Source organism: Micromonospora sp. NPDC049044, assembly GCF_040649215.1.
Classification (GTDB): Bacteria; Actinomycetota; Actinomycetes; order Mycobacteriales; family Micromonosporaceae; genus Micromonospora.
Window position 1 is genome coordinate 57,672 of sequence record NZ_JBEZFA010000017.1, and the last position, 55,506, is coordinate 113,177.

The window sequence follows — 55,506 nt, forward strand, 5'->3', positions numbered from 1 at the left end:
TAGAACGACGCCGCGTCGGTGATGCACTCGCTGTAGGACTTCCGGACCGTGTCGGCGAAGGTGTAGAGCTGCTTCGCGTGGCTGAGCAGCTTGTCCGCGTAGGTCGCGTCGGTGGGCCGGAACACCATCGAGGAGGCGGCCATCGCCGCCGCCGTCTCGCCGGCGAGGTCCGCGCCGCCACAGCTCGCATCGATCTTGTACGCGGGCCGCGCCATCGGCAGCACCTCGGCCGGACCCCACCACTTGTGGTCGTCGTCGCCCTTGCCGACCTGCCCGTAGAGGACGTTGGCCGACGGGTGCGCCTTGATGAAGTAGTCGTTGACGAAGCGCAGGTTGTTGAGCAGGTGCGGCAGCTGCCCGGAGGCCGTGTAGCCGCTGCGGTACTCGACAGCCCCCCAGGCGAGCATTGTGGCGCTGAACGCCATCGGGAAGCCGAACTTCACGTGGTCACCGGCGTCGTACCAGCCGCCGGTGAGGTCGAGCCCGGCGCTGGCACCGTCGGTGAGCGCGCTGTCCCCGCGCCAGGAGACCCGGTTCCAGTCGGGCAGCTCGCCGGACTGCTGCGCCTCATAGAAGAGCAGTGACTTCTGCAACGCCTCGGCGTAGTTGAAGGTCGCCGGGGCCGCGGACGCGGGTGCCGAAGCCGGCCCGGCGGCCACCATGGACAGGCCGGTGAGCACTGCGATGCCGGCGCTCAGCAGCCGGCGGGGCCAGGGTTGGTCGACGACCGGTGAGCGGCCGGGAACCGACCGGGTGGCATGGCGCATGGCGGGCTCCTGTCGGAGGCGCCGCCGATGGTCGCACCGACGCGGGACGGCGTTCGGGCGGCACGGCCACCGGCGACATCGGGGGTGGCGGTATGACCATGGCAGCTGGTGGAAGCGCTCCCATGGATAAGCGACAATGTAATGTGGTCGCCGCCGATTGGGAAGCCCGTGTCCCGCCGCCAGCGCCACCGCACCCGTGCGCGTTACGGCGACACGCGTACGCCAGCGCGAGAAGCCGGTCCGGCAGTCACTCCAACCGAGACGTTGCCCCAGCTCAGCCCGGTTGACCGATGCCGTCGGGGCGTCCCGTCAGTGGATCATGGGCGGCCCCTCGACCCAATCCCCGGAGGAACCCTCATGCCACTGCGTCGGCGCCTGATGCACTCGGCCGTCTGCACGGCCGCCGCCACGGCCGTTTTCGCCATCGCCGCACCGGCCTGGGCATCGAGCATCGTCCCCCTCAACCGCGCCCATGTCGGCGCGACGGCGGGAGCGTTCCAGCAGGAGTGCCAGGACCCGAAGTTCGGTGCCCGACCCACCGACCAGGACGGCTGGCACTTCGTGCTGCCCACCAAGCAGGCCGGCGACTTCCAGAGCCTGTCGCTGACCTTCAAGGACACCGCGGGCGTCTCCGTGACGGTGACCGTGCCGAACCCCGCCGACCCCTACACCGACTTCCTGTCCGCCAACGGCGGAGGCGACAAGCAGGTGAAGCACGCCTATCTCCTCACCCCGGCCGGATGGACGTTGACCGGCGGCAGCGCCCTGGTCAGCGGCGTGGGCGAGCGGTTCAACCTCAGCCACACGTGCGCTGGCACCGCGGCCACCGAGTCGCCGACCCCGACCACACCGACCACGCAGTCGCCGACGCCGACGCCGACCACACCGGCCACCACCACGCCGACGGCGACGCCGACGGGCTCGGCCGCGCCGTCGGAGTCGGCGACCCCCGGCGACTCAGCCTCGGCGTCGGCGTCAGCGTCAGCGTCGGCGTCGGCCTCCGCAGGCGCGGGCGGCGGTGGTGACAACGGCGGCGATCTCCCGCTCACCGGCGTGGCAGTCACCACCTACGCACTCGGCGGTGTCGCCCTCATCGGCGGCGGCGCCCTGCTGATGATGCGTCGCCGTCGCGACCGGATCACCTTCACCAGCTGACCGACGACGCCGACGACCGGCCCCGGACACCGCTCCGAGGGCCGGTCGTCGGCTTTTCCGACCCGCCTACTCATCCGCTCGATCCGGTCAGACCACCGCACGGACGAACGAGCGGTCGGTGGGGCGCGGTGCCACCGCGCCGGGCAAACTGACCGGGTCGTGACGTACCGTCGAGCGATGGCGATGATCGCGCAGCTCTCGCTGGGAGTGTCCGAGCCGGAACGGGCCGCGGCGTTCTGGGCCGGTGCCCTCGGCTACCGCCGCCGCCCGCCCCGGCATCCCGGCGACGAATGGATCGTGCTGGAACCGCCGCCCGGGGCGCCGGGCGCGCCCATCGCGATGGACCTCAGCGCGAGCCCGGTCGAGGAGTTCCCCCGGGTCCACCTCGACCTGGACGCCGGCGAGCGCACCCTCGACGAGGAGGTCGACCGGCTGCTCGCACTCGGTGCCCAACCGGTGGACTGGGCGCACTACCCCACCGACCCGCTGCCCACCGAACCGCCGTACGTGGTGCTCGCCGACCCGGAGGGCAACCGGTTCTGCGTCTCGGGCCGCCGCGAACCGCCTTCGCGCTGACGCCGGTGGCCGAGCGGGACCGTGACGGTGCACCGCCCGCCGTCGCGCTCCACCGAACTGGGCCGGTCCAGCCGCCGCAGCGTCCGCAACATCGGGTCGTTGTCGGCTTGGACGTGCAGCACCAGCGCCGCGTACCCGGCGCGGTCGGCATGCTGGGCCAACCGGCGCAGCAGCGATGAGCCGAGCCCCCGCCGCTGCCAGTCGTCGCGCACCAGCAGCGCCACCTCGGCCTCGTCGCCCTCGCCGAGCAGGTTCGCCAGGGCGACCACCGACTCCGCCTCACCGTCGGCGCCCGTGGCCGTGGCCACCAGGGTCAGCCCTCGACTCGGCTCCAGCAGCCGACGCAGCCGGTCCGGCTGCGGCAACGCCGCCCCGCCCAGGTAACGCCGGTGCCGGCTGCGCGGCGAGCACGCCTCGTGCAGCTCCACGACGCCGGACAGATCGTCCGCGCAGGCGGGCCGCACGGCAACCTCGGCACCGTCGGACAACACCAGGGTGATCTGCTCAGCGGCCCGACGGACCACTGTGGCGGCCAGCTCGACCAGGGCCTGCGCCCGGGCGTACTCCGCAGGGGTGAACGCGGGCGCGGCCCGGCGCAGCGCGAACGAGCCGCCCGCCGGGTCCGCCAGCGACATGCTCGTGCCGATGATCCCCCGGTCGACGCCGACCGACGCCGGCCGCCAGCTGACGTCGTCGGCGGCCAACAGGGTCCGCAGCGCCTCACCCGTCGCGTCCGGGTCCCGCACCAGCCGGTTGGCCAGTCCGAGCACCCGGGTGGGCTGGTCGGCCAGGCCGCGCGCCTCGCTGCGCGCCACCCAGCAGTCCCGGCCCCGCCCTCGCTCGACGGCGGCGATCAGGCCCGCCTCGTCGAGCGCGTCCGGCGCGTCGACCAGGAAGTCGTCCACCGCACCCTGCTCGGTGGGCTGCACCTGCACGGTGAGGATGTTGACCCCACGCAGGGCGAGGCTGGCCGTGAGCACCGACAGGTAACCCGGCCGGTCGTCCACCGTCGCTCGGATCCGCCACAACGTCATGGTTGGCTCCTTCCCCGCGTACCACAGTCGTCCCCCGCTGTTGCCGCCCGATTGCCCGGCGGTGACGGGTTGCGCTCAGGAGGCCGACCCCGCGCGGCGGGTCACCGGTTCCGCCGCTACGCGAAACGGCCGCGGTAGCCGATGGGGCCCTCCCCGACCCGCTGGTAGGTGCCCAGGAACCCGCCGCCGCCGAAGGCGACAGTGCCGTTGTTGCCGCGCAGGTCCCGCCAGGCCAACCGGGTGATCGGGCAGCCGCGCACCTCCACCGCGATGAGCAGGTCACCCGAGCGGTGCCAGCCACCGGCCCAGCCCTCCTCGGTCTCGAAGTGCCACGTCTCCTCGGCGACGGTGCCGCGCCCGGTCAGCCGGCCGCGGAACTCCATCGGCTCTCCACCCGGCTGCCGCCGCCAGCCGTAGAAGGCCCGCTGTTGCTTCTCGAACGTGATCGCGTACTCGGCGCCGGACGTGTCGGCCCACGCCACCTGGTCGAGGACGGACTGCTCGCCCCGACCGACGAAGATGACGATCTCGCCGGCGTCGCTCGCGTACCGCAGCACCGGCTCGGCGACCGCCTGCCGGACGAGGGCCAGGCCCGCCTGGTCGTGCGCGTACATCGGGTCGACAGTGACCCGGTAGAGCCACAGCATGCTGCGGGCGTCGACACCGCTCGCGATCCGCATCGTGTTCCAGCCGGGCACCAACTCCTCGGCCGGGACCGCGAAGACCAGCCGTTGCGGAAGCCCACCGCCGTTCGGGACGCGGAGCTCGTCGGCCAGCGGCCGGCCGTTGAGGGTGACGGTGAGCGGGGCGTACCCGGGGCCTCCGGCCAGCATCGACACGAGCGCCACAAGGGTGACGCAGGCCTCCCGGACCACTGCCGGGTCGGGCACGTCGAACTCGAACTCGACAGACCCGCCGGCGTTGATCGCCAGATGGTCGTCCGCCGCCGAGGACCGGTGCACGCCGGTGATCTCGACGTTGCCGAGGCGGGGCGGCTCGGTGCCGAAGTCCGCGTAGGTGGGTGCCATCTGGTTCCCCGGCCGCCGCCGGGGCACCGGCTTCGGCAGCTTGGCGTCCGCCTGGTCGCCCCACGACGCACCGGACGGGACGCGGCCGCCGCTGCCGGCGGTCTCCGCGCGATATCCACCAGTGGAGATGTCCATCCGAGGAGACTAGATCAACAAGTCCGGCCCCCGCGGCCCGCCGGTCGCCGGGTGGCGCCTCAGGGATTGGCGCTGACCGGCGGCGCGCCCACCAGGTCCAGCCGATCGCCGAGGATCACCGCACTGGCCCGCACCAGCTGGGTGAGCCGGTCGACCTCGGTGCTGTGGAAGTTGGCGGCGCAGAGGGTGTCGCTGTACTCCCGGGCCACCACCAGCACCAGGCCGGCCCGGCCGAACGGCGCTATCGCGTGGTGGGTGCCGTCGGGCGTGGTCATCGACCGGCCGCGCAACGGGGTCACCTCCGGCAACCGCAGGGGCGCAGGGGTACGCCAGCTCGCGTGCCCCACCGTCGCCCCGCCGCCTCCGGTCCGCGAGGCCCAGTCGACAGGCACCACGGCGGCGACGGCCCAGTCGGCCGCCAGCAGCCCGGGCACGGCGTCGACAAGGGTGGCCAGCCCGTCGGCGGGGTTGGCCGCGACCTGGGCCAGCAGCTCCGCGTCCTGGCCGGTGGTGGTGGGCGCGCCGATCGCCCGCCACACGCCGTCCACCCGCACGCCCGGAATCGCCGCGAGGCCAGCCAGCAGCCGTTCCACCCGGGCCGCGCCCGGCCAGACCACTGTGAAGTCGTCCACCGCGCGCCCGCCGAGTCGTTCGAGGACCACCACCTGGACGATGTCCGCGCCGGAGACGCCCAGGGTGCGGGCGACCTGGCCGAGCGTGCCCGGACGATCCGGCAGGGTGACCCGAACTCGCAGCAACATGTCTGTCCCTCCGCTCGGCGGGCCGGCCGAAGGACGGCCGGCAGGCTGGACCCAGCCTGGTCGTTGACCATTTCGTCCCTGTTGCAGGGCCATGTCCCGAGCGGAAAATCTGACCTTGACAACATGAACGGGCTGCCATCAACTAGTCGGATGAGCGATCCGGCCGTCGATGCGTCCCGGCCGGAGGCCGATCCCACCTCCCCCGCCGGGTTGGCCCTGGACCGACTCCACGACCATCTGGCGGAGCACCGCCCCGAGCTGGCCGCCGGACCGCTGCGGGCCCACCTGATCGCGGGCGGCAAGTCCAACCTCACCTACCTGCTGCACCTCGGCGACCGCGAGGTCGTACTGCGCCGTCCCCCGCTCGGACACGTGCTGGCGACCGCGCACGACATGGCCCGCGAGTTCCGGGTCATCTCGGCGCTCGCGCCGACCGCGGTGCCGGTCCCGGGCGCGCTGCTGCTCTGCACCGACCCGGACGTGATCGGCGCACCGTTCTACCTGATGGAGCGGATGCCCGGCGAGGTGTTCCGCACCCGCGCGCAGACCGACCCGCTGGGCGACGAGAGCCGCAGGGCCCTCGCCCTGGCGATGATGGACACCCTCGCCGCGCTGCACACCGTCGAGCCCGCCGCCGTCGGGCTGAGCGACTTCGGCCGCCCGGAGGGCTACCTGGCCCGGCAGGTCCGCCGCTGGGCCGGGCAGCTCGACCGCTCGCGCAGCCGGGAGCTGCCCGGCATCGACGAGCTGCGGGACCTGCTCGCGGCGACCGCCCCGGAGGGCGCGAACACCGGCCGGATCGTGCACGGCGACTACCGACTGGACAATCTCCTCGCCTCGGCCGACCCGGCGACAGTGCACGCGGTGCTCGACTGGGAGATGGCGACCCTCGGCGACCCCCTCGCCGACCTGGGGCTGCTGCTGACGTACTGGGACGTGCTGGGCGGCAACGAGACCGCCGAGGGCAACCCGGTCGCCGACGGGCTCGGGCCGCGCGCCGGCTTCCCCACCGGCGCCGAGCTGATCGAGCGGTACGCCGGGCGCAGCGACGTGGACGTCGGGCCGCTGCACTGGCACGTGGCGCTGGGCTGTTTCAAGCTGGCTGTCATCTGCGAGGGCATCCACTACCGGCACACGCTCGGGCAGACGCTCGGCGAGGGCTTCGACCGGATCGGCGAGATGGTGGCACCGCTGGTCGCGCACGGGCTGACCGCCGCCAGGGAGCGGTGATGGACTTTTCATACGACGCCCGGACCGAGGAGCTGCGCGACGAGCTGACCCGGTTCCTGACCGAGCACGTCTACCCGGCCGAGGCGGTGCACGCCGAGCAGGTGGCCGCCGGTGACCCGTGGTCGCGTACCCCGGTGCTGGCCGAGCTGAAGGCGGAGGCCCGCAAGCGCGGCCTGTGGAACCTGTTCCTCCCCGACCCGCGCTACGGTGCCGGCCTGACCAACCTGCAGTACGCCCCGCTGGCCGAGCTGACCGGACGCAGCCCGCACCTGGCCCCGGAGGCGGTCAACTGCGCGGCACCGGACACCGGCAACATGGAGCTGCTTGCCGAGTTCGGCTCGGAAGCGCAGCAGCAACGCTGGCTGATGCCCCTGCTGGAGGGTGAGATCCGCTCCGCGTTCTGCATGACCGAGCCGGACGTCGCCTCCTCCGACGCCACGAACATCGCCACCCGGATCACCCGTGACGGCGACGAGTACGTGATCAACGGCCGCAAGTGGTGGTCGTCGGGTGCGATGGACCCGCGCTGCGAGATCTTCATCGTGATGGGCAAGACCGACCCGTCGGCCGACCGGCACCGCCAGCAGAGCATGGTGTTGGTCCCCCGGGACACCCCCGGGGTGCACGTCCGCCGTGGCATGACCGTCTTCGGCTACACCGACGGCTCGCACGGCGGGCACGCCGAGATCGACTTCACCGACGTCCGGGTGCCCGCGGAGAACCTGATCGGGGCCGAGGGCACCGGCTTCGCCATCGCCCAGGCCCGGCTCGGTCCCGGCCGGATCCACCACTGCATGCGGTTGATCGGGATGGCCGAGCGGGCATTGGAACTGCTCTGCAAGCGGGCGCTCGACCGGATCGCGTTCGGTAGGCCCCTCGCCGAGCAGGGCGTGGTCCGGGAGTGGATCGCCGAGTCGCGGGTGCGTATCGAGCAGGCCCGACTGCTGGTGCTCAAGACGGCCTGGCTGATGGACACCGTCGGCAACAAGGGCGCCCACACCGAGATCCAGGCCATCAAGATCGGCACCCCGGCGATGGCGGAGTGGGTGATCGACAAGGCCATCCAGGGGTACGGCGGCGCCGGCGTCAGCCAGGACACCCCACTTGCCGCCCTCTGGGCGCAGACCCGCACCCTACGGCTGGCCGACGGCCCCGACGAGGTCCACCGCAACTCCCTGGCCAAACGCGAACTCCGCCGCTGGGCTCCGCCCCCCGCCTGACCACCCCCACCCCGCGCTGCGCACGCCCAACCACCCCGCCCCGCCCCGCGCTGTGCGTCGTAGGCCGCGCACTGCCCCCGCGGGCTCCGTCGTGCGACTCCGCAGCCGGCGCCGTGCGCCGCGGACCACGCAAGATCGCGCAACTTCCTGAATGTAGTGGCCTCCTTCCGCACGGATGACCACTTCATCCAGGATCGAGCGCGATCATGAACGCTGCGGGAGAGGCACGGCGCGTGCCCAGGCACGGCGTGCTTGAGGCGGGTGGGGTGCCAGGCGCTTGAGGCAGCCGGGGTGGGGAGTGGGTCAGGCGGAGGCGCGGTGGACCAGTTGGGTGTCCAGGAGGATGTGGGTGGCCGGGAGGTCCTCGCCGCGGATCCGGGCGACAAGCAGGCGGGCCATTTGTCGGCCCATCTCCTCCACCGGTTGGAAGACGGTGGTCAGCGGCGGGTCCGCCCGCAGGGCGATCGTCGCGTCGTCGAAGCCGATCACCGCGACGTCCTGCGGCACCCGCCGGCCGGCCTCCCGCAGCGTCCGCAGCGCACCGAACGCCATCAGGTCGGACGCGACGAAGACCGCGTCCAGGTCCGGGCAGACGTCCAACAGTCGCCGCATGGCGCTCGCACCGCTGCCCTCGCTGAAATCCCCGTACGCGATCAGGTCGGGGTTGACGCCGGCCCCGGTGGCCTTCACCGCCTCGGTGTAGCCGGCCAGGCGGGCCAGGCCCACGCCCATGTCCTGGGTGCCGGCGATGGTGGCGATGCGCCGACGTCCCAGCCCGGCCAGGTACTCGACCGCCTGCCGGGCCCCGCCAACGTTGTCCACGTCGACGAACCAGGCTGGCTGGGCGCCCGGTTGCAGCATCCGGGCGGGCCGACCACCGAGCACCGCGGGCAGGCCGCGCTCTTCCAGCAGCGTCGGCAGCGGGTCGGAGTCGTGCAGCGACAGCAGCAGCACGCCGTCGACGTGTTGGTTGGTCAGGTGGTGCTCGACCCGTTCCCGCTCCACCGGCGACTGCGCCATGGCCAGCCAGAGCTGCATCGGCGTCTCCAGCAGACCGGAGCTGATCCCCCGGACGATCGCGGCGAAGAACGGCTCGGTGAAGACCCGCTCACCGGACTCGGACACCACGAGCGCGACGGAGTCGGTCCGCTGGGTGACGAGTGCCCGGGCCGCCCGGTTCGGCACGTACCCCAGCTCGGCGATGGCCTGTTGGACCGCGGCCCGGGCCTCCGGGCTGACCTGCGGCGAGCCGTTGACCACCCGGGAGACCGTGCCCCGACCGACGCCGGCGCGCGCCGCGACCGCATCGAGGGTCGGGCGCCCGAGCGATCGGGTGCGCTGCGTTGTCATCGTCTGCTCCTCCGACGGCGGGCGGACCCGGCGCCACCTGCGAGAGGTGGACGCCGGGACCGTCCTGGTGGCTGGCCCGAGCCTATTGTGCGGCCAGACCGTTGCGCCGGATCACCGAGGCGTACCACTTGGCGCTGGACTTGGGGATGCGGATCTGGCTGTCGTAGTCGACGTGGATCATGCCGAACCGCTTGGTGTAACCCCAGGCCCATTCGAAATTATCCATCAACGACCAGGCAAAGTATCCCCGTAGGGGCACTCCGGCGTTGATCGCGTCGTGCGCGGCGCGCAGGTGGGCGTCGAAGAAGGCCAGCCGGTCGACGTCGTCGACCTGCCCGTCGACCACCGAGTCGACGAACGCGGACCCGTTCTCGGTGACGTACAACGGCAGGTCGGTGTACTCGTGCACCCGACGCAGCGTCTCGGTCAGGCCCGGGGCGTCGATCTCCCAGCCCATGTCGGTCACCGGGACGCCACGGGTGACGAACCGGACGTCCTCGCTGCCCGGCCAGCACGAGGGAGCCGGGTCGGCCGGCGCGTCCTCGGTCGCCGCGGCGACCACGTGCCGGCTGTAGTAGTTGACCCCGACCAGGTCCAGCGGCGTGGCGATGGTAGCCAGGTCGCCGTCCTGCACGTGGCTGAAATCGGTCACCGTAGCGAGGTCGGCCACCAGATCCTCCGGGTACGACCCGCGCAGCAGCGGGTCGAGGAAGAACCGGTTGGCCAACCCGTCGATCCGCCGGGCGGCGTCCACGTCAGCCGGGGCGTCGCTGGCCGGGTCGACCGGGTAGAGGTTGACCGTCACGCCCACCTCGGCGGTCGGCCGGGAGGCCCGCAACGCCTGCACGGCCAGGCCGTGACCGAGCATCAGGTGGTGCCCGGCACGAACCGCGTCCGCACCGTCGGTGCGGCCGGGGGCGTGCACACCGGCGCCGTAGCCGAGGAACGCCGAGCACCACGGCTCGTTCAGCGTGGTCCAGTAGCGCACCCGGTCACCGAGCGCGTCGGCCACCAGGGTGGTGTAGTCGGCGAAGCGGGCAGCGGTGTCCCGGGCCGGCCAACCGCCGGCGTCCTCGAGCGGCTGCGGCAGGTCCCAGTGGTAGAGGGTCAGCCACGGCTCGATGCCGTTGGCCAGCAGCTCGTCGACCAGGCGCCGGTAGAAGTCCAACCCCTGCGGGTTGGCCGCGCCGGTGCCGCCGGGCTGCACCCGGGACCAGGAGACCGAGAAACGGTACGACTTCAGGCCCAGCTCGGCCATCAGCGCGACGTCGCCACCGAGCCGGTGGTAGTGGTCGCAGGCGACGTCGCCGGTGTGCCCGGCGACGACCCGACCGTCGGTGTGGCTGAAGGTGTCCCAGATCGACGGGGTCCGGCCGTCTTCGGCCGCTGCCCCCTCGATCTGGTACGCCGCGGTCGCGGCCCCCCACAGGAATCCGGGTGGGAAGGTCAGCCCGGGGCGCTCGTCGAGGACGTCGACGGCGGGTGGGCTGGCGGGGTTGCTCACGACTTGACGGCACCTTCCATGATCCCGCCGATGATCTGGCGGCCGAACACGAGGAAAACGATCACCAGGGGGATGGTCCCGATCGCCGTGGCGGCGAACACCTGGGAATAGTCGGTGTAGTAGGCGTACGAGAGGAAGGAGAGCGAGACCTGCAGGGTCGGGTTCTCCGGGGTGAGGATGGCGTACGGCCAGAGGAACGAGTTCCAGGTCTCCATGAAGGTCAGCAGACCGAGAACGCCGGCGGCGGGGCGCAGCGCGGGCAGCACGATGTTCCAGTAGATCCGGAACGTGCTGGCCCCGTCGACCCGACCGGCCTCGATCAGCTCGTCGGAGATCGCCTGGCTGGCGTACTGCCGCATCATGAACACGCCGAAGGCGGTGACCAGGAACGGCACGGTGACCGCGTAGAGGGTGTCGTACCACCCCAGATTCTGCATCATGCCCCAGAGCGGGATGAGCCCCAGCTGGGTCGGGATCATCATGGTGACGATGATCGCCAGCAGCAGGACGTTGCTGCCCCGGAACCGCAGTTTGGCGAAGGCGAACCCGGCCAGCGAGCCGGTGAGCACCACCGACAGGGTGACCACCGAGGAGACGATGATCGAGTTCAGCATGCCGGTGAGGAAGTTCGCGGCGTCGTTGTCGAGCACCCGCCCGAAGTTGTCACCGAACGCCCCGCCGGGCGTCAGCGGCGGCGGCACGTCGTTGATGTTGTCCAGGCTGCGGGTGCCGATCACGATCATGTAATAGAACGGGTAGATCGAGAGCAGTGCCGCGAGGACGAGCGCCACGTAGGTCAGCGGGCTGGTGCGCCACAGGCGCTGGGAAGCCGAGATCATCGATCTCTCCTCACTTCGCCGAGCGGCGGACGAGTAGGAAGTTGAACAGCGACACCACGATGATGATCATGAAGATCGCCCAGGCGACCGCGGCTCCGTAGCCAGCGGTGCTGAGGTTCGAGATGCCCATCTCGTACATGTACATGGCAAGCGTCTGGAACTCCCGCTGGTTGCCGCCGATGATGCTGCCGTTGCCGAAGAGCAGGGGCTCGGTGAAGAGCTGCATCCCGCCGATCGTGGACAGGATGACCACGAAGACGAAGGTGGGCTTGAGCATCGGCAGGGTGATCTGCCAGAACTGCCGCCACTGGCTGGCGCCGTCGATCGCCGCGGCCTCGTAGAGGTCCTTCGGAATGGCCTGCATGCCGGCGAGCAGGATCAGGGTGTTGTACCCGGTCCACCGCCAGTTGACCATCGTGGAGATGGCGAACCAGGAACTCCACCGCTGCCCGTCCCAGTCGACCGGGTCGACACCGACCAGGCTGAGCAGCCAGTTGAACAGACCGAACTCCCGCTGGAACAGCATTCCGAAGACGATCGCGACCGCGGCCACCGACACCACGTTCGGCATGAAGATGGCCATCCGGAAGAAGGTCTTACCGCGCAGGAGGGTCCGGTTGAGCAGGTTCGCCAGGAACAGGGCGAGCAGCAACTGCGGGATGGTCGACAGGGCGAAGATGCCGAACGTGTTGACCAGCGCGTTCCAGAAGTACTCGTCGGAGAACAGCCGGGTGTAGTTGTCGAAGCCGATGAACGAGTGGTCGCCGATCATGTCCCAGTCGTGCAGCGACATCCAGGCGGTACGCGCCATCGGGTACAGCCCGAACACGCCGAAGATCACGAAGAACGGGGCGATGTAGAGGTACGGCGAGTACTTGACATCGAGGCGGTTGAATAGCCTTGCCCGGCTACGTCGGGAAGAGACGTCGGGAGAAGGCGGTGCTGCTGGCGACGGCGGTGCCGTCGTGGCCGACAGGCTCATGCGAATTTCCTTTTCCGGCGAGGCCCGGGGGCCCTCGCGCAGGGCGCTACGCGGAGGGGACCGGCCGGTGGCGTCCGGGAACCCCCGAACGCCACCGGCAGGGAATCACTCAGAAGGCACCCTGAGTCTTTGCGTCCTTCGTGAACTGCTCCCAGGCCTTCGCCTTGTCGGCCCGCCCGTTCTCGAACGCCCGCAGGGCCGGCTCGAGCGCGTTCTCCTTGATCGCCTGGTGCTTCGGGCCCAGGTGGGTCGGCTGGATCTTGGCAACGCTCTCACCGAAGATCTTGCCGGTCGGCGCACCGCTGAAGTACTCGTTGGTGTAGCCGGTGAACGCCTCGTTCTTCAGCGCCTCCAGGTTGGTGGGCAGCGGGCCCTTGGCCTTGAAGGCCTCCACCTGGCTCTTGGCGTTGGTCAGGTACTCGGCGAGCTTCGCCGCCTCCTTCGGGTACTTGCTCTGCTCCGGAACCGCGAGCCACGAGCCGCCCCAGTTACCGCCGCCACCCGGCACGGCCGCGACATCCCACTTGCCCTTGTTGGCCGGGCCAGAGTTCTCCGAGACGATGCCGAGCATCCAGGACGGGCAGAAGGTCGCCGCGAAGGTGCCCTGCTTGAAGCCGCCCGACCACTCCGGCGACCAGGTCTGCGCCTTGGCGGAGATGTCCGCCATCGAGGTGGCGGTCTCCCAGGCGTTCTTCACCGCGGGGCTGGTGTCCGCGATGATGTTGTTCTCCTTGTCGTAGAACAGATCACCGCTGCCCTGGAACATGACGCCGTTGGAGACGGCGGTGATCGAGTCGACGAACGCCTTGCCGGTGGCCTGCTTGTACTTCAGACCGGCGTCGTGGAAGCCCTTCCAGTCCGGCCAGAGCGCCGACACCTGGTCGCGCTCGGTGGGCAGGCCGGCGGCCTGGAACAGGTCCTTGCGGTAGCAGACGGCGAGGCTGCCGACGTCGGTCGGCAGGCCGACCAGCCGGCCGTCCTGCGACTTGCCCAACTCCCACTTCCAGGGCAGGTACTCCTTGGAGTGGTCCGCGATCAGCGGGTTGAGGTCGGTCCAGTTGCGCGGGTTGGTCTTGAACTCGTTGAGGATGCCCTCTTCCAGGGCGGTAACGTCCGCCGCACCCTTGCCGGTGGCCAGGTAGCGGACCAGCTTCGGCCGGTACTCGGCGAGCTGCGCGGTCTTGCGCAGCTCGACCTTGATGCCGGTGTCCTTCTCGTACTGCTTGACGAGCTCTTCGTAACCGAACTCGCCGAACGTGTCGACGACCAGCTTGGCCGGCTTCTCGCCGGCCGCCGGCTTGTCGTCGTCGTTGCCACAGGCTGCGAGACCGCTGACCGCGGTGATCGCGGCCAGGGCAGCGACCGCCAGGCGGGTACGCCGCGTGGTGACACTCATTCGCTGACCCCTCTTTTCGGTGGTGAGGCTGATGTGTGTGGTGGGGGGTGTGCTCATCGCGCCACGCCAGGGTGAGTGAGTGACCGATGCCACCTCCGGGAGCGCTCCCATGAGATTGCCGACAGGTAACGGGGGTGTCAATAGGACGTTGGGAGCGTTCCCAGATCGTTACCGCCCAGCTAGCCCGGATTCTCTACCACAAATGGCCACCCCGCCGCCCCCCGCCGCACACCATCGGTGATCAACAGATTCCGGTCCGGAATCGCGCTGCCGCCGCGATTCTGGGAGACAACCCCGAATGGTGGGCTAGGAAAAGCGGCGCAGCAGGGTGGTGGCGCGGTCGGGGTCGAAGCGGGACGGGTCGAAGGTGTCGCCCACCCAGTCGCGCAGCGCCGCCTGCCGGGGATCTACCGGGCCGGCCGGGTCGCCCTCGTCCGCCAACGCGACAAGGAGTGCCTGGTAGCCCGACGGCCCGCCGACACCCTCCGGTGGGCAGGCCCGTTCGCCGTCCAGGCAGACCGGATACCGCTCGTCGGGATCCGCTGTCACCGCGTCCTCCACGACCAGGTCGTGCTCCCACCAGTCGCCGAAGTCGTAGGTGTAGGAGAACCGGCTGCCCTTGCCGAGGACCGCGTCCAGCCGAACGTCCAGCTCGTCGTGCACCGCCAACTCGCCGTCCGGGTCGGGCTCGCCGTACTGCACGGCGTCGATCTCGAACGAGTGCAGGCGACAGTCCCGCCAACCCATGGCGTGCTGCACCACCCGGTGCAGCCGGTCGAGCGTGTAGCCGGCCGGCACGAGCACCTGCCGCCACACCGCCGGACGGACGCCGGCGAGGGACATCTTCAGCTGGAAGATCTGACGCGGCATGCTGTCCTGTCCTCCCGCGGCTTAGGCTGCGAGCATGATCTGCCGAGCGTGCCGGGCCCGGCGACACGACGACTGCCCGGGCCGGAACTGGTGCGACTGCCAGCACCGTACCGCCGAACCGACCCCGCCCGTCACCGGTCCGGCCGGCGAATGACCGTCGGAATTCCGATCCGGCGGCTCTGGCCCGAGCCGTCGACCCAGCCGCTCGACGACACCGCGCTCACCGCCCTCTACGGCCGCGCGGACGAACCCCGACTGCGTGTCAACTTCGTCAGCAGCCTGGACGGCGCGGTCACCGTGGACGGCTACTCGGCCGGGCTCTCCGGCGAGCCGGACAAGCGGGTGTTCGGCGTACTCCGGATGGTCTGTGACGCGCTTGTGGTGGCCGCCGGCACACTTCGCCACGAGGACTACCGGGCGGTCCGCCTGAACGAACGCCGCCGCGCCTGGCGTCGCGACTGCGGCCTGGTCGAATACCCCACGCTCGTGGTCGTCTCCGGCTCGCTCGACCTGGATCCGGCGCAGGCCGCCTTCGCCGACGCACCGACCCGGCCGATCGTGCTCACCCACGCCGACGCCGAGCCACCACCCGGCCTGACCGACGTGGCCGACCTGCTGCGCTGCGGCACCGACCGGGTCGACCTGGCCGCCGGCCTCGCCGAACTGCACCGACGCGGGCTCACCCAACTGCTCTGCGAGGGCGGCCCGCACCTGTTCGGCGCGCTCACCGCCGCCGACCTGGTCGACGAGCTGTGCCTGACCATCGCGCCACTGCTCGCCGGCCCCGGCCCCGGCCGGATCACCGCCGGCGACGCCGCCCCGCCCCGCCAGTTGCCGCTGCGGCACGTGCTGGCCGCCGAGGACGGTGTCCTCCTGCTCCGCCACGCCCGCCGCTGAGAGCTATCCGCCGAGCGTCCGGCTGTGGCGCGCGGGTCGGGGCTCAGTCGCTGAGCACCGCGCCGGGTGCCCACGGTATCCGGTAGCGCCCGCCGTCCGCGGTGCCCACCCACACCTGCACCCCGTCGTACGGATCGGCGGCGACCACCTCCACCACCGCGCCGCGCGGGGCCGGGCCGAGCGGGTGCGGCACGCCGTCGGCCACGACCTCGACGGTACGCCCCGGCGGCGCCTGGACCAGCACGTAGAGCCGGCCGCCGGAGCGCCGGGCCACTGCCACGCCCAGCCCGCTGCCGGTGGCTCGGACGGCAGCGCAGACCGCGTCGCCGTCGATGCACGCCAGGTCGTACGAGAGGTAGTCGGCCGCCCGGCGTGGACGGCCCTCGTCCGGGGCGATCCACACCTCGACCGCCTGTCCCCCGATCGCCCGCTCCTCGGCGCGCGGATCTCGTTCGACAAGGACGAGCGTCTCCGTCCCGGCCCGGCCGACGGCGACCACCTGCGCCGGTGTCACCGCTCGACCGTCGGGTCCGGTGATCCCGGCCGGGACGTCGGCAGCCGCGCTGGGCTCGTTGCCCCCGACGGCGCTGCCGCCATCGCGACCGAGCGGGTCCAGTTGCGGGAGCAGCAGTGCCCCGGCAGCGAGCACCGTGGCCGCGGCAGCACCGGACAACAGCAGGTGCCGGCGTCGACGCGCCCGGCTGCCGGCGACGACACGGCGGGCGAGACCCGAGGGCAGTTCGACGGACGCGACAGCCCGGTCGAGCAGCTGAGCCAGGTCGTGATCACGCATGGTTGTGCTCCGGGAGGTCGAGGTCGAGTGGGGTGACACCGGCAGCTTCCAGTCGGACCCGCAGGCGGTGCAGACCACGGGAGGCCTGGCTCTTCACCGAGCCCGCGGAGCAGTCCAACTCGGCGGCCGCCTCCGCCTCGGACAGGCCGAGCCAGTACCGCAACACCACCACCGCCCGCATCCGTGGCGGAAGCTCCCGCAACGCCGCCAGGAGCACCTCCCGGTCGTCGACCCGGGCCATCTCGTCCCGCCGGGCCGCCGCGTCCGGCAGGTGCGCGACCCGGCGTCGGCTCCACGGTGAACGCCACCGGCTGACCAGCCGGTTGGTCATGGCCCGGCGCAGATAGGCTTCCGGCTGCCGTTGTCGGACCGCGTGCCAGCGGGGGTACGCCTGCTCCAACACCTCCTGCAACAGATCCTCGGCATCGGCCCGCTGACCGGTGATCAGCACAGCGAAGCGGAGCAGGCGAGGGCCGCTCGTCGCGACGAAGGTGCCGAAGTCGTCATTCATTGGTGCTCCATACCTGAATAACGCGCCCGCCGACCGGGAGGTTGAGTCCCGGCGGGCGGCGGATCCCCGCAACCCGACCGGCTACCGCGTGCGCTCGGTCGCACACCGAGCGTCCCGAGTGCGCCGACGCAGGGTGTCGTCCGCCGCGTCGCGTGGCGACCTGTCGTACTCCTCGGGCAGGATGCACGTCATGCTTCCCGACCACGCTGCCCGAGCGACCCGAGTCGCCCGATGACCGACGCCGACCTCGACAGCCCTGGCGAGGCGGTCGGGCGGGTGCTGGGCACCGCCGACGCCACACCGTTGCAGTTCTGGACGGCAGTGGCGCCCGGCAGTTATCTCCAGCTCGACGACGTGGTGGTCACCCGGCGCGAGCTGCCCGACCGGGAGCCGGTGACGATCGCCGGCGTGGTCACCCAGGTCCGCGCCCGGCACGAGGGCGCCCAGTTCGACTCCGACGTGTTCGCCATCGCCGACGGCACACTGCCCGCGATGGTGCAGGAGGCGGCCGAGGTCACCACCACCCGGGTCGATCCGGAGTTGTACGTGCCGCCGACCCCGGGCGCGGTGGTGCACCGGGCCGAGGGCGACGCCCGGGCGCGGGCGCTGCACTTCGACCGGATGGAGCGGCGCATCCCGATGGGGATGGGTCGCGACGGCGTCCCGGTCTATCTCAACGCCGACTTCCTCGACGGCAGCCGGGGCGCGCACGTCTCCATCTCCGGCATCTCGGGGGTGGCCACCAAGACCAGCTTCGCGACGTTCCTGCTCTACTCGGTCTTCCGCTCCGGAGTGCTCGGCGGCGACGCGGTGAACGCCAAGGCGCTGATCTTCAACGTCAAGGGCGAGGACCTGCTCTTCCTCGACCACCCGAACACCCGCCTGGACGAGCCCACCCGCGCGGCGTACGCGAAGCTCGGGTTGAGTGCCGGCGCGTTCCCCGACGTGCGGGTGTACGCCCCGCCCCGGGTCGGTGACGCGGCCGGCACGCCGGACGTGAGCAGCCGGCTCACCGGGGTGGACTCGTTCTACTGGACGCTCGACGAGTTCTGCGCCGACCGTCTGCTGCCGTACGTCTTCGCCGACGCCGACGACGAGCGTCAGCAGTACACGATGGTGGTCCACTCGGTGGCCGCGCACCTGGCCCGCTACGCCCAGCCGGCCGACGGTGGGGTGAGCATCGACGGCGTGCGGCTCGGCTCCTACGGCGACCTGGTCGACCACATCGTCGACCAGCTCAACGACGACGAGACCCGCTCCGACTGGGCGGGCAGCGCGGTGGGTCTGGGCACCGTCAACGCGTTCGCCCGACGGTTGATCGGCAGCAAGAAGGACCTGGCCCGGCTGATCCGTGGCGACCTGGCCACCCGCCGCCCACACTCGATCAACACCAGCGAGTCGGCGCAGGTGACGGTGGTCGACCTGCACAACCTTCCCGATCGCGCGCAGCGGTTCGTGGTCGGTGTGACGCTGAAGAGCGAGTTCGAGCGCAAGGAGAAGTCCGGCACCGCCAAGCCGCTGCTCTTCGTCGTCCTCGACGAGCTCAACAAGTACGCCCCCCGGGAGGGCTCCTCGCCGATCAAGGAGGTGCTGCTCGACATCGCCGAGCGGGGCCGCTCGCTCGGGGTGATCCTGATCGGCGCGCAGCAGACGGCGAGCGAGGTGGAGCGGCGGATCGTCACCAACTCGGCGATCCGGGTGGTGGGCCGGCTCGACCCGGCCGAGGCGTCCCGCCCGGAGTACGGCTTCCTCCCACCCGCCCAGCGGCAGCGGGCGCTGCTCGCCAAACCGGGCACGATGTTCGTCAACCAGCCGGACATTCCGGTGCCGCTGTGCCTGGAGTTCCCGTTCCCGGCCTGGGCCACCCGGGTCTCCGAGGCGGGCCGGGCACCATCGGAGACGCTGCGTTCGATCACCCAGTCCGCCGATCCGTTCGCCGTGGTGGGCTCCGGCGGCGGCAGCACCGACGACGACATCCCGTTCTAGGTAGGGGCCGGCACAGCCATGAAGATTCTGCACACCTCCGACTGGCATGTGGGAAAGGTGCTCAAGGGGCAGTCGCGGGCCGACGAGCACAAGGCCGTGCTGGCCGGGGTGATCGACATCGCCCGTGCCGAGCAGCCGGATCTGGTGATCGTCGCCGGTGACCTCTACGACACCGCCGCGCCCAGCTCGGAGGCGACCCGCCTGGTCACCCGGGCGTTGACCGCGCTGCGCCGCATCGGCGCGGACGTGGTGGCCATCGGCGGCAACCACGACAACGGCCCCGCGCTTGACGCGCTGCGTCCGTGGGCCGATGCCGCCGGCATCACGCTGCGCGGTGGGGTGCGGGACGATCCGGACGAACACGTGATCGACGGCACCACCGCCGGCGGTGAGCGGTGGCAGCTGGCCGCGTTGCCGTTCCTGTCCCAGCGGTACGCGGTGCGCGCCGTGGAGATGTACGACCTGACCGCCGCGGAGACCAACCAGACGTACGCCGACCACCTGGGCCGGGTGCTGGGGCGACTCACCGAGGGTTTCACCGAGCCGGACCGGGTGCACCTGGTCACCGCGCACCTGACGGTGACCGGCGCGACCACCGGTGGCGGTGAGCGGGACGCGCACACCGTCTTGGGCTACGCGGTTCCGGCCACCGTCTTCCCGGCCACCGCGCACTACGTGGCGCTGGGTCACCTGCACCGGGCGCAGCGGGTCATCGGTCCCTGCCCGGTGCGCTACAGCGGCAGTCCGCTCGCTGTCGACTTCGGTGAGCAGGAGAACGTCCCCTCGGTGACGATCGTCGAGGTGACGGCGAGCACCGCCGCGCGGGTGCGGGAGGTGCCGGTGACGGCGGCGAGCGCGTTGCGCACGGTGCGGGGCACCCTGGCCCAGCTCGCCGAGATCGAGGCACCGGACGCGTGGCTGCGGGTGTACGTGCGGGAGCAACCCCGCGCCGGTCTGCGCGAGGAGGTCCAGGAGCTGCTGCCCCGGGCCCTGGAGATCCGGATCGACCCGGAGCTGTTGGCGGCACCGGGCAGCGGTGCCCGCATCGCGCAGCGCTCGGGGCGTTCGCCCCGGGAGTTGTTCGCCGACTACCTGGACAGCCGGGGGCACGCCGACGAGGGCGTCCGGGAGCTCTTCGACGAGCTCTTCGAGGAGGTCGAGCACTGATGCGTCCGATGCGGTTGGACATGGCCGGGTTCACTGTCTTCCGGGACGACACCACTGTCGACTTCACCGACGCCGACTTCTTCGCCCTGATCGGCCCGACCGGCTCGGGCAAGTCCACTGTGCTCGACGCCATCTGCTTCGCCCTCTACGGCATGGTGCCCCGCTGGGGTGGCCCGCGAGGGTTGGCGAACGCGCTCGCGCCGTCGGCGACCGAGGCCCGGGTGCGGTTGGTCTTCGAGTCCGGTGGGGCCCGCTATGTCGCCACCCGGGTGGTCCGCCGGGACGGCCGGGGCAACGTCAAGACCGCCAACGCCGGGTTGCAGCTGATGCCGGCCGGCTTCGACGTGACCAAGCTGGACACCGGGTTGAGCCCGGACGACCTCGGCGAGGTGGTCGCCGGCACCCCCGCCGAGATGGAGCAGGCGGTGCTGGAGGCGGTGGGCCTGCCGTACGAGCAGTTCACCAGCTGCGTGGTGCTGCCGCAGGGGCAGTTCGCCGATTTCCTGCACGCCAAGCCGGCGACCCGGCAGCAGATCCTGGTCAACCTGCTCGGCCTCGGGGTCTACGAGGATGTGCAGAAGAAGGCGACGGCGCGCGCCGCGCAGGCGGAGGCCCGGTTGGAGGCGGTCGACCAGGTGCTCGCCGGGCTGACCGGGGTGGACGACGAGGCGTTGGCCGAGGCCGACGCGCGGGTCGACCGGATGGCCGAGCTGGCCGGCACTGTGGCCGTCGCGGTGCCGGAGCTGGCGGCGGCCCGCGCCGCGGCCCGGGAGGCGGCGGCGGCGCTCACCGCGCTCGACGACGAGTTGGCGGTCCTGGCCGGGGTGCGCGCTCCCGCCGGGGTGGCCGAGGTGGCCCGCGCGGTCACCGCGGCACGGGCCGACGCCGAGGCGGCGGCGGCCGCTGTGTCGTTGGCCGAGGAGCGGGAGGAGAAGCTTCGCGGCGAGCTGGCCGGTGCTGGCGACGAGAGCGCGGTGCGGCTGCTGTTGCGGGCGTACGACGATCGGGATCGGTTGTCCGGCGAGGCCGAGACGGTCCGCGCCGCGGTGCGCGCGGCGGACGACGAGCACGCCACGGCGGTGGCCGCGCTGGTCACGGCCCGCGCGGCGGCCGAGCGGGCCGAGGCCGAGCTGGAGGCGGCCTTCCGGGCGCACGAGGAGGCGAAGGCCACCGACCTGGCGGTCGGTCTGCGGGTGCACCTGCACGCCGGCGCGGCCTGCCCGGTGTGTGAGCAGCCGGTGCAGCGGGTCCCGGCGGTGCCTGCCGATTCGGCGGTGGCAGCGGCGACGGCGGCGGGTAAGGCGGCGCGGGCCGCGACAAAGGCCGCGCAGGCGACGGTGCAGCAGCGGGACACGGCGGCGCGTGAGCTGGAACGGCTGCTGGTGCAGGCGCGGGCCCGCCAGGAGCAGGTGGAGGCCCGACTGGCCGAGTTGGACGGCCAGCTCGCCGGCGCGGCGGAGCCGGCCGTGTTGCGTCGGGAGTTGGCCGAGCACGCCCGGTTGCGGCGGGCTCTGGAGGAGGCGGCGACCGCGGTGCGGGCCGGCCGGGAGGCCGCGCGCCAGGCCCGCTCCGGGGTGGATGCCGCCGAGGAGCGGCTGCGGGCGGCGTGGCGGGCCTTCGACACGGCCCGGGACGGGTTGGCCCGGTTCGGCCCACCGGGCACAGACCGGGACGACGTGGCCGCCGCGTGGGCGGCGTTGACCGGTTGGGTGACCACCGAGGCGGATCGTCGCCGCGCCGATCGGGCGAGCCGGGCGGTCGCTGTCGCCGAGGCCGAGTCGGTGGCCGACGCGGTGCAGCGGCGCATCGCCGGCATCTTCGCCGACGCCGACGTACCGGTCGGCGACGATCCGGTGCACGCGGCGACGGTGGCGGTGGAGCGGGCCGACGCCGAGCGCCGCCGGCTGCGGGAGCGCCGGGAGCAGGCCGGCACGTTGCGCGAGCAGCGGGCCGGGCACGAGCGGGAGGCGCAGGTGGCCCGCGCGCTCGCCGGGCACCTGCGGGCCAACAACTTCGAACGGTGGTTGCTGGCCGAGGCGTTGGACCTGCTCGTCGACGGCGCGTCGGGGATCCTGCGGGAGCTCTCCTCCGGCCAGTACGAGCTGGTACACGACAAGGGCGAGTTCGCCGTTGTCGACCACCACGACGCGGGTCTGCGCCGGGGCGTGCGCACCCTCTCCGGTGGTGAGACGTTCCAGGCGTCGCTGGCGTTGGCGCTGGCGCTCTCCGAGCAGTTGGCCGGGATGTCGACAACGGCGGCGAGCCTGGAGTCGATCGTCCTGGACGAGGGGTTCGGCACGCTGGACGCGGCGACCCTGGACACGGTCGCCGCGACCTTGGAAAACCTGGCCGCCCGGGGCGACCGGATGGTCGGTGTGGTCACCCACGTGCCGGCGCTCGCCGAACGGATCCCGGTCCGCTTCGAGGTGCGCAAGGACGCCCGCTCGGCGCGGGTGGAGCGGACGGGCCGGTGAGCGACGCGGCGTTCTTCGTCGACTCGTGGGATCCCGCGTACGGGGCGTCGTTCGAGGCGTCGGCGGCCGGGCCGGCCGCACCGAGTAGCGCGCAGGTCGACGCGGATGTGGAGTTGCCCGCGGTGGACTGGCGGGCGATCGGGGTACGCCCCCAGGTGCGGGCGCCCGACGTGGTGCTGCTCGTGGACGGGGTTCGCCGGATCGACGCGAGCATCTGGACTGCGGAGACCGACGGTCTGTCGTTTCCCGGGCTGGCCGCCTCGTACGCGGCCGGTGTGGTCCGGTGCGACCTGGGTCGGGGTGCCGCGCAGTTGGCCGGCACCCGGGTCGGTCGGGGTCTGTTCACGGCGAGCCCGTCGGCGCAGGACGTGGTGGCCGGCGCGATCCGTTACCCGGTGCACCGGGTGGGTGGCACCGGTGAGCTGGCGAAGCTGCCGGCCGCCGTGCAGGGCCCGCTGACCGCGCTCGAGGTGGCGGTGTCCGACGCCGCCCGGGTCGACGGCGACCTGCTTGTGGTGGACGGCCCGTTGCGCAGTCGCCGGCAGTTGCCGCGCACCCTCGGCTACATCAAGACCCAGCACAGCCAATATCTGGATGCCCGGCTTACCGCTGTGGTGACCGGTATGAAGTCGGGTGAGCGGTCGCCGGTGTTCCGGCTGGGCACCGCCTGGGGTGGTTGGTCGTGGTATTTGCGGTTGCCGGTGGCGGTCGGCGCCCCGTGGGCGGGCATCGTCCGGGTGGAGTGTTCGGCCGATCTGCCCGTCGAGGCGGCGATCGAGCTGGCCGACCTGTCGCTTGTCACCCTGCCCCGCTTCGCGTCCACCCCGTACAAGGACCCGCGGGCGCCGCAGAATCTGATCCCGATCGCCGGCCTGGAGCGTCGGCTGCGGGCCCTGCTCGGCGATTCCCGGCTGCTGCACCGCGCGTTGACCGCCGCGGCCCGTGCGGCCCGGTAGAACGGGCGCTGGTCGCGATGGGACGCAAACGGGCGGCTGACCGGGTGGTCGAGCAGGTCGACACCGGGCGGGCCGAGCTGGTGCCGGACCCGGACCGGGCCGGCTCGTGGACGCTACTGCTGGACGGCGCGCCGCAGTCGCACGTCGACCTGACCGACCCGACCCACCTGGAATTCGAGTACGTGCGGCGGCTGGCCGCCGCTGTGGATCTGATCGCACCGGCCGGTGCGCCGTTGCGGGTGCTGCATCTGGGCGGCGGGGCCCTGACCCTGCCCCGCTACGTGTCGAGCACCCGGCCCGGTTCCACCCAGCGGGTGGCCGAGGTGGACGGTGCGCTTGTGGAGCTGGTCCGGCGGGCGCTTCCGTGGCCGTCCGACGCCCGGCTGCGGGTCCGCGTGGAGGATGCGCGGGCCGTGTTGTCCGCCAGCCGGGACGCGAGTTACGACGTGGTGGTCGCCGACGTGTTCGCCGGTGCCCGTACCCCGGCTCATCTGACCTCGGTGGAGTACGCGGCGGAGGTGGCCCGGGTGCTCCGCCCCGCGGGCTGGTATCTGGCCAACCTGGCCGACGGGCCGCCGCTGCGGCACGCGCGGGGGCAGGTCGCCACGGTCCGCTCGGTGCTGCCGCAGGCCTGTCTGGTCGGCGACGCCGCGGTGTTGCGGGGCCGCCGGTACGGAAACCTGGTGCTGGTGGCCGGGCGGTCCACCCCGCCGGTGCCGGAGCTGACCCGACGGGCTGCCGGCGACTGGTTCCCCGGGCGGGTGGTGGCCGGCGACGAGTTGGACCGCTTCGCCGGCGGCGCGCAGGTGGTCCGCGACGCCGACGCCACCGGCTCCGATCCGCCCCCGCCGGGCCTGTTCTCCGTCCGCCGCTGACCGTTCACCTGGCAGCTTCGGAGAACTTTTTCGCCGTCTGTTGATCCGCTTGGGGCGCTGCTGCGTACCACCGGGCGGCCCGCTTCGTGGGTCGGCGATGGTTACGGAAACCCGGAGGTCTGCATGCATGCGGTGGCGGCCGGTTGGCATGGCGACGTGGTCGGCGCGGACTGGATGTCGGCGCGCTCCTCGTCTCGGCCGACGTCGTCTGCCCGGGGGGTCGACGCGCACGCGACGTCTCGCCAGAATGGTCCGGTGACGCCGCGACCGGCGCCCGGACGCCATCAGGCGACGACAACCGAGGCCAGCCACTCCGACCAGTTGATCCGTCAGCTCTACGCCGAGCACGCAGGCCCGTTGCTGATGTTCGTCATGCGCCTCACCGGGGGGGACCGGCAGCGCGCGGAGGACATCGTCCAGGAGACGCTGCTGCGGGCCTGGCGTAACGCGCACCGCCTGGGCACGCAGGGGCAGGGGTCGCTGCGGCCGTGGCTGGTGACGGTGGCCCGGCGGATCGCCATCGACGAGCACCGCAGCCAGGAGGCCCGGCCGCCGGAGACGTACGACCGGGATCTCACCGCGTTCGCCGAGGCGGACAGCACCGACCGGGTGCTGCGGACGATGACGGTGGCGGACGCCCTGCGTACGCTCAGTCAGTCGCACCGGGAGATCCTGATCTCGACGTACTTCCGGGGGCGGACGGTGCCGGAGGCCGCCGAGGAGTTGGGGCTGCCACTGGGCACTGCCAAGTCGAGGGTCTACTACGCGTTGCGCGCGTTGCGCACGGCTCTGCAGGAGCGGGGGGTGACAGAATGAGCCGGCCGGACCACATGGACGTCGCGGCGTACGCGCTCGGTGTGCTCGACGAGCAGGACACTGAGCGGTTCGAGGAGCATCTCGCCACCTGCTGGGCGTGCGCGGCCGAGTTGGAGACGATGGTGCCGGTTGTCGGGCTGCTGTCCGACATCGACGGCGAGACGATGATGGCGCTCGAGCAGACGGCGACCGACCCGGGGTTGCTGAACCGGACGCTTGGCGCGGTTCGGGCCGACCGGCGGCGTACCCGGTTTCGTCAGCTGCTCGCGACGGCCGCCGCGGTGGTGGTCTTCGGCGGGCTGAGCGGGTACGGCTTCGTCAGCGTGACCGACAGCGACCCGGCACCGCCGATCGCCGGTCCGACGCAGAACGCACCTGTCGACCCGCCGACGAGCGGGCCGACGGCTCCGCCGAGCGGCCCGGGTGTCGGCGGCACCGAGGAGGAGGGCGACCAGGTCGAGGCCACCGACCCGACGACCGGCGTGCAGACCACCATGTTCCTGGTGAAGCGGGAGTACGGGACGCGGATCAATTTCAGCCTGCGGAAGCTGCCCGGTCCGCGCGTCTGTCGGCTGGTGGTGGTGCGGAAGAACGCCAGCACCGAGGTCATTTCCAGCTGGTCGGTTCCGGATGGCGGTTACGGCACCAACACCCGCCCGCAGGGTCTGGAGCTGAGTGCGTCGACGTCGGCCCCGGTGGAGGACATCAAGCAGCTTCAGGTGCAGTCGGTGGACGCCAATGGTGTGGCGAGTCCTCTGGTCACCCTACCTTTGTAAGCGCGCGTACCGATCGGCGCCGGCCCTTGTGACAATGGCCCGCGCCGATCTGTCGTTGCCGGAGAAGTCTCGCATCGAGGGCGTACGCATTCCGACGGGAATCGGTTCAACCAATTCCAGTGAAATTGACCACTGTTGTTACTTCAACCTTGACAGCCCGCGTTCCGTACCTATGGGTGAACTGCCAAGAATGAGGAGGGCACGTGGCACAGATGAAGCGGACCGTCATCGTCGCGAGCGCGATGGTCGCACTAACGGCCTGCGCTCCCGCAGGTTACGACGGGGCGAACTCGAGCGCGGCCGAGCCGGTCGCCGTCGCCGCGGCCGAGCCCAGCGCGTCGGTTGAAGCCGAGGCGTCGGCGTCCGCGGAGGCACCCCCTGCCGACGCGCCGCCCGCCAACGTCGACCTGACCGAGAAGCTTGTCGGCAAGAGCGTCGCCCGGATGGGCAAGGTGGTCACCGACCAGGACGGCTGGATCCTGTACCGCTTCGACAAGGACACCGCCGACCCGCCGTCGTCGAACTGTGTCGACAAGTGCGCCGAGGTGTGGCCCCCGGCGCTCACCGACGGCAACCCGCAGCTCAGCGGCATCTCCGACGACAAGGTCAGCAGCGTGACCCGGCAGGACGGCACCCGTCAGCTCACCGTCGGCGGCTGGCCGGTCTACCGCTACATCGGTGACAAGAAGCCCGGCCAGTGGAAGGGCCAGGCTGTTGGTGGCACCTGGTTCGTGGTCCAGCCGGACGGCAAGAAGAACCTCAGCTGCCTGCCCACCTCCACGCCGAAGGCGGTCGCCCCGCCGGCGGACAGCGGCGCCAACGACGCCGGCGGCGCGGGCTACTCCTACTGAGTTCCACCACGAGGTCACGGTGGTCGGTCGTCGCCGGGGAGGGCGCGACCGACCACCGCCGTACCCGGGACGTCGGCATACCGGTGGTGCCGGCGTCCCGCCCGGCGCGTGGCAGAGTGGGTGGGTGACCGCCACCAGACCCGCAGCGACCAGGGTGTTTCGCCCCCCGGTCGGCTACCGGCTGGCGGCCTCGGTGCGTGCGCTCACGTTCAGTCCGTACGACCCGTGCGCCCGCGTCGCCGCCGGCACCTTCTGGTGGGCCACCCGCACCCCGGACGGCCCGGCCACCCTCGCCCTGCGACAGGTCGGCGGCGAGTTGCTCGCGGAGGGCTACGGGCCGGGTGCCGAGCACGTAGTGGACCGCGCCGACGCGATCGCCGGGCTTCGCGACGATCTGACCGGTTTCACCGAGCTGGCCGCGGCACATCCACTTGTCGCCCGCCTGGCCCGGGAGCACAGTGGGCTGCGGATGCCGACGACCGGACAGGTCTTCCCCCGGCTGCTGCGCGCGATCTTCGAGCAGAAGGTCACCGGCAAGGAGGCGTACCGGGCGTACTCGGCGACAGTGCGGCACTTCCGGGAGCCGGCGCCCGGCCCGTTGCCGTCGCTGCTGCTGTCGCCCGAGGCCGCCGCGGTGGCCGCCACCCCGTACTGGGTGTTCCACCCGTTCGGCGTGGAACAGCGTCGGGCCGACACCCTGCGTCGGGCCGCCGCGCTCGCCGACCGGTTGGAGCGCAGCGCCGACGCCGCCGACGCCACCCGGCGACTGACCACGATTCCCGGCATCGGTCCGTGGACGGCAGCCGAGGTGGTCCGGATCGCCTACGGGGACCCGGACGCGGTGAGCGTCGGCGACTTCCACATCCCGAACACTGTCGCCTGGGCGCTCGCCGGCGAACCGAGGGGCGACGACGCCCGGATGGTGGCCCTGCTGGAGCCGTTCCGAGGTCACCGGGGCCGGGTGTGTCTGCTGCTGGAGGCAGCCGGCATCCGGGCGCCGCAGTACGGTCCGCGCGCGCCGATCCGCTCGTTCGCCCGCTACTGAGCTCCGGCGGCGGGCCGCCCGTCGGCACCGAGGGCGGTCAGCCCCGCTCGCTCCGACGCCGGAGCCCGTCGGCCTCCAGCCGCAGGTAGCGGCGGAGCATCCCGCCGTACAGCCAGCCGATCAGGCCGGCCAGCGGACCGGACTGGTGCAGGGCCAGCTCGACGCGGGTGCGCCCGTCGGGCAGCGGCAGCAGCCGGTGCTCAGCCGTGGTCCGCACGCCCGGGGTGGCGGAGACCCAGACGAACCCCTGCCGTTCGGTCAGCTCGGTGACCCGCCACACCGCTGGCCGCAGCTTCGGCTGGGTCAGTCGCGCGGTGGCACCGACGGCGAGCGGTCCCGGCTCGCCACGCTCGGCCCGCGACACCGAGGCCGTCCACTCCGGCCAGCGCTGAACGTCGACAAGTACCGCCCAGACCTGCTCGGCCTCGGCGGCGATGTCCGTGTCGGCCTCGAACCGCATCGCGTCCCCTCCCCGGGCGGCGCCGTCCGGCGCCCGCCACGCCTGTGGACGAGGCTGCCGGGTGGATCGTGCCGCCGGAATCCGCCGGGTGGTCGGTCCTTCCGCCGGGCCGCGGGGTCTACCGGTGGCGGGGATCAGGCGGCTTCGCGCAGGTCGGCAAGACTCAACGGGGTACGCCGACGCAGCAACTCCTCCAGCTCCGGCACCGAACCGACCTCGCCGAGCACGTTCCGGCCGCCGCCGAACCGCTGCGGGTAACGGCGGGTCAGCCGGTAGCGGTAGCGGCCCCGGATCAGCTCGACGCTCACCCGCCACCGCCCGCAGCAGTCACAAACCCACTCGGACACCTGGCGAAAATAGCTCTGACCTGCGGTTGTCCGATTCGCCCGGTGGGGACGAGCGGCGCGTGGGCGGACACGCCGCCCCGGCGCCCACGGTGATCTGCCTCACGGCTGTCGGTGCCGTCTGATTGACTTGTCGCCGTGGACCTGCCGATCAATCCCCCGGTCGAGCCGATGCTGGCCAAGAGCGTCGCCAAGCTTCCCACCGGGGCCGGGATGACCTATGAGCCCAAGTGGGACGGGTTCCGGTGCATCGTGTTCCGCGACGGCGACGAGGTCGAGTTGGCCAGCCGGGGCGGCAAGTCGATGACCCGCTACTTCCCCGAGGTGGTCGATCAGGCCCGTCAGCAGTTGCCCGAGCGGTGCGCCGTCGACGGTGAGTTGATCGTCATCCGGCGCGACGGGCCGAGTGGCCAGCCCCGGTTGGATTTCGAGTTGCTGGCCCAGCGCATCCACCCGGCCGCGTCCCGGGTGCAGCTGCTGGCCGAGACCACACCCGCCGATTTCGTCGCGTTCGACCTGCTGGCCGTCGGCGACGAGGTGCTGCTCGACAAGCCCTACCCGCTTCGCCGCGAACGGTTGGTAGAGGCGTTGGCCGGGGTGCGCCCGCCGGTGCACGTCACCCAGGTCACCACCGATCCGGACACCGCCCGCCAATGGTTCGACGTGTTCGAGGGCGCCGGGTTGGACGGGTTGATCGTCAAGCCGGCCGACCTGCCGTACGAGCCGGGCAAGCGGCTGATGTTCAAGGTCAAGCACACCCGCACCGCGGACGCGGTGGTGGCCGGCTTCCGCTGGCACAAGTCCGGCCCGGTGGTGGGCTCACTGCTACTCGGCCTGTACGACGACGCCGGGGTCCTGCACCACGTGGGGGTGAGCGCGTCGTTCACCATGGCCCGTCGTGCCGAGCTGCTCGACGAGCTGGCCCCCTACCGGGACACCGGCGGCGAGCACCCGTGGGTGCACGGCGACCACGAGCGCGGCCAACGCATCCCGGGTGGGGTGAGCCGGTGGACCGGCACGAAGAACCTGGAGTGGGAGCCGGTCCGCCCGGAGCTGGTGGTCGAGGTGGGCTACGACGCGATGGAGGGCGAACGGTTCCGGCACACCGCCCGGTTCCTGCGCTGGCGTCCGGACCGCGATCCCCGGTCGTGCCGTTACGACCAGCTCGACCGGCCGATCCGCTTTGATGTGGATCAGGTGCTGCGCGGCGATCCAGCGACCACCGTGGACCGGGCCGCTGATGGCCCGGCGTAGCCTGGCCGTCGACTCGACCCCGGAGGAGCACGTGATCCGCACCGCCCATCAGCTGCGGCTGGCGACCAGTCGCCGGGTTCGTCGCACCCTTGCCGCCTTCACCGTCGCGGCACTGCTCACCGCCGGCTGCACGCTGCCGGCGTTCGCGCCGCGCACCGAGGTGGAGAGCTCGGCCGCACCGACCGGCAGCGCGCCCACCTGGCGCCCCTGCCCGGAGGTGCCCGACGAGCTGGTCGGGCGCGGCGCACCCAACATGCGCTACGAGTGTGCCCGGATCGCGGTGCCCCGCGACTGGGGCACTGGCACCGGAGCGACCGCCGGTCCGGGCGCCGGGGAGACCTTCGAGATCGCCCTGCTGCGGGCCCGTTCCAGCAAGCAGCGCGACCGGGTCGGCTCACTTGTCATCAACCCGGGCGGCCCGGGCGGCTCCGGCGTGGACACCGCCGTCTACCTGTCGTTCGGTCCGCAGTTCGGCGGGCTGCCCGCCTCGATCACCGAACGTTTCGACATCGTCGGTTTCGACCCACGCGGAGTTTCCCGGTCCAGCCCGGTGAAGTGCATCTCCGACGCCGACCTGGACGCCAGCTTCGGCTTCGACCCGGACCCGGCGAGCCAGTCGGAGTTCGACGGATTCGTCGGCCTGAGCCAACGGATCGGGCGCGGCTGCGGCGACCGCTACGGTGACCAGCTGCCGTTGTACGGCACCGAGCAGGCCGCCCGCGACATGGACGCGGTACGCGCCGCGGTGGGTGACGACAAGCTGACCTACCTGGGCTACTCCTACGGCACCCTGCTCGGCGCCACCTACGCGCAGCTCTACCCGCAGCGGGTGCGGGCACTGGTGCTCGACGGCGCCGTCGACCCGCAGCAGCGGCTGGTGGAGGGTTCGGAGAGCCAGGCCCGCGGTTTCGAACGGGCCTTCACCAACTTCACCCGCTGGTGCGCGGCGAACGCCGGCCGCTGCCCGATCGCCCCGGACGCGCGGGCCGCTGTCACCTCGGCCATCGACAAGGCCAAGGTCTCTCCGGTCCGCGGCGCCAACGGGCGGGAGGCCACCGCCGGTTGGGTGTTCTACGCGGTCATCTCGTCGCTCTACACCGAGTCCGGCTGGCAGGAGTTGGCCGGGGCGATCGACAAGCTGGCCGAGGGGGATCCAAAGGATGTGTTCCGGCTCGCCGACTCGTACGCCGGCCGGGAGTCCGACGGGCACTACTCGAACCTGTTCGACGCCAACCTGGCCATCAACTGCGCGGACGAGACGGAGAAGCCGAGCCGGGAGCAGATCCGGCAGTTGCAGTCCGAGTGGCGCGGAAAATACCCGCTGTTCGGGCCGGCGCTGGCGGTCGGCATGCTGAGCTGCGTCGAGTGGCCGGGCGGGCGTGACCCGTACCCGACCGGGAAGGCGAACGGCGCACCGCCGATCCTGGTGGTCGGCACCACCGGCGATCCGGCGACGCCCTACGAGCAGACCCCACGGCTCGCCTCCATGCTGGGCGTCGGTCGGGTGCTGACCTGGGAGGGCGAGGGGCACACCGCCTATCCGCAGACGTCGTGCATCACCAACGCCGTCGACGCGTACCTGCTCGACCTGACGGTGCCGCAGGAAGGAAAGCGCTGCCCCGCCCGGTGACGGGTCGGTTTGGCGGCGGCGGAGACACCTCGGGATCAGCCACTTCTGGCGATGCCCACGTAGAACGCCGCCGCCATTGCCGCAAATTCGGTCGAATACGCCGGCATACGTCGTCGACCCTCGGTCGACCGCAACCAGGAGATGAGCGCGTCCAGGTACCCCTCGATCGACCCCTCCCAGTCCGTAAAGTGGTCATCTCGCAGGATCGCCTCCAGAAATGCGAGGAGATCAGATTCGGTTGTCACCGTCTCGTTGAGCCGGTCGAACTCGTCAGCGACCTGACCGGTCGACCCGAGGAAGTGGCCGATAGACAACTTGTGCGAATCAGCGCTCAAGGCCCTGATCACCTCCGTGCGTTCTACTCGTAGTTCCGTCCGACCCACAGCCAGCCAGCCGTGTCGGCCCAACGATCGGGATCTTCGTACTCATCTCCGACCATGTCTTGGAAAGCTCTGGCGATCGATCCGAGGTAGTCGCCTACATTCCGGTTCTCCCACCTCTCCCGCCGTTCCATCAGGTCGCTCCGCAACGCCATCAAGAACTCAATCAGATCGTCGTGCGAGCGCACCGTCTCGTCCAGGCCCACGTTGTCGCCCGATGGGCCGACGAAAAAGCCGTCTATGTCATGCATTGTCATCTCCAGCACCCGGGGCGGCACGCTGCGCACCTCGCCGGGTTCGTCGCGATCCTGCGGAGCCCGCGCAACGGCATGGCTGGCGGGCCCCCTTCCAGCTTCAATCGGTGAGCAGCTGATGCAGCGCTACCGCCGGGGGTCCGGCGAGCCACCGACACCAAGACGCGTCCACCGACACCAGCACTCCGCCCTCGCTACCAACGAAGACATTGGATGAGACGTCCCATTCACCGATGGGGCAAAATTGCTGCCCGAAACGCAGCGGCCACTCGGCGAAGGGTGCCTTCAGGTAACCCTGCACAACGGTCGGGTCGATGAGCAGGCTGGATTGATGACCTGGCCTACGAAACTCCAGGCCGCCGAGGGACCGCCAGATCCCAGCAGCAGTCTCGGTGACGAGAAAGCCGTCCGAAACGATCTCCTCGGTCCAGGCGGTCACATCGACCGCTCGACCGGGATACCACCCGCCTCGTCCGAATTCCGCCAGAACGTCGGCTGGAGCGTCTCGAAGCCAGTCATCCTCGCCGTGCACGTTCAGATTCCCCCTATCCGCGGACGACCGCGAAGACACGCTGCACCGACGAGTCTCGCGGAACAGGCTCACCGGCACCAGTTCGATCCCCGTCGTTGTGCCAGGCTCACCAGCGTGACCGACGTGACCTTCCGGGAGGCGGTCCGGGCCGACCTGCCCGCCGTCATCGCCCTGCTCGCCGACGACGTCCTGGGCAAGGCCCGCGACTTCACCGAGGTCGACGAGGCCTACGAGAGGGCGTTCGCGGACATCACCGCCGACCCGCGCAACCAGCTGATCGTGGCCGAGCAGAACGGTGACCTCGTCGGCTGCCTACAGATCACCTACATTCCGGGCCTGGGTCGGCACGGCGCGGAGCGGTCGCTCATCGAGTCGGTCCGGGTCCGCTCCGACCGGCGCGGCCAGGGGCTGGGGCGGCAGTTGATGATCTGGGCCGTCGACCAGGCTCGCGAGCGTGGCTGCGCCCTGGTGCAGCTGACCACCGACAAGACCCGCGCGGACGCGCACCGCTTCTATCTGGGCCTCGGCTTCGTGGCCAGCCACGAGGGCATGAAGCTGGCGCTCTGACCCGCCGTCAGGCCCACCCGGCGGGGGCAGCGGGCGCGCCCCGGCCGGGTTACGTTCGTCGCCATGAGCAGGCCGACGACGCCCGGCGCCGCGCCGTCGCGCCCGCCATGGCGACTGACTGGCTCAGCGCTGCTGGCGGTCGGCGTCCTGCTTGTCGTCGTCGCGTTCTGGTTGCCCGCATGGCGCAGCGTCTACCCCGGGCGGACCGATGTCACCCCGGGCACCAGGGTGCTCGGCTGGGCGCTGCCGTTCGCGGTCATCGCCACCGTGTTCGCGGCGCTGTCGCTCGCCACCATCGGCCCGGCCCGCCGACTGTGGCGGCAGGCCAGCCTGGGGATGCTCGTCTCCAATGTGCTCGCCTGCGGCAGCCTCACCGGAGTGTTCTGGTACTTCGAGGCCAACGACCCCTACGTCGAGCAGGAACTGCTGTCGACCGGGCCGGGTGGAGGTCTGGTCCTGGCCCTGCTGGGCTACCTGCTGATCCCGCTCGCCGGCACCCTCCCCGAGGGCCGGAGACACGCTGACGCCGCGAACCGCACCCACCAACCCGGACCCCCCTGACCGGTCGGCCCCGCGCACGACACGACCCACAGCCCCGCGCACCGCTTCGCCGATGCTTTGGAGCTGATGTCGTGGATGAATCACCGCAGCCGATTCGTTTATGGCATCAGCTCCAAAGCGAGCGCGAACCACCATCTCCCCCGGCTGGGCACGCCCACAGACACACCCCCGAGCTACGCCCCGCCAGGCACGCCGCTCCCGTCGCAACGACCGCCGCCGCAGGGAACGGCCGCCGTCCGGTGTCGCTCAGCCGTCGACCAGGCGACCGTCGCGTAGCGTGAGTACCCGGTCGGCGAGGTCGATCAGGGCCGCGTCGTGCGTGGCCACCAGCGCCGTCATGCCACGCGCGTGCACCACCGCGCGCAACAGGTCCATGATGGACCGGCCGGTCTCCGAGTCCAGCTGACCGGTGGGCTCGTCGGCGATGAGCAGGTCCGGCTCGTTGGCCAGGGCCCGGGCGACAGCGACCCGCTGCTGCTGGCCGCCGGAGAGCTCGTACGGGCGTTGGGCCGCGTGCCCGCCCAGGCCGACCAGTTCCAGCAGCACCGCGACCCGCTGCTCCCGCTCGGCGGCCGGCACCTGTGCCAGCCGCAGCGGCACACCCACGTTCTCGGCGGCGGAGAGGATCGGCACCAGCCCGAACGTCTGGAACACGAACCCGACGGTGCCCCGGCGCAGTTGCAGCAGTTCCGCCTCGCCGGCCGCTGTCACCTCGTGCCCGGCCACCACCACCTGACCGCTGTCCGGGCGGTCGAGACCGCCGATCAGGTTCAGCAACGTGGTCTTGCCGGCCCCGGACCGGCCCCGGATGGCGACCAACTCGCCCCGGTTGGCGCTGAACGAGACGTCCCGTACCGCGTGCACGGCGTGCTCACCCCGGCCGAAGGTACGGCTCACACCGCTGACCCGGACCACTTCGGCCGGCTGGGTGGCGGCCGTGCCATCGAACCCGGCCGCGCCACCGAACCCGGCCGCACCGGTCACCACCATGTCCCGACGACTCATGCCCGTGCCCCCCGCTCGTCCGTGGCCCGGTCGCCGGGCCGTACCTGCACGTGATCCGGCTCCAGGTCGAGCCGGACCCGCTCCTTCAGCGCGAGCGCGTCGACGAATGCGGCAGGTAGCTGCATCCGACCGTTGCGGTCCAGCACCGCGTACTCCTCGCTGACCAGCTCGGTGTTGCCGTCCGCGTCGAGCCGGGCGGTCCGGCGTACCTCGGAGGCGGTCCGGCCGTCGCGGATCGCGACGGTCCGGCGGACCTGGGTGGCCACGGCGTGGTCGTGGGTGACCACCACGATGGTGACGCCCAACTCGGCGTTGATGGTGCGCAGCGCCGCGAACACGTCGGCGCCGGTCGCCTCGTCCAGCTCACCTGTCGGCTCGTCGGCGAAGAGCACCTCCGGGTCGTTGGCCACCGCCACCGCCACCGCGACCCGCTGCTGCTCGCCGCCGCTGAGCTGCCCGGGCCGGCGGTCCGCGCAGTACCCCACACCGACCATGTCGAGCAGTTCCCGGGCCCGCTCCCGGCGGGCCTTGCCGCCGCGTTTGCCGGCCAACTGCATCGGCAGCTCGACGTTCTCCAGGGCGGTGAGGTACGGCAGCAGGTTGCGGCCGGTCTGCTGCCAGACGAAGCCGACAAGTTCCCGCCGGTAGCTGAGCCGCCGCTTGGTGGACAGGGTGAGCAGGTCGTAGTCGGCCACCCGGGCGATGCCGGCGGTGGGCGTGTCCAGGCCGGAGAGGATGTTGAGCAGTGTCGACTTGCCCGAGCCGGACGCACCGACGATCGCCACCAGCTCCCCCCGGTCGATGACCAGGTCGAGCCCCTGCAGGGCGACCACCTCCACCCCCTCGGTCTTGAAGATGCGCACCAGACCGTCGCAGACGATGTGTCCGCGCAGTCGGTCCTGCCCGCCGGCCCGCTCGGCGGCACGTTGCGCGGCCCGCTGCTGCAGGGCGGCCAGGTCGGGCACCAGTGAAGTCTGGGCGGTAGCGGTCATCTCAGCTCTCCTCTCCGAGCCGAAGCACCTCACCGAGGCGCAACCGGCGGTTGTTCAGGGCCTCGACGGCGACCGCGAAGCCGAGGGCGACCACCCCGAGCGCGAACACCGCCGCCACCAGACCGGGCTCGAAGGCCACCCGGACCGGCATGCCACTTGTGAACGCGGACAGGCCGAGCACCGGGTTGAGCAGCAGGGGCAGCGCCGCACCGACGAGCCCGCCGGTGAGCACCGACACCCCGACCAGCGGGGCCAGCTCGACAAGCAGCAGCCCGCGCCACTGCCGGCGGGACAGGCCGAGGGTACGCAGCCGGGACAGCACCTGGCCGCGGGCCCGCGCGCCGGCCAGCACGGTGAACGCGATGGCCAGCAGCCCGAGCACCGAGCCACCGACGGCACCGGCGACGAACCCGAAGGCCAGTACGCCGTTCGCACCGCCCGCACCGAGGTCCCGGCGGACATCGGCCCGGGTGTCGACGACGACTCCGAGCGGGCGTTCCCGTCCGGTCACCGTCCCGTCCCGCTGGTACCGCGACTGCCCCTGGTCGCCGGCGCGGCGCAGCGCCTCGGCGTCCAGCCGGTCACCGGCGACAAGCAGGCTGGTGGCCACGGGCGCGGTGGTGCGCTCCGGCAGCGCCTGCCAGGGCAGGACGACGAACCGGTCGTTGTCCGCCGACAGCAGGGGGAAGCTGTCCTCGCTGCCGGCCACCCGGAACTCGTACCGCTGGCCCTGCACCGAGATGTAGGCGGAGCGGTCCAGTCCGGCCTTGGCGAGATCAGCGGCGACAGCTGGCGAGACGATCGCCGGCACCGGGCCCGATTCGGGCCGGGCGGTGCGCAGCGCGGCCGGAAGCGGCAGACCCACCTTCGCTTCCCGGGCCACAGTGGCCAGCTCCGAACCGTCGACAAGCAGCACGGCCGTCTCGCCGAGCCGGGCGTCGGTGCCGAGTTCGTCGGTTGCCAGCCGCTCGTCGGAGGCGAACAGCACCCGGGTCGCGGCCCGGACCCCCGGCAGGCGACCCACCTCGTCGATCGTGTCGGGAGCGAACCGTTCACCTCGGATCACCGCGTCGGCGGGCACGATCCGCTCGGCGGCCCGGTCCCGGCTCGCGTCGACGCCGGCGGCAACCACCGCGCAGAACGCCGCGGTACCGATCGCGAGCACCACGACGACGAGCGGCGCGGCGACAGCCGACCGGCCGGCCCGCGCGGTGCCGAGGAAGGCGACGCTGCCCCGGGTCCGCGCGGCAAGCCGGCTGACAAGCAACAACGGCCAGGGGTACGCCCGCAGCGCGAGCACCGCCGCAGCGATCGCGAGCAGCACCGGTACCGACACCAGCAGCGGGTCCACCTCACCAAGGGTGAGGCCGCGTCGACGCAGCAGCACCGCGGCGAGCACGGCGAGCAGCAGCACGGAGACCTCGGCGGTGAGTCGGCGGGTCGACGGGCGCATCCGGACCAGGTCGCGGCGGGCCGCCCCACCGGTCGACACGGCGAGCGTGGCCAGTGGGAGGGCCACCGTGACCAGGACCGCCGCGGCGATCACGTACGGCATGCTCGGGTCCGCGGCGCCCGGGAACAGGGTGCCCAGCCACCAGCCGAGCGCGGCGGCGACCGGCACCACGAGCAGCGACTCGGCGAGGCTTCGTCGGGCACCGGCGGTGGTCCCGCCGCCGCGGGCCCGGATCAGGACGAACTCCGCCCGACGCCGCCGGGTGGCGAGGGTGGCGGCGAGGACGATCAACCCGGCCAGCGTGGCAAGTACCCCGGCCGCGATCACCGCCAGCAGGGTCCGGGCGGCGTTCACCTGGGCGGCGAACGCACGCAACGGGATGTCGATGCCCTGGGCCAGTGAGAGGTCGGCCGGCCGGCGCCGCTGCGATTCCTGGAGACCGTCGATCAGCCGGTCCAGCCGGCGCGCGTCGATGTTGTCGGCGCCCAGCCGGTACCGCCAGTTGACCCGGATCGGCCAACCCGCCGCGGCCCGATTGTCGAGGGCCGACTGGGCGACGATCCCGGAGGCGACAAGCGGCTGACCGTCGCCCTGCGGTTCGATCACCTGCAGCATCGACGGCAGCCCGTCCCAGCTGCCGCCGGTACGGTCGACGGGGCGGAACAGCCCCACCACCGTCAGCGGGACAGCGTCGTAGAGCCGCTTTTCGTTGTCGACCTTGCCGATCCGCAGTTGGCTGCCGGTGCGCAGGTTGAGTTTGCCGGCCACGTCGGCGTCGAGCGCGACCTCGATCGGCCGGTCGGGCAGGTACGTCTCGCTGGGCCACGCCCCCTCGACGAGGGTGCTGGCGTCCTGGATGCCGGGCATGCCCCGCAGACCCAGGTCGACAAGCAGGTTACGGGCGGCGAGGTCCGGCCCGACCACGCGGGCCGGTTCCATGTCCACGTTGTACCACCGCTCGTTCACCGCCGACCGCACCTGCGGTGGCAGGTCCGCGGCCAGGGCGTCGAACCGCTCACGGGCGTAGGCCATCGCCGGCTTCAGGGGCGGGGCGGTCACCACCCCGCTTGTGTACGAGAGGTCCCGGCGGGCCGGCAGCTCACTGTTCAGCTGCGCCCGGAGCCCTTGTTCGGCGAGCTGGTTGACCAGCCGGGGCACCCCACTGATCAGCAGCGTGACCACCACGGTCAGCACCGCCAGCAGCAGGAACTGCCCGCCGTACACCCGGACCCGCCGGACCACCGCTCCGACGCTCATCGTTCTCCCCCGATTCGCAGCTGCACCGCCGCCACCCGCTGGCGGATGCCGGCGGCGATGAACGCGCTGAAGGCGAGCGCCGCCAGCAGCAGACCGACTGCGGTCAGACCGATCGGCACCCAGGGCAGCGCGAACGTCGCCGGGGGGATCGGCCGACCAGCGGCCGGGGTGAGGATGACAAGTGGGGCCATGGTGGCTCCGACCGCGGCACCGAGCAGCAGGCCGACTCCCACACCGATGCCGGCGAGGAAGGCCTGTTCGGCGAGCAGTGCCCGCGCCAACAGCCGGGGCGTGGCGCCGAGGGTGTTCAGGACCGCGAACTCGCTGAGCCGGCGTCGGGCGGTTGCCCACACGTCCACCATCAGGCCGACGACGGCGAGCAGCACCGCGCCGAGCGCCGCGGCGAGCATTCCGGTACGCGAACCCTGCCAGTAGGGGTCTTCCGCGGCGGAGGTGATCACCGCCTGTCGGTTGAGGACCGTGACTCCCGGCAGCTCGCCGGCCGCTGCGGCGGCGGCCGTCGCGTCGGTGGCGCCGATCCACCACTCCGGTACCGGGCGGATCGTCCCGCCGGCACCGATGAGCGCGTCGACCCCGGCCGGCAGGTCGAGCAGTACGCCCTCACCGGTGGTGGTCGGCACGGAGTCCAGTTCACCGACCAGGCGGACCGGCAGCGTCACCCCGGCGAGTGACAGCTCGACGGTGTCGCCGAGGTGCAGGCTCAGCGCGTCGCGTACCCGGGGGGTCATCAGGACCGGGGCGGCGACAGGCGCCGCGCCCGGTACGACGACGAACCGGCTCGCGGGTCGATCCAGCCGACCCCCCTCGTCGAGCAGCGTGATGGGGCGGTCGGCGACCAGCCCGGCGCCGCTCGACACCACCGGCGTCCGCGGCCCACCGGTCCAGGTCGCCGTCCAGTCACCGGGCAGCTCGGCCGGTCGGGCCGTGCCTCCGGCATCGACAAGCGCCAGCCCCTGCACCGCGAAACCGTACGAGGTGCCGCCCGCGAAAGCGGTGTCGGCCTCGAAGCCGGCCAGCCGCATAGGTCCTCCGCCCAGATCCGGAAGCTTGACGGTGAACCGGGTGGCCCGCCCGGTGCTCGGAGCGGTGGCCGCCGGCAGCTTGAAGGCGAGCCCGTCGGGGGTGGTCAACAACAGCGAGACCGCGACCGGGTGCGGCTCGGCGGGCAGCACGACGGGCGTACGGACGGTGCCGGTGACCGCTCGGGTGCCCGCTGGCAGCTCGACTCCCCCGGTGGCGCCGCGCGCCTGGATCATCCGCTGGTACTGCGCCGACACCGGGTCGTCGCTGAGCCGGTCGGCGAGTTGGACCACCCCGGGGGCGCTGGCCGGGTCGACGGCGATCACGGTCACCGGCAGGTCCTCCCGGCCGACCCGGATGTTGTCCCGCCAGGCCGGCAGCACCCGGCGCACGCCCGGCAGCGCGGCGAGTTCCGCGGTCCGGGTGAGCGGGGCGGCCCCGGTCCGCTCGGTGACCCGCAGGTCGGCGCCGACAGTGTGCCCGGCCTGCTCGACCTGGGACCGCTCACCCGTGCTGATCAGGGACCAGGCCAGGGTGCTGCCGCCGACGGCGAGGGCGAGCAGCAGCACCGGTCCGGCGTGCGGACGCCGACCGGCCTGCCACATGCCGAACATGGTGGCCGTCCAGGGCCGCCGGTCGACGAACCGCTCGGCGAACCGGGTGACAGGTGGCAGCACCCGCAGCGCCAGCACGGCTCCCGCCAGCACCCCGAGTGTCGGGGCCGCGATCAGCAGTGGATCGAGCCCGAGCCGGCCGCCCGAGCCGGCCAGCGGTGAGGCGTACCGGCGAAGCTGCACCCAGGCGAGTACGGCGAGCGCCACGAGCACCAGGTCGACGCTGGCCCGCTGGACGCTCGCCGCCCGGTTCGGGCGGGACCGGGCGGCCATGTCGGCCACGTACGTGCCGGCACCGCGCAGCGTCGGGGCGACCATTGCCACCAGACAACCGGCGGCCGTGGCCGCGGCGGCTGCCCAGACCAGTGTGGTGTTGCCGCCGGAACTGGAAAGTTGCTCGGCGCCGCCGGGCCGGACGAATCGCAGCACCACTGTGGCGATCACCGGGGCGAGCAGAACCGCGGGGGCGACCACCAGGGTCGCCTCGCGGGCGGCCAGGCCGGCCAACTGTCGGCGGGCGGCCCCGCGGGCACGCAGCAGCGCGGTCTGGGCGCGACGGTCCTCGTGCAGCAGCGCGGCGACCAGCACCAGCGCGTACCCGCCGAGCACCAGGATGAGCAGCAGTGGGGTGGCCAGCGCGGATCGGCCGACCATGTCGGCGCGGCCGATCCGGTCCAGCAGCTGCGGCATCTTGGTCACCGCCTGCCCGGAACTGCCCAGCTGGGCGGCCTCGAGCACCGCTGAGGAAGCCTCGGTGAGGGCCTTGCGCACCGTGGGAAGATCGCCCGCGTCGACGCCGCCGAGGTCCGGTTCGACGAGCCAGGACGCCGACACCGAGCCGGGGGAGATGGCCGCGAAGTCGGCCGGGTCGAGTGCGAACGGCCCGTACGACGTGCCCGAACCGGCACTTCCGGTCCCCACCTCGGGGGCCAGCAGCCAGTACGCCTCCGCCGGGTCGCGCGGCCGCCAGGTGCCGGCGAGCACCAGTTCGCTGCGCCGCTCGGTGGCCCGGTCACGGACCGGGATGCGTTGGCCGACGCTGAGGCCCAGCGCGCCCGCGGCCCGTTCGGGGAGGCTCACCTGGGTCGGGTTCGCCCCCGGGCTGGGCCAGGCCCCACTTGTCAGCTCCGCGTGCTTGGCGAGGTCGTCAAGGGTGGCCAGGTTGGCGAAGACAGGCTCGTCGCCGGTACGCGGCACGGATCCGAGCGAGCCGGTCAGCTCCCGCCCGGTGCCGTACCGGGCGACGGAGACGCTTACCGGGACGCCGGCCAGACCGTCGGTGAACTCCGCGCGGACCGCCGCGTCCCGGGTGGTGAACTCGGCCGCGTCGCGGCCGCCCGACCCACTGACCAGCAGGCCACGTTCCTCGGCCGGCGAGGCGGCCACCAGCGACCGCTGCCCGGCGTCCACCGCCCGTCGGTTGTAGTCGGACAGCCCGGTGACCAACGCGACGGCTACCAGGGCCGCGATCACCGCGGCGACCAGCAACCCGCGCGCCTCTCGGGCCCGCCTCCACACCAGCTTCATCCGACGCCTCCCCTGGCCCTGACGGGCCGACGACCATCAAGACAGGCCACCCACCGGGAAAGGTTCGCGCCCGTTACTTGATCGTTATTAGGGAAGGGGTCGGTTCAGGCCGGCCGGCGCGCCTCGCACGGCCGGCCGCCGGCGCGCGCCTCGCACCGCCGGCCGCCGGACGGCGCGACTCGGACGGTTAGCCGCCGCCCCGGACGTTGCGGACGCCGAATGCCACAGCTCCGATGACGAGCACGACGCCCAGGAGCTGGAGGCCGGGCGAGTCGTCGGCCTCGCCGAGCACGATGCCGGCGACGCCGATGGCGACCGCGAGAACGGCGGCGACGGTCAGCGCGTACCTCATGGGGTTTCCTCCTCTACCCACTCGAGCAGATCTCCGGGCTGGCAGCCGAGCACCCGGCACATCGCTTCAAGCGTGCTGAAGCGGACGGCCTTGGCCCGGCCGTTCTTGAGCACCGCCACGTTGGCCGGCGTGAGCCCGACCCGCTCGGCGAACTCGCCGACACTCATCTTGCGTTTGGCCAACTCGACGTCGATGCGGACGACGATGGGCATCAGATCACCGCCTCCATGTCGGTCCGCAGGGTGGTTGCCTGCCGCAGCAGCGCACGCATCACCACCATGAGGAGGCCGAGCACCGTGACGCCCATCGTCAGCAGGAACAGCAGGATCGGTCCGCCCGGGTCGTCCGCGTTGAAGCCGACGTAGAGGAAGACCCCCACGAGCACGACCCACGCGGCGCCCACGGCCCACACGATCAGGTCGACCCACTTCAGGGACGCTTCGGTGAAGATGCGGTCGTTCTTGACCAGGCTGAGCAACTTCCACGTCGACACGATGACCACCTGGACGCACAGCACCCAGAAGACCGTCACGGCGGTCAGCGGCCACCGGAGGTAGGCGTGCTCCGGCGACTCCTGGGCCATGTGCGCGAACTGCCCGGGCAGCGAGAACGTCTGGAACCCGATCAGGACCACGAACAGCACCCCGAGGAAAACTCTGAGAGCGGCTACCGCTCGATGCTCTACAACCATGCATCGAGTTTCGCTCGCTACCTATCGAAAGTCAATCGGTCTGCCGAGGTTCGCCGCCCGGCTGCGGAGGCGTCGGCCCAGCGACCGGCCGCGCCTTCTGCGGGTAGAGCGCCTCGTGGCGGGCCAGCATGGCGACGAACTCGGCGATCTTCCGCTCGCGGGTCTGCACCCGCTTGACGGCGTTGAGGCGGTAGATGAGAGCGAACCGGTTGGCCTTGGTGAGCACGTCGAACATGGCCTGCGCGGCGGGTTCGGCGGCGATGGCGGCGAGCAGGTCGGCCGGCACCTCGGCCTCCGAGGATGGCGCGTAGGCCGCCGACCAGCGCCCGTCCGCCTTCGCGGCCTCCACGGCGGCGCGACCCGGGGGCAGCATGCGCCCCTCCGCCTCCAACCGGGCCACGTTGGCGACGTTGCGCTGCGACCAGGAGCTGCGCGGCCTGCGCGGGGTGAACCGGATCCACGAGCTCTCCTGATCCCGTTTGCGGGCCTGCCCGTCGATCCAGCCGAAGCACAGCCCCTCGTCGACCGCCTGCTGCCAGGTGAGCGTCGTGGCCGTGCCGCCCTTCTTGGTAAGGGCGAGCCAGACACCCGGCGACGTGGCGTGGTGGGCGGACAACCACGCGCGCAGGGCGTCGGCATCCGCGACGATCAACTCATCCAGCTCCGGGCTCGCCATGCCGGCAGGCTAACCGCCACGGCCGACACCGACACCGCCACAGCCACCGGGGGGTCGACGCCGTCGGCCGCTCAGGACCTAGCATCGTCGCCATGGCAACGCGGCTCGTGCAGATCAACATGAAGGCCCGGGACGATTCCGCACTCGGCGGTTTCTGGGCGGCGGCGCTCGGCTGGGGAATCGCCAGCGAGGAACCCGGCGTGACGAACCTCGAACCCGAGGGCTTCACCTACCCCGATCCCGTCGCCGTGTGCGTCGACCTCGTCGTCTCCACGGAGCCCAAGACGGTGAAGAACCGCGTACACATCGACCTCGCCACCACCTCGGCGGCGCACCAGGCGCAGGTGGTCACGCGCCTGCGGGATCTCGGTGCGACGCTTGCCGACGTCGGCCAGGGCGACGCCCCGTGGACGGTGATGGCCGACCCGGAGGGCAACGAATTCTGCGTGCTGGACCCTCAGCCGCGCTACCGGGACACCGGCCCGATCGCCGCGGTGGTTGTCGACTGCGCCGATCCGCGAGCCATGGCCAGCTTCTGGGACAGCGCCATGGACTGGACCCTGCACGAGGTGACCGAGCACAGCGCGGTGCTGCGCTCCGCCAAGGGAGTCGGCCCGTATCTGCGGTTCGTCCGCACCCCCGAGACGAAGACCGGATGGAACCGCGTCCATCTCGACGTTCGCCCGTACCCGGGCGACGACCTGGCGGCCGAGGCGGCCAGACTGCGGACGCTCGGCGCCACCGACGTCGACCTGGGCCCGAACGAGGTCCCGTGGCAGGTCCTCGCCGACCCGGAAGGCAACGAGTTCTGCCTGCTCAGCCCCAGCTGATCCCGCACCCCACCATTCGCGCAGCGTGGCCACCGGACCGCCCGTACGCTGCGACGCACCCGGCGGCGGGGGTTCCGGGAGTCCCGTGCACCCCCGCCCGGTCCGAGCGGGCGGGGTCGGCTACGTCCGGCGGTGGTAGTGGTTGCGACGCGGGATCTGATCGGGGTCGAGCCAGGCCGGCGGCAGGAACTCCGGATGGCTGTCGTCGCCGAGCCGGACGACCCAGTCGGTCTGGTGCAGGTGCCGGTGATGGTGGCCGCAGAGCAGCACCGCGTTGTCGAGGCTGGTCGGGCCGCCGTCGGCCCAGTGCCGGATGTGGATGGCGGCGTCGCAGGCGAGCCGGCGCACCGTGTCGGGAGCGAGGCGCAGACCGACGTCGAGCGTGCCGGCGTGCAACTGCCGGGTCAGCTCGTCGAAGCCGGTGGTGACGACGAGCTGGGCCGGTTCGCCGCCATGCTCCGGCAGCTCACCGGTGCTCAGGGCAAGCCGGCACACGTCGGCGAGGGCGTCGTGGCGGCGCTGGCCGGGGGTGCGCGTGTCGTCGGGCCCGCTGGGTGCGCTGAGCGGGTCGATGGCGGCGCGCACGAGCGCTGCGGTCTCCGCGTCGAGGGTGCCGCTGAGCCGTAGCCGACCACCGGTCTGCTCGGAGACTGTGACATGCCGGTCGCGGGTTGCCCGGGCGGCCTCGGCGTCCAGCGCCGCGTGAGCGGCGGCGTCGGCGATCTCGGGGGCGACGTGGTCGAGGATGCGGGTGCTGAGCTTGCGAGCAGGGTGGGATCGAACTGCTCGGCCCATTCGACAAGCACCCCGACGGCCTTGTCGGCGACCTCCGGCCCGGCGGCCGTCCGCACGGCGCTGACGGCCTCGACGATGACCCGGGCCTGCTCCAGGCGGACCGCGCCAGTGGCCAGCGCATCGCGCACCCCGGCCGGGGCGGCGTCGACCGAGGCGGCCAGGTCGACCAGCCGACGGGCGGCGGCGACGTCGAGCCGCAGCCGGTGCCGCAACCACACGGCCGTCGAGGACGCACCCTGCGCGACCGCGGTGCCCCGACCATCCAACTCCCGCACCAGGGCCAACCGCACCGCCGCCAGCCGCTGCTGAACCCGGTGCGCAGCGTCGAGCGCCGCGATCAGATCGTGCGCGGAGAGCGCCCAGGTGGGCGCGTCGGTGCAGGTCGCCACCGCGCTCTCCGCCCACGCCAACTCGTCGATCACATGCCGACATTAGAACAGGTGTACGACAACTTCCGTGGTGCTGCCACGCCGGCCGGCGCCGTCACCCTGACGGACCCTCGGGCACGTCCCTGGCCTGCGGCTCATCACCACACTCACCCACTTCGGCACCGCCACCGACGTCACCATCGCCGAGGTGCGACTGGAAGCATTCCTCCCGGCCGACGAGACCACAAGCGCCGCACTGGCCGAGCTCGTTACGTGGTGAACCAGGCATCCGCTCGTGCCGCCGGTGGGGCGCCCGGGGGCATCGCGCCGGCGAGCCGGCTGTCACTATGGCTGTGTGGTGCCGGTCGAGGAGAGTTTGCCGTTTCGATGGGACCTGGTCACGCCGGACCAGCTGGGAGCGTTACTCGATGGTGCCGCACCCCCGGACCTGTGGTTCCTCGATGATCTGGTCGCGTGCACAGGGAAGGTGCTGGCCCGCAGCGGGAACGGCGATCTGTACTTTGTCGGCAGATCGTTGGACTCGATGTTCGACCTGCTCGGTGGGATCCTCTCCGGGCCCATCGGCGTGCAGCGACTGCATCGGCTGCCGCTGTCGTTCCGGCGTCCGCCTGTCGAGTTCGGCGGCCCGCGGCGGCCGTTGACCTACGCCGAGGTGGCCCAGGGACGCCGCTTCCTGGCCGCCGTCGGATTGACGCCACATGAGTTGGCTCGGCGGGACCGGCCGGCGGTCCTGATCGACGTGGTCCATCGTGGTGGGACGTTCACCGAACTGTTCACCCTCGTGCGTGACTGGGTCGACCAGGAACGCGAGCCATGGTCGGTCATCCGCCGCAAGCTGCGCTTCATCGGTGTCACCAGCCGGACCAAGACCAGCCCGAACACGTACCGGTGGCACCAGCACGCCGACTGGACCCGGACGCTGCCAGCCGCCGCCGTGGTCAACGTGTCGCTGCGTGAGTGGGTCTGGTCGCACTTCGGGGACCATCAGGTGAAGTTGACCCGCTCGTTGTCCCCCGACCGGTGGCTGGCCGAAGCCGAAGGACCCGGCCGTGACGACAAAACCCGGCAGGCCCTCGCCGAGGCCGCCGCACTGGTGGCCTACGGCCGCAGCCGGGCCGGCCGCCACGCCGTCGCCGCTGCCGTGGGACGCGATCCGGCGCTCGAACAGGCCTGGCTACGCACCCTCGTCCTGAATCTCAAGAAGAGCTGAACGGCCGGCCAGCCAGGTGGCGCGGACGGTGAACCTCAGGAGCCGGCCCCGGGCAGCCGGCACCCAGCGCGCTCAGGCGCTCTCGCCCTCCGGGGCGCGCTTGGCGCGGCTCGGCTGCACCCGTTTGGGCTCGCCGGGCATCTTCGGGTGGTCCGGCGGGTACGGCAGGTCGCCCAGGCCGGCGGCGGCGTCCCGGTCGGCCCACTCCAACAGTGGGGTGATGTCCCACGGGGCGTCGTCGATGCCGGCGTGCGGGTCGCCGCGCTCGGCGAGCCGGGCCGGCACGGTACGCAGGTCGAAGTCGTCCGGGTCGACGTCGGGCAGCTCGTCCCAGCTGACCGGGGTCGAGACGGTGGCCCGGGCGTTGGCCCGCAGCGAGTACGCGCAGGCGATCGTCCGGTCCCGGGCCATCTGGTTGAAGTCGACGAAGACCCGGCTGCCGCGCTCCTCCTTCCACCAGGCGGTGGTGACCAGGTCGGGCTGGCGACGCTCCACCTCGCGGGCCAGCGCGATGGTGGCCCGGCGCACCTCGGTGAACGTCCACCGGGGCTGGATGCGCAGGTAGACGTGCACACCCCGGCCACCGGAGGTCTTCGGCCAACCGGTCACGCCCAGCTCGTCGAGGAGCGCGCGGACCTCCGCGGCGGCCCGCGCCGCGTCGGCGAAGTCGGTGCCGGGCTGCGGATCCAGGTCGATGCGCAGCTCGTCGGGTCGGTCGGCGTCGGCGGCGCGCACCGGCCACGGGTGGAAGACGATGGTGCCCATCTGCGCCGCCCAGGCCACGTGCGCCAGATCGGCCGGGCACAGCTCCGCGGCGCTGCGACCGCTGGGAAAGGTGATCTGCGCGGTCGTCACCCAGGGCGGCACGCCTCGGGTGGGCACCCGCTTCTGGAAGAACGCCTCGCCCTCGACGCCCTCGGGGAAGCGTTGCAGGGTGGTGGGCCGCTCCCGCAGGGCGCGCATGATCCCGTCGCCCACCGCGAGGTAGTAGTGGAAGACGTCCGCCTTGGTGAAGCCCCGCTGGGGGAAGATCACCCGGTCCGGGCTGCTCAGCCGTACGGTGTGCCCGGCCACCTCGACCTCGGTGACCGCTGCCTTGGTGCCCGCCATCTCGCGACCTTATGCCACGCCTCCGACGTTCGACGTACCGTTGACGGGTGAGTCTTGACGACAACGAGTTGCCCCGCACCGAAGACGAGTGGCGGGTCCGGTTGACCCCCGAGGAATTTCACGTCCTGCGGGAGGCCGGCACCGAACGCCCCTGGGTGGGCGAGTACGTGGACACCAAGACCCAGGGGGTCTACCACTGCCGCGCCTGCGGGCTTGAGCTCTTTTCCAGCGACACCAAGTTCGATTCGCACTGTGGGTGGCCGAGCTTCGACGACGCCATCCCGGGCCGGGTGAAGGAGATCGAGGACCGCAGCCTCGGTATGGCCCGCACCGAGATCCGCTGCGCCCGCTGCGACAGCCATCTCGGGCACGTCTTCCACGGCGAGGGTTTCACCCCGAAGGACACCCGACACTGCGTCAACTCGATCTCGGTCCGGCTGGAACCCCGCTGACCTGAGCGGCTTGGGTGCGGTGACGCGCGCTCACGGCGTACCCCGAAGCAGCTCGACCTCGGCGGTCCGGGACTGCTCGATCCGTCGGGCCAGGTCGCGGACCTGCGCGTCGCGGCCGACGCCGACCGGGGACCGGGCCAGGTCGGCGGCGGCCCGCTGGTGATCGGCGAGCACCTCGCGCAGTGCCCGGTCGACGTCCGCGTCCGGCGCGGTCCGCAGCCGGTCGAGCGCGGCGTCGTCGCCGTGCCCTTCGTGCTGGTGCGCGCCCGCGCCGGCACCCGGCCCGGCAGTGGACAACCAGCCGCGCATCACTGCCAACTCGTCGGCCTCGGTCGCCTCGATGGCGGCGGCCAGGGTGCGCAGCGCATCGTCGCGCACCCGACCCCGAGCCAGCGCGACGATCTGCAGGGTGCGTTCGCTGTGCCCGACCATCGTGGTCAGGAAGACCACGTCGATCCCGCTCATCGCCTCCGGCGCGGACCCGGCGCCCCCGGACCCGGATCCGGGCGACGCCGTTCCGGCCGGGGACGTGGGGCCCGGTTGCGGCACGAGCGGCGGGCTCGACGTGGGTGAGCCGCCGCAGGCGCCGGTGAGCAGCAACGCCGCGACAAGCGACACCAGACGGGTACGACCGGGCATGCCTGGTGCTCCGTTCACGTGGGGACGGCGACACGGGTGCGACAGGTGGCCACACCCGGGCGGTCAGACCTGCAACCAGAGCGCCGGTACGTTCGGCGGCTCCCAGCCGAGGATCGCCGTGTGGGCCTGCCGGCAGCGGTACGTCCGTCCGTCGAAGGTGACCTGGTCACCGACCTGGTACGCGCGGCCGGGCGTCCAGCTGCCGCCCGGGGCGGGCGTCGTGCTCGGGCTGACGGTCGGGGTGGGCCGTGGGGTGGGTGAGGCGCTCGGCGTGGGGGTGGGGGCCGGCCCGCCTCCGCCGCCGATCTGCACATCGATGCAGGAGTAGAAGGCGTTGGCGGTGTCGGAGATGTTCCACACCGCGAGGATCTTCTGCCGTCCGGAGAAGCCGCCCAGGTTGACGGTGTGCGAGACGGTCGCGCCCGGCTGCTGGCCGTTGCCGTTGACCACACCGACCCGGGTGTTGCCGATCCAGTATTCCCAGTTGCTTGTGGCGTGGCGGGCGGTGTTCACCCAGGTGAAGGTCAGCGAAGTGCCGACCGAGGTGGCCGGCCAGCCCCGGCTGTCGTCGTTGAGGACGGCGAACTGGGCGATGCCGGCGTTGCAGCTGCGCAGACCCTTGGGCCCCTCGACGCTCTGCGGCTCGTACCTGATCTGCCCGCAGTCGGGCACCCGGCCCTGAGCGCAGAGCGCCTGCCGGCTGGGCGGTGCGGAGACGTAGCCGTGCGCCTGCGCGGGGGCGGCGACGGTGAGGGTGGCGGCGACAGCACCGGCCGCCACCAGCGGGATGGTGATTCTTCGACGCATCGGGGCGGCTCCTTCTCCAGGGTCCGGTGATTGCCCCCCAACATAATTTAAACATTGTTAACAGTAAAGACTCCCATCAATAAATCAATCGATGGCGACGACTCTGCCGTCAGAGGCGGAGCAGGCTGCCCCGGTCGTCGACCCGGTCGGCCGACTCGTCGTCCAACCAGACGCCGCCGGCGGCGAGGTATCGAAACACGTACTCCCCCGGCGGCAGCTTCACGGTGACCGTCCGCATGCCGTCGCGGCGGACCACCAACTCGTGTCGACCCGGCTCCCAGTCGTTGAAGGAGCCGACGACGCTCACCGGACCGGGCGGGGAATCCCGGGGAAGACAGAAGGTCACCCGGGTCTGGTTGCCGAAGAGCTTGTTGCGCTTGATCACTGTGGCCCTTCCGGGGGTTGCGGCGGTTCACCTGGCACAACGCACAACACGCCGAAGCCGACACGCCGCCCTGACCGCCGAAGAACGGCATTTCGGTGCAGGTGCGTCCGCATTGCGGGCATTCTGAGTCGGATGTCGTAATAGGGAGGTTGACCATGGCCACGTGCGAGGTCTGCGGCAACGACTACTGGATGGCGTTCGAGGTGCACACGGTCAGCGGCGACGTGCACACCTTCGACTCGTTCGAGTGCGCGATCCACCGGATGGCACCGATCTGCGAGCACTGCCAGGTGAAGATCGTCGGGCACGGCGTGGAGGTCAACGGCCGCTTCTTCTGTTGCGGACACTGCGCCCGCGCGGTCGAGGGCGCCGAGGGCGCCGAGATCCGCGACGCCGTCGGCGCCCGCCCGGCCTGACCGTCCATCCGGCCCGGCCCGGCCCGGCCGCCCGGCCTGACCGCCGGCCCGACCTGACCGCCCGGCCCGACCGCCGGCCTGGCCGCGCGGGCCAGAAAGGCCGCGCCCGGTCCCACCGTCCTGCGGTACGGTCGTCGCCATGCGGCCACCGCTGGGTGTTCTTCCCCCACCGCGCTCCTGACCGGAGCGCCGTGCCCTCGCCGACCGGGTGACCGACCCGGCTCGGCCCCTTTCCGTACGCGCTCCGTCGACGTCGTCCCCGTCAACGGCTCACCCATCGGAGCGCCTCCGTGTCCCTTACCCGTACCGTGCCGTCGGCCGCCTCGGCCACTGCCGCCAGTCCGGCCCGCACCGGCCTGATCCAGATCACCGTCACCGGCGTGCTGTGGGGCACCACCGGCGTGGCGGTGCAACTCCTGCGCGACAGCACCGGGCTCAGCCCGGTGAGCATCGGGTTCCATCGTCTCGCGATCGCCGCGCTGGTGCTCCTGCTGTGCACCGTCGGCCGGCTCGGCACACTCCGGTCCGCCCTGCGCGCGGCACCCGTACCGCTGCTGCTCACCGGCCTCGGTCTCGGCCTCTACCAGGCGCTCTACTTCGCCGCGGTGGCGTGGTCCGGGGTCAGCGTCGCCACCGTCGTCAGCCTGGGCCTGGCCCCGGTGCTCGCCGCGGCCTGGGAGTCGGTGCGCGCCCGACGCCTGCCCGGCCCGCTGCGACTGGGCACCCTTGTCGCGGCCGTGGTCGGTCTCGCCCTGATCACCGGCGCCACCGCCGACCCGAGCGCTGCGGCGCCCGCGCCACTGTTCGGCCTGCTCGCCGGGGCCGGCTCCGGCCTCGGGTACGCGGTGACCACCCTGATCAGCCGGAACGTCTCGCAGCACACCACACCGATGACGCTCACCACCGTGTCCACAGTGGTCGGTGCGCTGACCCTCGCGCCGTTCGCAGTTGTCGCCGGGGTCGGCGTGCCGGTACGCCTGGACACCGTGACCCTGCTGCTGCACCTCGGCGTGGTCACCACCGCACTGGCGTACGCGTTGTTCCACGCCGGGCTGCGTACCACCCCGGGCAGCGTCGCCGCCGTGCTGACCCTGCTCGAACCGCTCACCGCCGCGGCGCTGGCGGTGGCGCTGCTGCACGAGCCACTCCCGCTGCCGGTCATCGTCGGCGGCGTGCTGTTGCTCACCGCCGTGGCCGCCACCTACCTGGCACCACGGCCGGACAATCCCTGACGGGCCTACCATCGGTGGGTGCCCCAGCAGACCACCGAACTCCGGACGGCGTCCTTCGCCGACCTCAACGCCCGCACCTTCCACGACCTGCTCAAACTGCGCATCGACGTGTTCGTTGTCGAACAGCACTGCCCCTACCCGGAACTCGACGGACGCGACGTGGAGCCGGGCACCCGGCATCTCTGGCTGACCGACGGCGGCCCGCCGCTGGCGTACCTGCGGATCCTGGTCGACCCGGACGGCACCGCCCGGATCGGTCGGGTGGTGGTCGCCCCGCAGGCGCGCGGCGGCGGGCACGCCGGCCGGCTGATGAGCGCGGCGCTGGAGGTGGTGGGCAACCGGTCCTGCGTGCTGGAGGCCCAGTCGCACCTGGTCGCCTTCTACACCCGGCACGGCTTCGCGCTGAGCGGCCCGGAGTACGTCGAGGACGGCATTCCGCACACCCCGATGCGCCGCGACGTCATTGACGGGTGACGATCTAACTGGCATGGTTCCGGGTAGAAACGTCGCAGGAGCCAGCGACTAGGCGCGGGAGTGGGCAACTCCCGTCGATCCGGGTGTCGTCGTCCGACCTCATCCCCCCGGGGGCTCCATGTCCACTCTCACCCGATCACGACGCGTGCTCTGGTTGCTCGCCATCGCGGCGACCAGCACGCTCCTGTTGACGACCGCACTGAACACCATGCAGGCCCAGCCTGCCTCGGCGCACGGGTCGGTCGTCGACCCGCCCTCGCGCAACTACAGCTGTTGGCAACGTTGGGGTGGCGACTTCCAGAACCCTCGGATGGCCACTGAAGACCCGATGTGCTGGCAGGCCTGGCAGGCCGACCCGGCCGCCATGTGGAACTGGAACGGCCTGTTCCGCGAGGGCGTGGGCGGTAACCACCAGGCCGCCGTCCCGAACGGCCAACTGTGCAGCGGCGGGCGCACCCAGAGCCCGCGCTACAACTCGTTGGACACCATCGGCGCGTGGAAGACCACATCGGTGTCGAACAACTTCCGGCTGCGCTTCTTCGACCAGGCCAGTCACGGCGCCGACTACATCCGGGTGTACGTGACCAAGCAGGGCTTCGACGCGCTCACCGAGCCGCTCGGCTGGGACGACCTGGAGTTGGCCGGTCAGATCGGTAACACTCCGGCCTCCCAGTGGAACCCGGACACCGGTGGCGTCTCCATCCAGATCCCGGTGAACGCGTCCGGGCGCACCGGACGGCACATCGTCTACACCGTCTGGCAGGCCAGCCACCTGGACCAGTCGTACTACCTGTGCAGCGACGTCACCTTCGGGGGCACGAGCAACCCGACGACGCCGCCGCCGACGACCCCGCCGCCCACCACGCCCCCGCCCACCACTCCTCCGCCGACCACCCCGCCGCCCACCACCCCGCCGCCGACCACCCCGCCGCCGGCTGGGGCCTGCTCGGCGACGTACCAGGTCACCGGCCAGTGGTCCGGCGGCTTCCAGGCCGAGGTGAAGGTGACAGCGGGCGGCTCGCCCACCCGAGGCTGGTCGGTGAGCTGGAACTACAACAACGGCCAGCAGGTCACCTCGTCGTGGAACGCGACGGTCAGCACCAACGGCACGCTGGTCACCGCCCGCAACGCCAACCACAACGGCACCCTCGCCGCCGGCGCGAGCACCACGTTCGGATTCCTCGGCTCGTGGAACGGCAGCAACCCGGTTCCGCTGGTCTCCTGCACGACGACCAGTTGATCCCCGGCCGGTGCCGCACCCGGGCGGGGGTGCGGCGCCGGCCGGCGGGCGTCAGACCAGGCAGTTGACGATCTCGGCGACCGAGCGGCGGCGGCCCGTGTAGAACGGGACCTCCTCACGGACGTGCCGGCGGGCGCCGGAGGCGCGCAGGTCCCGCATCAGGTCGACGATCCGGTGCAGCTCGTCCGCCTCGAAGGCGAGCATCCACTCGTAGTCGCCAAGCGCGAACGAGGCCACCGTGTTGGCGCGTACGTCCGGGTAGCCGCGGGCCATCTTGCCGTGCTCGGCCAGCATCTCGCGCCGCTCGGCGTCGGGCAGCAGGTACCACTCGTAGGAGCGGATGAACGGGTACACGCAGATGTAGGGGCGGGCCTCCTCGCCGGCCAGGAACGCCGGGATGTGGCTCTTGTTGAACTCGGCCGGCCGGTGCAGCGCCATCTGCGACCAGACCGGGGTCAGCGCCCGCCCCAGCGTGGTGCGGCGGAACCGCAGGTACGCGTCCTGCAGCGCGTCGCTCGACGCGGAGTGCCACCAGATCATCACGTCGGCGTCGGCGCGCAGGCCGGCGACGTCGTACACGCCGCGGACCACCACGTCCTTGCCGGCCAGCTCCTCGAAGAGGGACTCGACCTCACCTGTGACGTTGTCGCGCAGCGACGGCAGCGGGGCGCTGGCCCGGAACACCGACCACATGGTGTAGCGGATGCTGTCGTTCAGCTCCCGCAGCCGGGCCGCGTTTGTCTGCTCGGTCATCTCGCCGATCCTCCAAGTGCTGTGATGATCTCGTCGGCCGCCGTCTCGCCGGAGCGGACGCAGATCGGAATGCCGACGCCGTCGTAACCGGCGCCGGCCAGGACCACTGTGGGGCACGCGGCCCGTAGCGCCGCCCGGGCGGTGGCGACCCGGTCGGCGTGCCCGGGGGTGTACTGCGGCAGCGCCCCGCCCCACCGCTGCACGTGACCGTGGACCGGGGCGGGCAACGGGGTGCCGAGCACCGCCGACAGCTCCCGGTGCACGGTGGCCGCCAGGTCCGCGTCGGGGCGTTGCAGATGTGCCTCCTCGCCATAGCGGCCGACCGAGGCGCGCACCAACGCCACCCCGTCCGGCCGGCGCAGGTGCCCCCACTTGGTGGTGAAGAAGGTCGCCGCCTTGGTCAGCAGGCCCTCGGTGCTGGGCACCAGAAAGCCGGACAACTCGGGCAGTCGCGGTTCGGGTAGCGCCAGCGTGACAAGCGCGACGCTCGCGTAGTCCAACTCCCCGACAACCGCCGCGGCCGCCGGGGCCGGGCCCGCGAGCAGCCGGGCCGCCGGTCGCGCCGGCACCGCCAGCACCACGGCGTCCACGTCCACCAACTCGGGGTCCCGGGTCGGGCCGACGGTGAGCCGCCAACCTGTCTCGGTCCGGGTCACCTCGCGGACGGCGGCGTCCCGCCGTACCGTCGCGCCGCTGGCTGCCACGGCGGCCTCGACCAGGGTGCCCAGCCCACCGACCAGGGTGCCGAAGACCGGAGCGCCGGGAGCGCGCGGCGCGGCGGCCTGTGCGGCCCGGACCGCGCCGGTCAGGGTGTGCTCCACCCGGGCCGCACGGGCCAGCGCCGGCATCGTCGTGACCAGGGAGAGATCGTCGGCGCGGCCCGCGTACACGCCGCCCAGCATCGGGTCGACAAGCCGCTCGACCACCTCGTCGCCGAACCGGGACCGGACCAGCGCGCCCACCGCGACGTCCGCGTCCGGTCCGACGAGTGGCCGCCCGTCGTCGGTGTCGGCGTCCGCGGCCGGGCGGGCGACCGCTGTCACCCGATCCAGATCCCCGGGTACGCCCACCAGGGTGCCGCCCGGGATGGGGCGCAGCCCACCGTCGATGACGAGCGCGGCCTGGCCCACCGTCGGGTGCACGATCCGGTCGGCCAACCCGAGCCGCCGGATCAGGGCCACCGCTGCGGA

56 protein-coding genes and 1 pseudogene (2 of these 57 running past the window's edge) are annotated in these 55,506 nt (G+C 72.0%); 25 read left to right on the top strand and 32 right to left on the bottom strand.

Annotated features, from left to right (window positions below; translation table 11 throughout):
* Positions 1-767, bottom strand: partial view of a glycoside hydrolase family 9 protein gene (locus AB0B85_RS16535; RefSeq protein WP_357407999.1) — the 5' portion only. Its footprint begins 2,128 nt before the window's first position; only the first 767 of its 2,895 coding nucleotides appear in the window; it begins with the start codon at positions 765-767; its stop codon lies off the left edge, out of view.
* Between the two features lie 357 nt (positions 768-1,124).
* Here AB0B85_RS16535 and AB0B85_RS16540 point away from each other — a divergent pair, with 357 nt between their 5' ends.
* Positions 1,125-1,922 (top strand): LPXTG cell wall anchor domain-containing protein, encoded by a 798-nt coding sequence (locus AB0B85_RS16540; protein WP_357408001.1) that lies wholly within the window; start codon positions 1,125-1,127, stop codon positions 1,920-1,922.
* 177 nt (positions 1,923-2,099) lie between these two features.
* On the top strand, positions 2,100-2,498 hold the full coding sequence (locus AB0B85_RS16545) for a VOC family protein (RefSeq protein WP_357408003.1): 399 nt from the start codon (positions 2,100-2,102) through the stop codon (positions 2,496-2,498).
* Here AB0B85_RS16545 and AB0B85_RS16550 read toward each other — a convergent pair.
* From AB0B85_RS16550 to AB0B85_RS16560, 3 genes are all read right to left on the bottom strand, one after another.
* Complete coding sequence (locus tag AB0B85_RS16550) at positions 2,393-3,532, bottom strand: GNAT family N-acetyltransferase (RefSeq protein ID WP_357408005.1); 1,140 nt, start codon at positions 3,530-3,532, stop codon at positions 2,393-2,395. The genes AB0B85_RS16545 and AB0B85_RS16550 overlap by 106 nt on opposite strands.
* 116 nt (positions 3,533-3,648) lie before the next feature.
* Complete coding sequence (locus tag AB0B85_RS16555) at positions 3,649-4,695, bottom strand: hypothetical protein (protein WP_357408007.1); 1,047 nt, start codon at positions 4,693-4,695, stop codon at positions 3,649-3,651.
* A 59-nt stretch (positions 4,696-4,754) separates the two neighbouring features.
* Positions 4,755-5,456 (bottom strand): amino acid-binding protein, encoded by a 702-nt coding sequence (locus tag AB0B85_RS16560; protein WP_357408009.1) that lies wholly within the window; start codon positions 5,454-5,456, stop codon positions 4,755-4,757.
* A 150-nt stretch (positions 5,457-5,606) separates the two neighbouring features.
* Between AB0B85_RS16560 and AB0B85_RS16565 the strand changes: the two genes are divergently transcribed.
* Positions 5,607-6,686 carry a phosphotransferase family protein gene (locus AB0B85_RS16565; RefSeq protein WP_357408011.1) on the top strand — a complete coding sequence of 360 codons (1,080 nt, stop codon included), beginning with the start codon at positions 5,607-5,609 and terminating at the stop codon, positions 6,684-6,686.
* Positions 6,686-7,906 carry an acyl-CoA dehydrogenase family protein gene (locus AB0B85_RS16570; protein WP_357408013.1) on the top strand — a complete coding sequence of 407 codons (1,221 nt, stop codon included), beginning with the start codon at positions 6,686-6,688 and terminating at the stop codon, positions 7,904-7,906. Before AB0B85_RS16565 ends, AB0B85_RS16570 begins: the two co-directional genes overlap by 1 nt.
* Positions 7,907-8,209: 303 nt before the next feature.
* On the opposite strand, the gene AB0B85_RS16575 is transcribed toward AB0B85_RS16570, so the two are convergent.
* The 6 genes from AB0B85_RS16575 to AB0B85_RS16600 form a co-directional block, all read right to left on the bottom strand.
* The gene (locus AB0B85_RS16575) at positions 8,210-9,256 is read right to left on the bottom strand and encodes a LacI family DNA-binding transcriptional regulator (protein WP_357408015.1); all 1,047 of its coding nucleotides are present in this window, start codon (positions 9,254-9,256) and stop codon (positions 8,210-8,212) included.
* 82 nt (positions 9,257-9,338) lie between these two features.
* The gene (locus AB0B85_RS16580; RefSeq protein ID WP_357408017.1) at positions 9,339-10,760 is read right to left on the bottom strand and encodes a GH1 family beta-glucosidase; all 1,422 of its coding nucleotides are present in this window, start codon (positions 10,758-10,760) and stop codon (positions 9,339-9,341) included.
* Positions 10,757-11,599, bottom strand: coding sequence for a carbohydrate ABC transporter permease (locus AB0B85_RS16585; RefSeq protein WP_357408019.1), 843 nt, complete (start codon positions 11,597-11,599; stop codon positions 10,757-10,759). Before AB0B85_RS16585 ends, AB0B85_RS16580 begins: the two co-directional genes overlap by 4 nt.
* A 10-nt stretch (positions 11,600-11,609) precedes the next feature.
* Positions 11,610-12,581, bottom strand: coding sequence for a sugar ABC transporter permease (locus tag AB0B85_RS16590; RefSeq protein WP_357408022.1), 972 nt, complete (start codon positions 12,579-12,581; stop codon positions 11,610-11,612).
* Positions 12,582-12,690: 109 nt separating this feature from the next.
* The gene (locus AB0B85_RS16595; protein ID WP_357408024.1) at positions 12,691-13,977 is read right to left on the bottom strand and encodes an extracellular solute-binding protein; all 1,287 of its coding nucleotides are present in this window, start codon (positions 13,975-13,977) and stop codon (positions 12,691-12,693) included.
* A 306-nt stretch (positions 13,978-14,283) separates the two neighbouring features.
* A complete protein-coding gene (locus tag AB0B85_RS16600; RefSeq protein WP_357408026.1) occupies positions 14,284-14,847 on the bottom strand; it encodes a plasmid pRiA4b ORF-3 family protein in 564 nt (187 codons plus the stop codon).
* A gap of 150 nt (positions 14,848-14,997) precedes the next feature.
* Here AB0B85_RS16600 and AB0B85_RS16605 point away from each other — a divergent pair, with 150 nt between their 5' ends.
* Entirely contained in the window at positions 14,998-15,744 is a 747-nt protein-coding gene (locus AB0B85_RS16605) for a pyrimidine reductase family protein (RefSeq protein ID WP_357408028.1), read from the top strand.
* A 43-nt stretch (positions 15,745-15,787) separates the two neighbouring features.
* Here AB0B85_RS16605 and AB0B85_RS16610 read toward each other — a convergent pair whose 3' ends face one another.
* Both AB0B85_RS16610 and AB0B85_RS16615 read right to left on the bottom strand, forming a co-directional pair.
* A complete protein-coding gene (locus AB0B85_RS16610) occupies positions 15,788-16,537 on the bottom strand; it encodes a hypothetical protein (RefSeq protein WP_357408030.1) in 750 nt (249 codons plus the stop codon).
* Positions 16,530-17,048, bottom strand: a complete 519-nt coding sequence (locus AB0B85_RS16615) for a SigE family RNA polymerase sigma factor (protein ID WP_357408031.1) — start codon at positions 17,046-17,048, stop codon at positions 16,530-16,532. The genes AB0B85_RS16610 and AB0B85_RS16615 overlap by 8 nt, the downstream gene beginning before the upstream one ends.
* Positions 17,049-17,279: 231 nt before the next feature.
* On the opposite strand from AB0B85_RS16615, the gene AB0B85_RS16620 reads away from it, so the two are divergent.
* The 9 genes from AB0B85_RS16620 (at position 17,280) to AB0B85_RS16660 (ending at position 27,994) form a co-directional block, all read left to right on the top strand.
* Positions 17,280-19,034 (top strand): ATP-binding protein, encoded by a 1,755-nt coding sequence (locus AB0B85_RS16620; RefSeq protein WP_357408033.1) that lies wholly within the window; start codon positions 17,280-17,282, stop codon positions 19,032-19,034.
* An 18-nt stretch (positions 19,035-19,052) separates the two neighbouring features.
* On the top strand, positions 19,053-20,201 hold the full coding sequence (locus tag AB0B85_RS16625; protein ID WP_357408035.1) for an exonuclease SbcCD subunit D: 1,149 nt from the start codon (positions 19,053-19,055) through the stop codon (positions 20,199-20,201).
* Entirely contained in the window at positions 20,201-22,675 is a 2,475-nt protein-coding gene (locus tag AB0B85_RS16630) for an SMC family ATPase (protein ID WP_357408037.1), read from the top strand. Before AB0B85_RS16625 ends, AB0B85_RS16630 begins: the two co-directional genes overlap by 1 nt.
* On the top strand, positions 22,672-23,631 hold the full coding sequence (locus tag AB0B85_RS16635; protein WP_357408039.1) for a hypothetical protein: 960 nt from the start codon (positions 22,672-22,674) through the stop codon (positions 23,629-23,631). The genes AB0B85_RS16630 and AB0B85_RS16635 overlap by 4 nt, the downstream gene beginning before the upstream one ends.
* Before the next feature lie 17 nt (positions 23,632-23,648).
* Positions 23,649-24,506 carry a fused MFS/spermidine synthase gene (locus tag AB0B85_RS16640; RefSeq protein WP_357408041.1) on the top strand — a complete coding sequence of 286 codons (858 nt, stop codon included), beginning with the start codon at positions 23,649-23,651 and terminating at the stop codon, positions 24,504-24,506.
* Positions 24,507-24,629: 123 nt separating this feature from the next.
* The gene (locus AB0B85_RS16645) at positions 24,630-25,322 is read left to right on the top strand and encodes a sigma-70 family RNA polymerase sigma factor (protein ID WP_355029379.1); all 693 of its coding nucleotides are present in this window, start codon (positions 24,630-24,632) and stop codon (positions 25,320-25,322) included.
* On the top strand, positions 25,319-26,098 hold the full coding sequence (locus AB0B85_RS16650) for a zf-HC2 domain-containing protein (protein WP_357408043.1): 780 nt from the start codon (positions 25,319-25,321) through the stop codon (positions 26,096-26,098). The genes AB0B85_RS16645 and AB0B85_RS16650 overlap by 4 nt, the downstream gene beginning before the upstream one ends.
* A 203-nt stretch (positions 26,099-26,301) precedes the next feature.
* The gene (locus AB0B85_RS16655; RefSeq protein ID WP_357408045.1) at positions 26,302-26,949 is read left to right on the top strand and encodes a hypothetical protein; all 648 of its coding nucleotides are present in this window, start codon (positions 26,302-26,304) and stop codon (positions 26,947-26,949) included.
* A gap of 124 nt (positions 26,950-27,073) precedes the next feature.
* Positions 27,074-27,994 (top strand): DNA-3-methyladenine glycosylase 2 family protein, encoded by a 921-nt coding sequence (locus AB0B85_RS16660; RefSeq protein ID WP_357408047.1) that lies wholly within the window; start codon positions 27,074-27,076, stop codon positions 27,992-27,994.
* 37 nt (positions 27,995-28,031) lie between these two features.
* Here the strand turns inward: AB0B85_RS16660 and AB0B85_RS16665 are convergent, their stop codons facing one another.
* Positions 28,032-28,454 carry an SRPBCC family protein gene (locus tag AB0B85_RS16665; RefSeq protein WP_357408049.1) on the bottom strand — a complete coding sequence of 141 codons (423 nt, stop codon included), beginning with the start codon at positions 28,452-28,454 and terminating at the stop codon, positions 28,032-28,034.
* A gap of 134 nt (positions 28,455-28,588) precedes the next feature.
* On the bottom strand, positions 28,589-28,801 hold the full coding sequence (locus AB0B85_RS16670; protein WP_110563419.1) for a hypothetical protein: 213 nt from the start codon (positions 28,799-28,801) through the stop codon (positions 28,589-28,591).
* A gap of 135 nt (positions 28,802-28,936) precedes the next feature.
* Between AB0B85_RS16670 and AB0B85_RS16675 the strand changes: the two genes are divergently transcribed.
* Both AB0B85_RS16675 and AB0B85_RS16680 read left to right on the top strand, forming a co-directional pair.
* The gene (locus AB0B85_RS16675) at positions 28,937-30,052 is read left to right on the top strand and encodes an ATP-dependent DNA ligase (RefSeq protein ID WP_357408051.1); all 1,116 of its coding nucleotides are present in this window, start codon (positions 28,937-28,939) and stop codon (positions 30,050-30,052) included.
* On the top strand, positions 30,039-31,682 hold the full coding sequence (locus AB0B85_RS16680; protein ID WP_357408053.1) for an alpha/beta hydrolase: 1,644 nt from the start codon (positions 30,039-30,041) through the stop codon (positions 31,680-31,682). The genes AB0B85_RS16675 and AB0B85_RS16680 overlap by 14 nt, the downstream gene beginning before the upstream one ends.
* Positions 31,683-31,717: 35 nt before the next feature.
* Here the strand turns inward: AB0B85_RS16680 and AB0B85_RS16685 are convergent, their stop codons facing one another.
* The 3 genes from AB0B85_RS16685 to AB0B85_RS16695 all read right to left on the bottom strand — a co-directional run bounded on the left by AB0B85_RS16685 (position 31,718) and on the right by AB0B85_RS16695 (position 32,848).
* Positions 31,718-32,017: a hypothetical protein gene (locus AB0B85_RS16685; RefSeq protein WP_357408055.1), complete on the bottom strand. Its 300-nt coding sequence runs from the start codon at positions 32,015-32,017 to the stop codon at positions 31,718-31,720.
* Between the two features lie 23 nt (positions 32,018-32,040).
* Positions 32,041-32,340 carry a hypothetical protein gene (locus AB0B85_RS16690; RefSeq protein WP_357408057.1) on the bottom strand — a complete coding sequence of 100 codons (300 nt, stop codon included), beginning with the start codon at positions 32,338-32,340 and terminating at the stop codon, positions 32,041-32,043.
* 76 nt (positions 32,341-32,416) lie between these two features.
* Entirely contained in the window at positions 32,417-32,848 is a 432-nt protein-coding gene (locus AB0B85_RS16695; RefSeq protein WP_357408059.1) for an SUKH-3 domain-containing protein, read from the bottom strand.
* A 114-nt stretch (positions 32,849-32,962) separates the two neighbouring features.
* On the opposite strand from AB0B85_RS16695, the gene AB0B85_RS16700 reads away from it, so the two are divergent.
* Together AB0B85_RS16700 and AB0B85_RS16705 are read left to right on the top strand one after the other, a co-directional pair.
* Entirely contained in the window at positions 32,963-33,415 is a 453-nt protein-coding gene (locus AB0B85_RS16700; protein ID WP_357408061.1) for a GNAT family N-acetyltransferase, read from the top strand.
* A gap of 63 nt (positions 33,416-33,478) precedes the next feature.
* A complete protein-coding gene (locus tag AB0B85_RS16705; RefSeq protein WP_357408063.1) occupies positions 33,479-33,976 on the top strand; it encodes a hypothetical protein in 498 nt (165 codons plus the stop codon).
* A gap of 246 nt (positions 33,977-34,222) precedes the next feature.
* Here the strand turns inward: AB0B85_RS16705 and AB0B85_RS16710 are convergent, their stop codons facing one another.
* From AB0B85_RS16710 to AB0B85_RS16745, 8 genes are all read right to left on the bottom strand, one after another.
* Positions 34,223-34,981 (bottom strand): ABC transporter ATP-binding protein, encoded by a 759-nt coding sequence (locus AB0B85_RS16710; RefSeq protein ID WP_357408064.1) that lies wholly within the window; start codon positions 34,979-34,981, stop codon positions 34,223-34,225.
* Positions 34,978-35,973 carry an ABC transporter ATP-binding protein gene (locus tag AB0B85_RS16715; RefSeq protein WP_357408066.1) on the bottom strand — a complete coding sequence of 332 codons (996 nt, stop codon included), beginning with the start codon at positions 35,971-35,973 and terminating at the stop codon, positions 34,978-34,980. Before AB0B85_RS16715 ends, AB0B85_RS16710 begins: the two co-directional genes overlap by 4 nt.
* 1 nt (position 35,974) lies before the next feature.
* Positions 35,975-38,683, bottom strand: coding sequence for an ABC transporter permease (locus tag AB0B85_RS16720; RefSeq protein ID WP_357408068.1), 2,709 nt, complete (start codon positions 38,681-38,683; stop codon positions 35,975-35,977).
* On the bottom strand, positions 38,680-41,865 hold the full coding sequence (locus AB0B85_RS16725) for an ABC transporter permease (RefSeq protein ID WP_357408070.1): 3,186 nt from the start codon (positions 41,863-41,865) through the stop codon (positions 38,680-38,682). Before AB0B85_RS16725 ends, AB0B85_RS16720 begins: the two co-directional genes overlap by 4 nt.
* 187 nt (positions 41,866-42,052) lie before the next feature.
* Positions 42,053-42,217: a hypothetical protein gene (locus AB0B85_RS16730; RefSeq protein ID WP_357408072.1), complete on the bottom strand. Its 165-nt coding sequence runs from the start codon at positions 42,215-42,217 to the stop codon at positions 42,053-42,055.
* A complete protein-coding gene (locus tag AB0B85_RS16735) occupies positions 42,214-42,429 on the bottom strand; it encodes a helix-turn-helix transcriptional regulator (RefSeq protein WP_278138146.1) in 216 nt (71 codons plus the stop codon). The genes AB0B85_RS16730 and AB0B85_RS16735 overlap by 4 nt, the downstream gene beginning before the upstream one ends.
* Positions 42,429-42,908: a DUF2975 domain-containing protein gene (locus tag AB0B85_RS16740; protein ID WP_357408075.1), complete on the bottom strand. Its 480-nt coding sequence runs from the start codon at positions 42,906-42,908 to the stop codon at positions 42,429-42,431. Before AB0B85_RS16740 ends, AB0B85_RS16735 begins: the two co-directional genes overlap by 1 nt.
* A gap of 31 nt (positions 42,909-42,939) precedes the next feature.
* Positions 42,940-43,584 carry a YdeI/OmpD-associated family protein gene (locus AB0B85_RS16745; protein ID WP_357408077.1) on the bottom strand — a complete coding sequence of 215 codons (645 nt, stop codon included), beginning with the start codon at positions 43,582-43,584 and terminating at the stop codon, positions 42,940-42,942.
* 92 nt (positions 43,585-43,676) lie between these two features.
* On the opposite strand from AB0B85_RS16745, the gene AB0B85_RS16750 reads away from it, so the two are divergent.
* Positions 43,677-44,414, top strand: a complete 738-nt coding sequence (locus AB0B85_RS16750) for a VOC family protein (RefSeq protein ID WP_357408079.1) — start codon at positions 43,677-43,679, stop codon at positions 44,412-44,414.
* A gap of 120 nt (positions 44,415-44,534) precedes the next feature.
* Here the strand turns inward: AB0B85_RS16750 and AB0B85_RS16755 are convergent.
* Positions 44,535-45,631, bottom strand: a pseudogene (locus AB0B85_RS16755) (DUF222 domain-containing protein).
* A 301-nt stretch (positions 45,632-45,932) separates the two neighbouring features.
* Between AB0B85_RS16755 and AB0B85_RS16760 the strand changes: the two are divergent.
* Positions 45,933-46,808, top strand: a complete 876-nt coding sequence (locus tag AB0B85_RS16760) for a hypothetical protein (RefSeq protein WP_357408081.1) — start codon at positions 45,933-45,935, stop codon at positions 46,806-46,808.
* A 72-nt stretch (positions 46,809-46,880) separates the two neighbouring features.
* Here the strand turns inward: AB0B85_RS16760 and ligD are convergent, their stop codons facing one another.
* A complete protein-coding gene (gene ligD / locus AB0B85_RS16765; protein ID WP_357408083.1) occupies positions 46,881-47,918 on the bottom strand; it encodes a non-homologous end-joining DNA ligase in 1,038 nt (345 codons plus the stop codon).
* A gap of 47 nt (positions 47,919-47,965) precedes the next feature.
* On the opposite strand from ligD, the gene msrB reads away from it, so the two are divergent.
* Complete coding sequence (msrB, locus tag AB0B85_RS16770; protein WP_357408085.1) at positions 47,966-48,370, top strand: peptide-methionine (R)-S-oxide reductase MsrB; 405 nt, start codon at positions 47,966-47,968, stop codon at positions 48,368-48,370.
* A gap of 30 nt (positions 48,371-48,400) precedes the next feature.
* Here the strand turns inward: msrB and AB0B85_RS16775 are convergent, their stop codons facing one another.
* From AB0B85_RS16775 to AB0B85_RS16785, 3 genes are all read right to left on the bottom strand, one after another.
* Positions 48,401-49,009: a DUF305 domain-containing protein gene (locus tag AB0B85_RS16775; RefSeq protein WP_357408088.1), complete on the bottom strand. Its 609-nt coding sequence runs from the start codon at positions 49,007-49,009 to the stop codon at positions 48,401-48,403.
* A gap of 63 nt (positions 49,010-49,072) precedes the next feature.
* Positions 49,073-49,816, bottom strand: coding sequence for a lytic polysaccharide monooxygenase (locus AB0B85_RS16780; protein WP_357408090.1), 744 nt, complete (start codon positions 49,814-49,816; stop codon positions 49,073-49,075).
* Positions 49,817-49,925: 109 nt separating this feature from the next.
* On the bottom strand, positions 49,926-50,201 hold the full coding sequence (locus AB0B85_RS16785; protein ID WP_357408092.1) for a glycoside hydrolase: 276 nt from the start codon (positions 50,199-50,201) through the stop codon (positions 49,926-49,928).
* Positions 50,202-50,356: 155 nt separating this feature from the next.
* On the opposite strand from AB0B85_RS16785, the gene AB0B85_RS16790 reads away from it, so the two are divergent.
* The 4 genes from AB0B85_RS16790 to AB0B85_RS16805 all read left to right on the top strand — a co-directional run bounded on the left by AB0B85_RS16790 (position 50,357) and on the right by AB0B85_RS16805 (position 53,563).
* Positions 50,357-50,617, top strand: coding sequence for a Prokaryotic metallothionein (locus tag AB0B85_RS16790; RefSeq protein ID WP_355051720.1), 261 nt, complete (start codon positions 50,357-50,359; stop codon positions 50,615-50,617).
* A gap of 290 nt (positions 50,618-50,907) precedes the next feature.
* Positions 50,908-51,849 (top strand): EamA family transporter, encoded by a 942-nt coding sequence (locus tag AB0B85_RS16795; protein ID WP_357408094.1) that lies wholly within the window; start codon positions 50,908-50,910, stop codon positions 51,847-51,849.
* An 18-nt stretch (positions 51,850-51,867) separates the two neighbouring features.
* Positions 51,868-52,323, top strand: a complete 456-nt coding sequence (locus AB0B85_RS16800) for a GNAT family N-acetyltransferase (RefSeq protein WP_357408096.1) — start codon at positions 51,868-51,870, stop codon at positions 52,321-52,323.
* A 118-nt stretch (positions 52,324-52,441) separates the two neighbouring features.
* Positions 52,442-53,563 carry a lytic polysaccharide monooxygenase gene (locus tag AB0B85_RS16805; protein ID WP_357408098.1) on the top strand — a complete coding sequence of 374 codons (1,122 nt, stop codon included), beginning with the start codon at positions 52,442-52,444 and terminating at the stop codon, positions 53,561-53,563.
* A gap of 51 nt (positions 53,564-53,614) precedes the next feature.
* Here AB0B85_RS16805 and hemQ read toward each other — a convergent pair whose 3' ends face one another.
* Positions 53,615-54,316, bottom strand: a complete 702-nt coding sequence (gene hemQ, locus AB0B85_RS16810; RefSeq protein ID WP_357408100.1) for a hydrogen peroxide-dependent heme synthase — start codon at positions 54,314-54,316, stop codon at positions 53,615-53,617.
* Positions 54,313-55,506, bottom strand: the 3' portion of a protein-coding gene (gene hemG, locus AB0B85_RS16815; protein ID WP_357408102.1) for a protoporphyrinogen oxidase. 219 nt of this gene lie beyond the right edge of the window; 1,194 of the gene's 1,413 nt are visible here — the last part of the coding sequence; the start codon falls outside the window, past its right edge; it ends in the stop codon at positions 54,313-54,315. Before hemG ends, hemQ begins: the two co-directional genes overlap by 4 nt.

Bases quoted from the DNA above. Each gene is read 5' to 3' on its own strand.
- AB0B85_RS16540 (WP_357408001.1), top strand. From the start codon at position 1,125: ATGCCACTGCGTCGGCGCCTGATGCACTCGGCCGTCTGCACGGCCGCC.
- AB0B85_RS16545 (WP_357408003.1), top strand. From the start codon at position 2,100: ATGGCGATGATCGCGCAGCTCTCGCTGGGAGTGTCCGAGCCGGAACGG.
- AB0B85_RS16550 (WP_357408005.1), bottom strand. From the start codon at position 3,532: ATGACGTTGTGGCGGATCCGAGCGACGGTGGACGACCGGCCGGGTTAC.
- AB0B85_RS16555 (WP_357408007.1), bottom strand. From the start codon at position 4,695: ATGGACATCTCCACTGGTGGATATCGCGCGGAGACCGCCGGCAGCGGC.
- AB0B85_RS16560 (WP_357408009.1), bottom strand. From the start codon at position 5,456: ATGTTGCTGCGAGTTCGGGTCACCCTGCCGGATCGTCCGGGCACGCTC.
- AB0B85_RS16565 (WP_357408011.1), top strand. From the start codon at position 5,607: ATGAGCGATCCGGCCGTCGATGCGTCCCGGCCGGAGGCCGATCCCACC.
- AB0B85_RS16570 (WP_357408013.1), top strand. From the start codon at position 6,686: ATGGACTTTTCATACGACGCCCGGACCGAGGAGCTGCGCGACGAGCTG.
- AB0B85_RS16575 (WP_357408015.1), bottom strand. From the start codon at position 9,256: ATGACAACGCAGCGCACCCGATCGCTCGGGCGCCCGACCCTCGATGCG.
- AB0B85_RS16585 (WP_357408019.1), bottom strand. From the start codon at position 11,599: ATGATCTCGGCTTCCCAGCGCCTGTGGCGCACCAGCCCGCTGACCTAC.
- AB0B85_RS16590 (WP_357408022.1), bottom strand. From the start codon at position 12,581: ATGAGCCTGTCGGCCACGACGGCACCGCCGTCGCCAGCAGCACCGCCT.
- AB0B85_RS16595 (WP_357408024.1), bottom strand. From the start codon at position 13,977: ATGAGTGTCACCACGCGGCGTACCCGCCTGGCGGTCGCTGCCCTGGCC.
- AB0B85_RS16600 (WP_357408026.1), bottom strand. From the start codon at position 14,847: ATGCCGCGTCAGATCTTCCAGCTGAAGATGTCCCTCGCCGGCGTCCGT.
- AB0B85_RS16605 (WP_357408028.1), top strand. From the start codon at position 14,998: ATGACCGTCGGAATTCCGATCCGGCGGCTCTGGCCCGAGCCGTCGACC.
- AB0B85_RS16610 (WP_357408030.1), bottom strand. From the start codon at position 16,537: ATGCGTGATCACGACCTGGCTCAGCTGCTCGACCGGGCTGTCGCGTCC.
- AB0B85_RS16615 (WP_357408031.1), bottom strand. From the start codon at position 17,048: ATGAATGACGACTTCGGCACCTTCGTCGCGACGAGCGGCCCTCGCCTG.
- AB0B85_RS16620 (WP_357408033.1), top strand. From the start codon at position 17,280: ATGACCGACGCCGACCTCGACAGCCCTGGCGAGGCGGTCGGGCGGGTG.
- AB0B85_RS16625 (WP_357408035.1), top strand. From the start codon at position 19,053: ATGAAGATTCTGCACACCTCCGACTGGCATGTGGGAAAGGTGCTCAAG.
- AB0B85_RS16630 (WP_357408037.1), top strand. From the start codon at position 20,201: ATGCGTCCGATGCGGTTGGACATGGCCGGGTTCACTGTCTTCCGGGAC.
- AB0B85_RS16640 (WP_357408041.1), top strand. From the start codon at position 23,649: ATGGGACGCAAACGGGCGGCTGACCGGGTGGTCGAGCAGGTCGACACC.
- AB0B85_RS16645 (WP_355029379.1), top strand. From the start codon at position 24,630: ATGCATGCGGTGGCGGCCGGTTGGCATGGCGACGTGGTCGGCGCGGAC.
- AB0B85_RS16650 (WP_357408043.1), top strand. From the start codon at position 25,319: ATGAGCCGGCCGGACCACATGGACGTCGCGGCGTACGCGCTCGGTGTG.
- AB0B85_RS16665 (WP_357408049.1), bottom strand. From the start codon at position 28,454: ATGCGGTTCGAGGCCGACACGGACATCGCCGCCGAGGCCGAGCAGGTC.
- AB0B85_RS16680 (WP_357408053.1), top strand. From the start codon at position 30,039: ATGGCCCGGCGTAGCCTGGCCGTCGACTCGACCCCGGAGGAGCACGTG.
- AB0B85_RS16705 (WP_357408063.1), top strand. From the start codon at position 33,479: ATGAGCAGGCCGACGACGCCCGGCGCCGCGCCGTCGCGCCCGCCATGG.
- AB0B85_RS16710 (WP_357408064.1), bottom strand. From the start codon at position 34,981: ATGAGTCGTCGGGACATGGTGGTGACCGGTGCGGCCGGGTTCGGTGGC.
- AB0B85_RS16715 (WP_357408066.1), bottom strand. From the start codon at position 35,973: ATGACCGCTACCGCCCAGACTTCACTGGTGCCCGACCTGGCCGCCCTG.
- AB0B85_RS16720 (WP_357408068.1), bottom strand. From the start codon at position 38,683: ATGAGCGTCGGAGCGGTGGTCCGGCGGGTCCGGGTGTACGGCGGGCAG.
- AB0B85_RS16725 (WP_357408070.1), bottom strand. From the start codon at position 41,865: ATGAAGCTGGTGTGGAGGCGGGCCCGAGAGGCGCGCGGGTTGCTGGTC.
- AB0B85_RS16730 (WP_357408072.1), bottom strand. From the start codon at position 42,217: ATGAGGTACGCGCTGACCGTCGCCGCCGTTCTCGCGGTCGCCATCGGC.
- AB0B85_RS16735 (WP_278138146.1), bottom strand. From the start codon at position 42,429: ATGCCCATCGTCGTCCGCATCGACGTCGAGTTGGCCAAACGCAAGATG.
- AB0B85_RS16740 (WP_357408075.1), bottom strand. From the start codon at position 42,908: ATGGTTGTAGAGCATCGAGCGGTAGCCGCTCTCAGAGTTTTCCTCGGG.
- AB0B85_RS16745 (WP_357408077.1), bottom strand. From the start codon at position 43,584: ATGGCGAGCCCGGAGCTGGATGAGTTGATCGTCGCGGATGCCGACGCC.
- AB0B85_RS16750 (WP_357408079.1), top strand. From the start codon at position 43,677: ATGGCAACGCGGCTCGTGCAGATCAACATGAAGGCCCGGGACGATTCC.
- ligD (WP_357408083.1), bottom strand. From the start codon at position 47,918: ATGGCGGGCACCAAGGCAGCGGTCACCGAGGTCGAGGTGGCCGGGCAC.
- AB0B85_RS16775 (WP_357408088.1), bottom strand. From the start codon at position 49,009: ATGCCCGGTCGTACCCGTCTGGTGTCGCTTGTCGCGGCGTTGCTGCTC.
- AB0B85_RS16780 (WP_357408090.1), bottom strand. From the start codon at position 49,816: ATGCGTCGAAGAATCACCATCCCGCTGGTGGCGGCCGGTGCTGTCGCC.
- AB0B85_RS16790 (WP_355051720.1), top strand. From the start codon at position 50,357: ATGGCCACGTGCGAGGTCTGCGGCAACGACTACTGGATGGCGTTCGAG.
- AB0B85_RS16805 (WP_357408098.1), top strand. From the start codon at position 52,442: ATGTCCACTCTCACCCGATCACGACGCGTGCTCTGGTTGCTCGCCATC.
- hemQ (WP_357408100.1), bottom strand. From the start codon at position 54,316: ATGACCGAGCAGACAAACGCGGCCCGGCTGCGGGAGCTGAACGACAGC.